The sequence below is a fragment of the Clostridium sp. genome (genome assembly GCF_050717515.1).
Lineage (GTDB): Bacteria > Bacillota > Clostridia > Clostridiales > Clostridiaceae > Clostridium_AD.
The window spans coordinates 1-57,671 of sequence record NZ_JBOITL010000028.1; the positions used below are offsets into that span (position 1 = coordinate 1).

A 57,671-nucleotide genomic window follows, 5' to 3' on the forward strand; every position below is an offset into this window, starting at 1 on the left:
TGTACGCTTCGTATTGCTGTTACCAGCTTCAACGCAACACTCGATATGAGTGGTTGGTTAGACCTTCCTCAATAGGGACTTTCACCCTACAAGTAGATGCCAAGCTTTCTTGGCGCACTATAAATAACCCTTTATATTTTCATTTTTATATGTTTCATTACCTCTTTTAGTCTCCACCTTTGAGTTTTCTATATAACAATGATTTTTTCTTAAAATTGGTATGCACATTATTGATTTCATACCACTGGGCATAAATCTGAATTCTGTATTTTTTGTGCTATTAAACCCATCACTAATTAGTATAGAGTTTTTACTTTCCCGTACTCTTTGTAAAATTAGCTTTATATCTGTGATATCATTGTTTCCATCACTAGAAGCAACAATTGAGCATTCATTGCCATTCCCTTCAGAAATAATTATACTTCTAGTGGATAAAACCATACTTGAAATAAGTTTTGTAATTACGTCTAGTGTTTGCAATGGATCCTCGCACATATTAGTAATTATATCGTTTATATTGTGAATCCCCGCTGGCAGAATGGAACTGTATATTTTTTGAGCCGATTTAACAAAATTTTTATTATTTAATATTTCAGTAAAGGCACCGTAATTAAAAAGAATTGTTAAATCCTCATTGTTTGAAATCGAGATTTTACCATCTTCCAAATTGCACATTTTGTTATATTCGTAAGTCTTACTCATTCCTTTAATTATATTAAAAGGCTTCATCATATTGAAAGAATTAATATAATTAATTCTTAACTCCTCTGGCAATTGCAGCGTAGAATCTTTAATTATCTCACAGGCTTCAAAGTAATAATTTACTGCATAGAAATAATCTAGCTTCATAAAATAGTAATCTCCAATAGCACTACATATTTTCCATTGAAAAAATTTATTTTTTATTTTTTTAGATAAATCCAAAGCTATCATTAAATTATTTATCTTGTTTTTATCTTTATATATTAACCCTTTTAAATACAATTTTTTAATATTAACTATATCAACTAAACTATCAAATTCACTAGAAGAATGAACATCAAATAAATTTATAGCTTCTTCCACATAGCCTTTTTCAAACAAAACTATACAAATCTCGTATAGTGCATTAATTTTATTCGTATTATTCTTATATCCGTGGATTATTGTCTTTACATATTCAATTCTTTTCTTTAAATCCTCTATTTTTTCAGATTTATATATTTCTAAAACAAATAATAATAATTTACTATTATCACCTTGAGTTGTACCATCATTATTGTATATTTCTAAGGCTTTTTTTATTAAATCGTAAGCTGCTTTAATATCCCCTATTCCAAAACAAAGTTCTGCTCCCATTTGATAATATAGCGAGATCTCTTTACCTTGTATAGGATATTGCTCCAGCTCCTTTTGTGCTAGTAAATGATATTCATATGCTTCCTTATTATTCCCCATTTTTAAAGAAACGTAGGAAAGGTAGTTATAGGTATAAAATATATTACCTTCTAATTCGATGTTTTTCGATTTTTCCAATACATCTTTAAAGTATTTTAATGCAACATCATATTCAAACTTATCGCAGTAACAAGTTGCTAAATTAACCAAAGCAATTAACTCTGATTCTATAATATTATTTTCCTGCGAAATTACTATGATCTTATTATAATAGCTAATAGCTGTTTCACTATCTCCATAATGGTCTCCATAAATTACCCCTAGATTATTTAAACAACGACACATGCCTTCTGGGTAATTTATTTCTTCAAAATACAAAAGTCCCTTTCTGTAACACTCTAATGCCTCAACTACTTTGGAAGTTTCCGAATACATTATCCCAAGATTATTGTACATAAGACCTTTGTACTTTATATAATTATTTCCACATTTTTCTATACAACTAGTACATATTTCATAGACCTTCTGGTAATCCTGTTTTGCCGTATATACATTAACAAGATTTTTTTTATTTTCAAGATAACCTTCCATGTACTCCATATTTAGCAATAGTGATTCAGACTTTTTTATATACTTGATTGCTTTTTCTACTTCATTTCTTCTTATGTATGTACATGTAATTTTATTTGCACAATCAACTTGGATTTTTTCTTCCACTAAATCCATTGAACATCTATATGTTTTTTTATAAGTTTTTAACGCACCTGATAAATTTCCCATTTCTAAGTAAATATCACCTATTTTAAGAATAATTTCCACTTTTTTGTTTTGACCATCTTCATCAGACAACATGAATAATGCTTTTTCATACTTAGAAATTGCTTCATCCATTATTCTAAGTGATCTCATTTTTTCTGCAAGTTCAAGACAGTATTTCACAAGCCTCTTCTTATCCTTAGCCTTTTCTAAATGATATATAAGCTCTTCTTTATTTTCTCTCCCTTCAGCTTGAAATAAATTTTCAAGCACCGAAGCTGCAAACTCATGTTTCTCTTTCCGCTGCTGTTCACTTAACCTATTATATATTAGATTTTTAAGCACCTTATTAGTAAAATCAAATACAAAACCCATATCCTCAATTTTTTTAATTAAAATTCCTTTAGAACATAATTCATCAATATAATCCTCTATCCTTTTTTCAGTACCAATAAAAATCTTTTCAATAACTCCGATTGAAATAGCAGTATTAAAAATAGCAATAGTACTTAGAATCTCATAGCTGTCTTGATTAATTTCCTTTATTTGATTCAGTAGTGCTTGTTCCATTGTAGTCGCAATTGGAATTTCATCAAGGGTTTCAAAAGGAGTATGCCACTTACCATTATTCTCGTTTATACTAATGATTTTTTTAGCTGCGAAATCTTTTAAAGTTTCCTCCACAAATAATGGATTGCCATAGGTTTTTGCGTATACTATTTTCCCAAATTCACTGGGTACTTGAGGCATACTAAGTATTTCTTGAATCATAATGGCAGTTTCTTCATTGTTTAAATTGTTTAAATAAAGATTCATGTTACAAAAACTTTTATTTAATAACTGTTGGAGCTTATTATTTTCACTATACTCCCCATCACTATAAGATAAAATAATCATTATAGTTTGCTCCTTATAATTTTTCACATTTATATACTCTAAAAGTTCCAGTGAAAATTCATCTAAATAATGAGCATTATCAATTATGAAAATGGTGGGTTTATTATTAATACATTCTCCAATAAAGCTATATATTCTACTAATTAGCCTATATTTATCTTTACTACCTACTAAACTTTCTGAAGCCACAACATTATTTTCTATGCCAAGTCCTGGAATGAATTTTATTAATTCACTTTGGTATCTTTTTACTATTTCCTCATCACACATAGATACTATTTTCTTTAATATATCTATAAATGCCCTATTACTTTTATTATTGTTACTATTGAAATTTTCTATGGAAAAGCTAGAATACACATTAGCTTTTTTCATATAAAGTAAATGCTCAATTTCTTTTAAGAGTCTTGTTTTTCCAATACCTTGTTCACCATGAACGAGTATAATTTCACTTGATGCATTACGCTTAATTAAATCCTCATAAGCACTCATTATTTTAGTGACTTCAGCATTTCTACCTAATATTTTAGTATTAAAATTCAACTTTTCAATATCATCAATTATAAAAGGCTTATATTTCTTATTAAAAAATTCATTTATGTCTTCAACTATTTCATTTATATTATTATAGCGGTTGCTTAAATTTTGTTTGGTCATTTTTATAATAATTCTTATTAAATTATTATAAAAATCTAAGGTTTTACTGCATTCACTATATTGACCCTTAACCTTATTCGTAAGCTTTAGAATACTTTGATGTATATTAGAATTTTGATGTATATCAATTTTACATAAAGCAAGAAGTACTACTCCCATAGAATAAATATCCGAGGCTATGGCTTTTTTATTATCTATAATATGCTCAGGTGCCCTAAAGTTAAGTTGCCCTACTTTATTATGACCATAGTCTTGTTTTTCGATTTCTATAGTTGGTATATCTTTAAGGATAATATTATATTTATTGTTTTCATAAGAAATCATTATATTGTTAGTATTCAATTCTTCATAAATAAAGCCTCTAAGATGTAAATAATTTACCACCATGCATAATTGCATAAATATATCTATAATATCATCTTCATTTATATTAACAGTTAATTCCTGTAACTCCTTCGTATTCTCTATATAATCATTTGTGTAGAAATATTCACTACTATTTGTTTTTTTATTATCAACAGTGTGTACCAACCCAAAGTCAAAAACGCTGCTTATATTTGCATGATTTATAGTTATCAGTGTTATAAATTCAGCCACACACAAATCTATCAAACTTTCTGATGCAAATTCAGAATTAATAATATTAAATTGTATTTTCTCATAATTATTTATCACATCGGAAACAAGGTATGATGACTTAATCCTATCTTGGCTTAACTTTGTAATTACTCTATATCTGTTGTTAATTAAATTCATTACTAAGCACTTCCTTAATTGTAAATGTACTAGTTATTGACATTATAACATATCATTTATACATACTATAGCACCATATATAATTTTAATAGGAGGCATCTAAAAAAAAGCCAGTAGAATTCCACTGGATTTTTTTTGCCTTCTAATCCATATTTAATTACAACAACTTCCTAGTAAATATTACTGTTTAGGGTTTTTAATAGGTACTATAATCTTATCAAATAAATCACTATTTTCATTTATTTTAGATTCGCTACCAACAACGCTGTATAAATTCTGTTTTATTACAGCTTCTAATACATCCGCAAAGTTTTTTATGTCCTCCTGCGTAGTTGATAATGCCTCATCACGTAGCTTTTGAATATCTTCTTTAGTTGTGCCTGAAAAATGCATATTATCTCCTATTACGCCTTTATCATAAGGACTTGTTAATCCATCCATACTTCCTATTGTTCCTATAATATAATTAGTCATTTCTTTTTCATCCGCTTTAAAGTTTCTTAAAAATTTTACAGCTCCATCAAAGGTATTTAAGGTTTCCTTTAAATTTGGATCGCGATAGGAATAGAATAATACATCCTCCTTTGTAAACATCATAGACCCACCATAGGCACCCCCTTTTACTCTAAGCTCCTGCCATAAATAATCACTATTTAAAATATTTTCAATAACTTTCATCTTTCCATTATATTTGTAGCCTGCACTTTTAATACTTCCAGCCTTAACCACATATTGTACTTGAGATGGTATCACAAAAGCCTCATTCTTTTTTGAAAAATCAAATTTGTATTCTTGCCTCGGAAATTTTTTATCCTCAATTTTTTTTCCAATAGAATTAAGACTGCTCGTAAATTCAGCATAATTTTTCTCATCACCAGTATAACTTACAACTAATCCCTCTTTGTTAAATACAATATCGGAAACACTATTTAATTTTTTTACCATTTCTTCAAATTTAGCGTCAAATTTATCGTCTAAATCACAAATAAAATCATAATAAGGTAAATAAGCTAAATCACTATACTTACCACTATCTGATAAATAAGATAATGTGCGTGCTATTGCTAGGCTGTTACCTCCATTCACAAACATAGATTCATAATTGGTTCTTACCATTTTAATTAAATCCTTCATTCGTTTCTTATCATCAAACACACTATGATTTATTATTTCATCTAAAAGCTCCAGGGCTTTTGGTAATGTACTATTCATGGCATTTACTGAAACACTCATCTTAGGAGCGTATCCTTGGGTATCAGTATTATTTTTAAATGCTGTTGAATTAAAGCTAATTCCACCAGTATCCTTCATCATTTTATTTGAAAGTTGCATAATGTCATATTTTTCAGTACTTACACTTCCTAAAACATTAGCAAGTAGCTTTAAATATAATATTTGGTCTTGGGGCACTTTTGAACTGTCAAAATAGAAATTAGAATAAGTAATGCCATCAGTAAACATAGGATGACTTAAGACTTTTATACCTTCCTCTACTTTTTCTATTGTTGGAATTTCTCCTGCTTTTGAATTTAAATCCTTTCGGGAAAGCGTTGGTAACTTTGATACATTCTCTTTCGAATCCTCTGTCTCTTGCCACTTTTTAAGTTCCTGCGTGTCTTTTTTAATCTTAGTTAACTCACTTTCTGATAGTGATGTTTTATACTCTTCAAGTTTATTTTTTAGCGTTTGTTCTTTTTTTTCATTTAATCCATTAGAAGGTTTTAACACAACTAATGACTTATGTTTGTTGTCTAATAAATATTTTTGGATTAGTTTTTCAAAATACCTCTGAGATATTTTAGATTTTATTAAATTAAGTGCTGGAGTTATCTCCAAATATTCTGTAGGACTCATATCATAGTTCCATGAGTTCATAGCACCATACATGTAATTCATACCTCTATTAGCATCTGAATTTTGAGTACGCATTCCAAATTCTACAGCAGTAAATACTGAATTTACTAATTCTTCATCAAAGCCGTCTTTCACTACCCTTTTTAAAGTATCATCAATAATATTCTCAAATTTGTATTTTTCTGACTCATTTGCATTGCTTGCAAATATACTGAAGATTGGTTGCTGCGTTGATATATTAAAACTCCCGTAAAAACTAGTTCCAATACCACTATCTACCAATGCTTTCTTTAAAGGTGAAGCTTCAGTATTTAAAAGGATTGCTTGCAAAATTTGAAACCCTAAAACTTCTTCTACATTTGTTACCTTATTCATCATATAGTTGGATGATAGGTAAGTCATATTTTCTACACTTGCATCCTTAGCTACTGGATACAATGCTGTTTTTTCAACCTTTCTTTCATAAGGCTCTTGTAATTTAATTACACTATCTACAGTTGTTTTTTTGAGTTTACTTAGATAATTATCATTCATAAATTTTAAAGTATTTTCAATATCTAATTTTCCATACAGATATATAGAACTATTCGCTGGAACATAGTATTTGTTATAGGTTTCTATAAATTTATTGTAAGTTAGATCAGGAATATTATCGGGATTACCACCGGATTCAAAGCTGTATGAATTATCAGTAAAAAGTGATCCATTAATAGTATTCGATAGTATTACCTGAGGAGATGAATAATTGCCCTTCATTTCATTGTATACTATTCCATTATAATTTAGCTCACCTGTTTTGCTATCAACCTCGTAATGCCAACCTTCTTGTTTAAGTATTCTAGGATCTTTAGTTATATTTGGATAGAATACTGCATCCAAATACACACTCATTAAATTATTGAAATCCTTTTCATTTTTACTTGCCACTGGATACATTGTAAAATCTGTGCCTGTAAGAGCATTTATATATGTATTCAATGATTGCTTAGCCATAGTTAAAAATGGATCTTTAACAGGATATTCCTTTGAGCCACATAAAACTGAATGTTCAATAATGTGATTAACACCAGTATTATCATTCACAGGGGTGCGAAAACTTATTGAAAACACCTTGTTTTCATCCTCATTCTGTAAATAAATGAGTTTTGCTCCGCTTTTAACATGCTTGAATATCATGGACGTAGATTGTATATCCTCAATCCATTTTTTAGATTCTAGCTTAAATCCTGATATAGTTTTGCCTATTTCTAAGTCTTGCTTAACACTTATAGAGGTTCCGTATTTAGCTTGTGCACCTTGTGCAACATTACTAAAACTACTAAGTAATAATCCAGTTGCCAATAATATAGAAGTTATTTTCGTTAATCTTTTCATTTGTTCCCCCCTTAAATATATTTTTTTATAGCACTAATATTTTCTTGTTATAATTAGTATGTTTTATTTTCAATTATCAATACATTAACTATTATATATTCTAATTTACTACTAGTAAATAGTTTTTTCTATTTTTTTCTTAAATATAAATATTATTACTTTAATTCCATTATATGTTATGTATTGTTTCTCCGAGCCTACTTAAAAAATTGTAATTATTATATCCCAATACGTGAAATCAACCCCTTCCTTTTATAGTAATATATTACGACTATTGCTGATTATATATTACAATAATACCATATAATGCCTAAAATTCACAGTGTAAATCATCTCTGATTTATACTGTGAATTTTTAAGTTTGCATATTAAAAAACTATAATTGTATATGCTTTATGTCTGAGAAGTCATTGGAAATAACACTTCATTAAATGAAGTATTATTAGACCGTACAAACAACCAGTCATCTGCTCTCTCCTTTGAAATTTTAAGTATATTGTATTTATTGCTTTCAGGAATAAAATGAAATTCTATTTTATCATCATCTATGGTTACAATTTTTTCAATAATAATATCTAATTGAATTACACACATCTGAAGAAGCGTGATTCCATCCATTACAATAAACCACATGGACTAAATGCTTAGGCCTTTCCAGAGGGTTTCCCTCTTCATCGTAGAAAGTTACCTCTCTACTCTAAGAGCTTAAATTCCGCCAATTCCTGACGTACAGGTACATTAGTATTTATCTATATTTAAAGTAATGTTACTTATTATGCGCTAATTGTTTCCTTATATATTCTTAAGCCTTCGACTAATATGTTAACCGCAGCGTTTTTATCTCTATCATGAACTGTTTTGCATTTAGGACATATCCATTTGCGTATATTAACATCTTTTATACTTAGTTCTTGATGGTGGCACACATTACATAACTGACTACTTGGAAAGAATGTGTCAACCGCTATAACATTTTTATCATTAAATATACTTTTATAAGTAAGTATTGTTCTAAACTTCGACCAACACACATCTGCTATAGACTTTGAAAATTTATGATTTTTAATCATATCACTAACATTTAAGTTTTCTATACAAATGATGTCATATTTATTTACTAGCTTAGTAGTTAATTTGTGTATGAAATCTTCTCTACAATTAGCTATCTTTCTATGAATTTTAGCTACTTTAACTCTCTGTTTAAGAAATTTCTGACTTCGTGTTTTATTAGTAGTTATATCTTGCATAAATTTTTTCTTACTTAACCTTCGTTGTTCTTTAAGAAGTTTTTTTTCATACTTACTATAATATTTAGGATTATCTGTTTTATTACCATCAGATGTAGTTAGAAAATGTTTTATGCCTACATCTAGTCCTACAAATTCATTAGTCTTAATTGCCATTTCAATTTCAACCTCTGTGCAACATAAACTTAAGTAGTATTTATCATCTACATCATTACTTACCGTAGCACTCAATATTCTACCTTGAAATTGCCTACTGTAAGCTATTTTAACATTACTAAGTTTTGGTAGTTGTATTTTACAATTCTGTTTTTTATACTTATTGCTAGATGTAAATTTAATTTCCTTTTCTTTTACACGAATATTGCCCCCCGCAGTGGTTGTTGTAAAATTCATTTCACATGATTTATAATTATCTTTCCATGATTTAAATTTAGGATGTTTATCATAGTCATAAAATGTTAATATTTTACCTGTTCGAGCTGCATGTTCTATAGTTTTCTTAGACCACTTAAAATCAGATTCTAAGTACCTTAAGCACGCAGTACTCAAATCTTTTAATGTATTTTGAAGAACTGACTTTTCAGCATCTTTAAGCCATATATTCTCATTTTTTAATTTAGTAAGAAGTGCTGACATTTTGTTATAGTTTAAAATACCTTCTTTAGCTTCAAATCTATCCATATTAAGTTTCAAAAAATAATTCCAAACAAATCGCTTTGCAGTAAAATTAATTTGTAATTGTTCAATTTGAATTTCACTTGGATAAATTCTATATTTATAAGCTTTGATAATCATTGTAGCACCTTCTTTTATTAAATAATCTGTATATCTATTATAACCAAATATTCATAAAAAACATTATTTAAAACAAAATAATATTATCTTTTAGTTTCCACTAAAAAGAACCGCTAACTCACGACTGAAGGTCACGAGTGTGCGCGGTCCAATTATCAATTGGTGTTAGACTTAATACATCATATATATGAATGCAGCCATCTTGTCTAGTTGTAATTACTATTGTATCCCCCTCTTCTAAATAGTACATACTATCGGTATATACATACATGCAGAAAATATGTAGAGGCCATAAATCATTAAATACTCCAAGTTTTTTAGATAGAGGTTGTCTATTTTCTATAATTCTTAATATAGTGTTATAGTCATTTTCATCATGAATTTTAAGTTTTCTTATCATGCTTTCTTTTCTATTTATCTGATTTGCATCTAATTCATAGGCACCTTCAATGATTTGCTTAAATCCAAACTTTGTATAAAAGCTTAAAACACTATTATTGGCAAAAAGATAAATAATATCGTATTCGTTTTCATATTTTTCTATAATATGATTAATTAGTGCTGCAGATAATCCTTTGTTTCTATGATCCGGATGTGTCATTATCCCAGACAGCTGTAATGCGCTTTTCTTTTGTCCGTCTATAAGTAAATCCATTTTATTTACAGATATACTTACAACCACTTCATCTTCATATAGACAGGAGTAAAAATTACATCTATCATAGTAAATATTTTTTTCATACCATTTCTCAGGATCAGATTCAAAAATATCCATTGATAATTTATTAAAACTTAGTCTGCATTTTTCATTATCCATATAATCGCTTATTATTATATAATCCTTCACAATATGTCTCCTTTAATTACCTCTTGGTGCAATTAGTAAAATCTATCATTTTTAAATAATCTTGTTTTGTCAATCCAAATAGAATTTCATCACAATATCGTCCATTTGTATAAATATTTTCTTTGCAAAGCCCTTCCTGTTGACACCCTAGTTTTTTGTGCATGGCAACAGATTCTATATTTCCCTCCAAAAGATTCCCACAATATTTATTTAATCTTCTCTCCATGAAAGCATATTGAAGAAGTATTTTCATGGCAGCTGTTCCATATCCCTTACCTCTATAATCTCTATCAATTAACAAAGCAATTTCAAAGGTTCCATTTCTTTCATCATTATTATTAAAATTAATTCTACCAACAATAGTGCCTTCTAATGTTTCTATAGCAAAATAAGTTCTCCCAGTATTATTAGATAAGTTCGCAATTTTCTCCGAAAAATTTTTAGATTCTAAGACTGTTGGTGGAAATGGAACTTCACAGTCTCCTAATCTCATTGCAGAAGTATCAAAATTATTATAATAGTCCCATTCCCAATCTTCATGACTCCAAGCTCTTAACCTTACTAAATCATTTTGCCAAAAATAATTTTCATATACTATTTCTCTCATAATAGTTGCCCCCTTTAAATCTATAAATCATATATTAGAAGTTTAACATCAAAATAATCTTATTCAAAGCCCAGAAACCATACAGAATTAAAGTTAAGCATTATAATAAAAAATGCTATGGTATCAAATATTTATTTGATACCATAGCATTGGCTTATTAACTAACCTATATTAATAAAATATAAGAATCTATGTTACGTATATCTATAAATATTACTTATTTTCAATCATGGTATTGAATCCAAAAGTCGTTTCAATAACACCATCTAAAACTTCATAAATTGACTTACCTATTTTTTCGCTAAAATAGGCACTTAAACCCAATTGAGTCTTCCATTTTAATAAAGTCAAATCATTTATACCATATCTCATAACTACATCTACTAGTCTTTTTTCCATCAAACATATACCCTCAGGTAAAGCAATTGCATCGCATAACTGAATAAGCTTATCATAATCATTATAAGTTGTGTTTTTTATATATTCCTTAATAAAAGTTACTTCAACCTCAGTACAATCAGCTCCACCAGCATAACCTCTAATATCTGGTAGTATAAATGAATGTGTCAAGGCTATGCGAGCAGCATCATCATAGCCTTTGCTCATTAAGAAGTCATATCCACTTATAGAATGATGCATTTTCACAGGACCTTCGTATCTACCTATATCATGTAGTAATCCTAATACATAGGCAATATCACCATCTAAATCAGTGCACTCTCTTGCAATAGATTTAGCTGCTTTCGCTACATTATATGAATGCGCTATCCATTCTCCAGGATTCTTTTCCTCGGCATATTTGATAAATTCAGTTGCTTGTTTTAAAGTAGGTACTTTCATTTATAAACTCCTCTCAGTATTTCTAACTCCTTTGTATAGCACTATAAGCCTTCTTAGCCATAGCAAAATGGTCTCTATGCCATTCTTTTATCTCACTAATATTATGAAAACCAACTTCTACACTTTCACTTGACACCTTTAAATTTCCACCTTTAATTTTACACAAATATAAAATATGATATGAGGTATGCGGTTGTCCAAAGTCACCAGGTAATCGAGTAAATATATCAATAATATTTTCTACTTCTATTTCATATCCTGTTTCTTCAAATAATTCTCTCTTTATTGAAGTTTCAGGACTTTCGCCACTTTCGGCCCAACCTCCAGGTATACCCCATAACTTATCGTCACAACGTTTGTCTAATAAAATATTATAATCTTCATCAAATACTATACCGTTAACACCAATTTTAGGGGTTATATAACCTAATTCTTTTTTAAATCTTTCTAAAATAATATTTTGAGGTTCTTTACATATCTTTGAATAGCCTTCACAGGCTAACTCCATTAACCTATTATATCTTTGTTTATCATATTCATCTTTACAAAAACACAGTCCTAATTGACCCATACTCCTTATCTCATCTAACAAATCTAAAATATATTTATCTTGTTTCATTTTTGTGGCTGCAATTAAAGTAGGATCTACATTACTATCTTTTTCTCTAGTATCAATACTTATAAAATCGTTTACTGATTTTATATTAGCTGGTATAAATATTAATGATTTTATTTCAGGATCCTCCCCCTTTGAAATTAATCTCTTATTATAATTATTAAACATATCTCTAAACTGATTTTCATCAATTAATAAATCCATTTTAAAAATAGCAGATAAAAAATTATTATCACCACCACTTTTTAAAAGGTATGGTCTTAATTCTTTTACTATGTTTTTATTTGTGACATCTATACCTAGTTCCTCGAAGATTTCTTTTTTAATATTATGTTCTAAATCTAATAATTTACCTTTAATATCATTTTCATCTATGCCTCCACCTATGAATCCTAATTTATGTGGAAAAGCTGTTCCTACATTCATTTCACCTAAAACAAACTTTTTATCGCTTGTTTCAACTAATACAGAAGTGTAAATAACTCTGCAATCATGTTCTGTATAAGTGTTTTTATATATGGTATATACAAAATGTGCATAATCTGTTAGTTGAACATAAATGTTTACGCAACCATAATTAGTTTCTATCTTTGTAATTGTGTATGAATCACCTCTGAAAAATTTTTTACCACTTTGTAATAATGAATCCCAATATTTTTCAACCTCATCATTATAGTTTTGGGGCAAAGTAATTTTTTCATTGTTATAGTAGACATTAATATTATTGTTAAATTCTGAAATGTTAACTTCTTTCATTATTCTCACATCTCCTAAAATCTATTTTTTACCATTAAAATTTAACTAAAACTATAATGTTACTATATATGATGACGTTAGGTCACATGCAAGCATAACTTTTAATATAAAAGTTATGCCCCACTTATGGAAGTGAGGCACTATGTTCTAGTAAATTAATTGTTATTTTTTATACTCGATGATTTCATAACAAGTAAAAAAATCCAGTAGAATATTTGTTCTACTAGATTTCTGTAACCCTTTATTACTCACTCTTAAATTAAACGGATTTTCCATTTAACATATTAAGCATATCTTGTTTTTCTAGCGTAAACCTATTGTATACACTTTGTCTTACCTGCGCCGAACTGCTTCTAAAATAAATGTCAACCTTTTGTCGTTCCTTATATAAATCATTTATGATATTACCATCGCTATTATTTAAATTAAGTTTTGAGAACACAGATAAAGTTCCTCCTACACCATGCTGAACTACTGTAGACAATAAACTTTCCTTTAGCGCATCACTTTTTTTACTTATATCAAAACCATATTTTGACTTTAAAGCTTGCGCTGCTGTATCATAATAATCTCCTTTTACACAATTTTGTTGCAACTTTAAAAATTTTTCTCTATCTGACAAAGCAATACTAATCCATGCAGTATCAAAGTTTACACCATATCTGTTACCATCTTTGGCTTTTGCTCCTGCTAGTTTTGTATAAATTGCATTATCTTTTTTACTTAGTGAATTTACAAAAGAATCTAAAGACCCTGTTTTAGAAGAAAACTGAAAGGCTCCATAGGACTTTCCACCATAATCTCCTGGTGTATTACTTATTGTCCCCGGATTACCATTAGACTCATATTTAGCAGATATACTACCTAACCCGCTGAATTTATTATCTTCACCTTTGCTATCATCATTTAATAATGACTGCGTAGCACCTCTCATAATTGAATTAAAATTACTCATAGTACCTAATGAATCATCTAAATTAAAAGAATCTTGCTTTGATAATGCAGTAGCCATAAACTCTGCCATCTTTGAATTACCGGAGCTATCCATGATTTGAATAAGCATTGTTTGAAAAGCTAATTCCTGCATTGCTTTTTCATCCTCAAAACTCTTTGTACTTTTATCAGAAATCCTATTATTATTTTTTATTTGCGCTCCATATTGTTTTAACAACGCATCATTAATTATATTTGTAGATAATGCCATGACTATCACCCATTTTTTATAAATTATTTCCTACATTATCTATATCGTATATTATAAAAAAAACTTTACATACTTATTTCAAAAAAATAAAATGTATTACTAATCCCATTTACCTTTATATCCATTCTTTTAAAATAGATTTAATCTTAGTATTGAATAATATTCTAGAGCATGTCCTACTTAATCTTAATCTCAGCTCCAATTCATATTCTTCAAACTGCCATCCCATTTTTTGTTTAATTCTATTATGTAGAACATCATGAGTATAATCCATATCATCATAAGGAATATTATCTATAAGGAAAAACTCCAATTCTTCTCCTGCAACACCTTTAAGCTGAAAATGATTAGACATTTTATTAATCATAAACCACTTTTTAATATTTTCATACTCTTTTTTCAATTTTTCTAAGGACATATTATATATGGCCTCTTCCAAAAATGGTACCTCCTGCAAACAATTTACGTTCATAATATTCTCTTCTATGTCTTTAACAAAGTAAAACATTTTCTTCCCCCTTAAAAAACTGAAACTATATTTCTTCATATATGTTTTTCACTAGTTTTAATTCCATAAATATTATAACAAATTTATATTTTATTTTCTATTAATACTTAAACCCAATTGTTGAAAATATTGCTAATATATATTTGTTTTTACTCTTGCAAAGTGATATTATTAATATATATATATTGTATAAAGGAGGAATTAAAATGAACACAATGAAAGAATTTACTTTTGAACCTCGTTTTCTGAGTTTAGCTGTCATAAAAGACGTAAATGTAGGAAATAGAATACTAAATGAGCTTATTATAGATGAAGAAAGTTGCTTAGGTCATAGACAGGTAGGAACTAGAAGTTATCACATCTTCTATTTCAAGAATGATCGTTTTTCAGTTTATTATCATAAGGGTGGTACAGATGCAATGTACTCTGCTAATTCACTAGATGTAGTTTTAGATTATGTAAATAATTTAAAACCAGAAGATTTTGAATAACTAAATAAAATGAAGTAGGGTTGGAGATGGAATAATGGCAATAACAAGTATTACAACACTAGCAGATACAAAGTATTTAAAACTTTATAATGCAGAGTATATCAATAAAAATGGGGATCTTAAAAATTGGACCATTGCTTCTAGAAAAGATTTAGATACATTAAAAAATAATTATTTTAATGCAGCAGAAGACAAAATTGATGCCGTTATAATAGTAGCTAAATACGTAGATAAAGCTACTACTGCAGCTGAAGAAAAATTAGTAATTATAAAGCAATTTAGAGTTCCTCTTAATGATTATGTTTATGAAATCCCTGCTGGACTTATAGATCCTGGTGAGGACTTTGAAACTACAGTTAAGCGTGAACTAAAGGAAGAAACGGGACTTGATTTGGTTCAGATTGATTATAATAAAACTAAATCTAAGGCATACATATCAACAGGTATGACAGATGAGTCTGCAGCACTAGTGTATTGCACTTGCCATGGTGAAATGTCAAAAGAATATTTAGAACCAGATGAGGATATTGAAATTATGCTATTATCAAAACAAGAAGCTAAAATTTTGATTACTTCTAATGAAAAAATAGATATTAAAGCACTTCTTGCTATACAAAATTTTATAGGTTAAATGTTATATCTAAACCATAATCAAATAAAAGACTAGCAGAGTATTAATTTATTCTGTTGGTCTTTTTTTGTTATTCTAATAATTTTTTTTAAAATAAATCATCATTTTATTATAATTCATGAGTGTGGATAAAATAATTAGAAATATATTTTGAAAAACGTAAATTTTTAGTCATATTTGCTCATATTTAGTCATTGACATGTTTTCAGAATTGTGATAATATTCAGAAATATAAATAATCTGTCGTAGCATATTGCAAAATTAGGAGGTTATTCATGGAAAATCTTATTAATGCATTAAGCAGTCTCATTTGGAGTAAGGCACTTATCTATTTATGTTTAGGTACAGGTATTTATTTTTCAATCAGAACTCGATTTCTTCAAGTACGACATATTAAAGATATGGTAAGATACTTATTTGGTGGTGGAGACTCTAGTGAGGGCGTATCTTCCTTTCAAGCCTTTGCAATGTCAGTTGCTGGTCGTGTTGGAACAGGTAATATAGCTGGCGTTGCAACTGCCATAACCATGGGTGGCCCTGGTGCCATTTTCTGGATGTGGGCTATTGCATTTCTTGGTGCAGGTTCTTCTTTTATAGAATGTGCTCTTGGTCAAGTTTATAAAGAGGAAATTAATGGAGAATATCGTGGAGGTCCAGCCTACTACATTGAAAAGGCTATGGGTAAAAAATGGTATGCAGTTATATTTGCAACTGCAACTGTAATTGGTTTAGGCTTATTCGGACCCGGTGTTCAATCAAACAGTATTGCAGCTGGTGTACAGAATGCCTTTGGTATTAGTCCATATATAACTGGTGCAATAACTGCAGTATTACTTGGTTTTATTGTATTCGGTGGTACAAAGAAGTTAGGTAAAGTTGCCGAAATTGTAGTTCCTTTTATGGCGATTGCTTACATCTTGGTTGCATTAATAGTACTTGCAATAAACATCACTACAATTCCTAGCATGTTTGCTTTAATAATTAAAAGTGCTTTTGGTGCTAATCAAGCTTTTGGAGGCATCGTAGGATACGCAGTCTTATGGGGTGTTAAACGAGGCATTTACTCAAATGAAGCTGGACAAGGAACAGGACCACAATCTGCCGCTGCGGCAGAAGTATCTCACCCAGCTATACAAGGCTTAGTTCAAGCTTTTTCAGTTTATTTTGATACATTATTTGTATGTTCTGCAACTGCATTTATGATTCTATCAACAGGTAAATTTAATGTTGTAAATCCCGCAGGTGGATTTCTTGTAGAAAACGTACCTGGAATGGCTATAGGACCTGCTTCTACTCAATTGGCAGTTGGAACCGTATTAGGGAAATTTGGAGCACCTTTTGTTTCCATTGCATTATTCTTCTTTGCTTTCACAACACTAATGGCATACTATTATATAGCCGAAACAAATCTTACTTACCTAACTAAAGATTCTAAATATAGCAAGGTTTTTACTAATTTACTCCGATTTGGAATTCTCGCTACCACTTTCTACGGATCTATTAAAACAGCAGAAGTTGCTTGGGCACTTGGTGATATTGCTGTTGGTACCATGGCATGGCTTAACGTTATTGCCATATTAATTCTTGGAAACATCGGGCTTAAAGTTTTAAAAGACTACGAAGATCAAAAGAAAATGGGAAGAAATGCGGAAACATTTATATTTGATCCTAAAAAATTAGGAATTAAAAATGCAGATGCATGGTATGTTTTTAATGAAAGAAGAATTAAAAGAACAAAAGAAAAAAACATTTCTAAATAAAGAAATCAAAATAGTGATTATTTCATTAAAAAAATACCCTATAGAGCTATTTAAAAGAAGCCTGCTCCATAGGGTATTTATATATATACTAGATACAACAAGATTAGTGAAAGCTATTTATCTTCATTTGAGAAGATTCTATAAATTTAATTTTGGCAGTACCTCAGTCTCAAAAAATTTCCTAGAGGTGGTTCCTGAAACACTATAAACCTCACTGTCATCTATTTTTACAGATACGCCCTTTGTACAATGTCCTAAACAAAAAATTGCTTTTAGTTGTACCTTGTCTGACAGATTATATTCTTCAATGATTTGTTGAAAGTTATTAATAACATTGTAGGATCCTTTGATATGGCATGCGCTACCTACACAAACACTTAAATCTATCACAAAAATCACTCCTTCCCTTTATAATCTACATGTAACAGTTTGTGAACCTTACCTTTTAGAAGTCCCTGGTACAATGACATCATTACCGGATTTTCCTCTGAACGTTTTATGCTACTCATTCTGTCTGCTTCATATAGTCCAGCACCACGTTTTAACTTGCCCTCAGCCTTTGAAAATGGTTGTCCTGCACCACAAATACATCCACCTGGACATGCCATAACCTCAATGAAATCATAATGAGCCACTCCTGCCTCTATTCTTTTTATAAGCTCATCAGCATTTTTAAGTCCACTTACTACTGCAATATTTATTACGCGATTATCCACAGTAATACTAGTTTCTTTAACTCCCTCCATGCCACGTACGCCATTAAAAGCAAGGGCACGTAATGTGGAAGTAGATTTATCATCTAGAACTCTACGTATAACAGCCTCAGTAACACCACCTGTTACTCCAAATATAACGCCAGCTCCACTGCTAACACCAAATGGCATATCAACTGCCTCAGGCTCTACCTCTGAGAATACAATTCCTGATTCTTTTATCATTTGGATAAGCTCTTGTGTAGTTATTACATAATCTACACTGGGAACACCATCTTCTGTAAACTCATCTCTTTTTGCTTCAGATTTTTTTGCTGTACAAGGCATAATTGCCACAGACACTATCCTTTTATTAGAATGTTTGTAGTGTTCCTTGAGTACTGAAGAAAACATTTGCATAGGTGAACGACAAGTAGATACATTTTTCATTAAACTTGGATAGGTATTTTCTACATAGCTTACCCAAGCAGGGCAACAAGATGTAAATAGTGGTAATTTCTCATTTTTTTCAAGTCTTGAAAGAAACTCTGTAGTTTCCTCCAGCACTGTAAGATCTGCTCCTGTAGAAGTATCAAATACTTCATCAAATCCCATTTTTCTAAGAGAGCTTACTATTTTGCCCATTACATTTTCGCCATCTTTTTGTCCCAGTTCCTGGCTAATTCCCACTCTTACTGCAGGGGCAATCTGAACTACAACCTTTGTATCCTTATCACTAATGTCTTCCCAAAGTCTCGCTGTATCATTTTTCACCACAATAGCCCCTGTAGGACATACCGCCGCACACTGACCGCACCCAACACAATTAGAATCTGCTATAGGCTCATCAAAGGCAGTAGTTACAGTCATTTTTGAACCTCTTTTAACAAAATCAATAGCTCCAATATTTTGTACTTCTTCACATACTCTTACACAATCACCGCATAAGATACACTTGCTTTTATCTCGTACGATACATACAGATGAATTGTCTATTTGTCTTTCTTCTGAAGTATTACTAAATCTTACTTGCTTAATTCCAAAGCGTTGCGCTAAATCCTGGAGCTTACAATGACCATTTTTTTCACAGGTGGTGCAATCTCTACAGTGATTTGAAAGTAATAGTTCAAGATTCATTTTTCTATATTTTCTAAGTCTCGGAGTATTGGTATGTATTTCCATGCCCGCTCTTGGAGGAGTTGAGCATGCTGCATCCATATCTCCCCATTTATTTTCTACCATACACATACGGCAAGCACCATAAACTGAAAGCTCAGAATAATAACAAAAAGTAGGTAAATCTATACCAGCTTTTCTAACTAATTCAAGAATATTTTTCTCTCCATTTATCTCTACAGGTATATCATCTATAATCATAAACTCTCCATTCATTGTCTTAATCCTCCTTTATAGCTTTAAATGAACAGGCTTCAATACAAGCACCACACTTAATGCACTTATTTTGATCAATTGTAAACGACTGCTTAATTTTGCCTGATATTGCGTTAACCGGACAAATTCTCGCGCACTTTGAGCATCCTTTGCAAAGTTCCTCTTGAATAAATATCGTCTTAAGCTTTACACAGGTTTTAGATGGACATTTCTTCTGAAGTATATGAGTTTCATACTCATCACGAAAATTCTTAATAGTACTAACCACCGGGAATGCCGCTGTCTTTCCAAGACCACATAGTGCTGTTGAGGATATAGTATCTGCAAGCTCTAGTAACATATCTATATCAGAAATCACACCCTTGCCAGCAACTATTCTTTCAAGAATTTCAAGCATTCTCTTAGTGCCTTCGCGACAAGGAACGCATTTACCACAGGATTCATTTTGTGTAAAGTTCATAAAGAATCTTGCAACTTCAACCATGCAAGTATTTTCATCCATAACCACAAGGCCACCTGATCCTATCATAGCTCCTGCTTTTTTAAGAGAATCAAAATCTAGTGGCAAATCAAGATCTTTCTTTGTTAAACATCCACCAGAAGGACCTCCAATTTGTACAGCCTTAAACTCTGTGCCGCCCCTCATTCCTCCACCTATATCAAATATTACTTCTCTTAGAGTTGTACCCATTGGCACTTCAATAAGTCCTGTATTTTCAATGTTTCCCGTTATAGCAAAAGCCTTTGTTCCTGGACTTTTTTCTGTTCCGATAGTTTTATACCATGCTGCACCTTTGGCAATAATTGGAGGTACATTAGCAAAGGTTTCAACATTATTAAGTACTGTTGGTTTACCAAAAAGCCCTTGCTCCACGGTTCTTGGAGGTTTCACCCTTGGCATTCCTCTTTTCCCTTCAATTGAAGCTGTAAGGGCACTACCTTCACCACATACAAATGCGCCTGCTCCCCTGTTAATTTTAATATCAAAACTAAAGTTTGTCCCAAGGATGTTGTCACCTAAAAGTCCGTAGCTTCTTGCCTGACTTATAGCATTCTTAAGTCTACTTACTGCAAGAGGATACTCTGCACGAACATAAATGTATCCTTCTTGTGCACCACAAGCAACCGCAGCTATCATCATGCCTTCAAGTACCCTGTGAGGATCTCCCTCCATTATACTTCTGTCCATGAATGCACCTGGGTCTCCTTCATCACCATTACATACAATATATCTGGTTTTTTCTTCTTGGCGGCTTACCTGAGACCATTTACGACCAGCTGGAAATCCACCGCCGCCACGTCCTCTTAAGCTTGACTCCTCTATCTCTTTAATAACATCATCAGGAGACATATCAAACAGCACCTTTTCAAGAGCACCATATCCTAAAACACCAAAATACTCTTCTATAGAAGTTGCATCAATATGTCCACAATGTTCTAGCGCAACTCTAGTTTGCTTTCTATAAAAAGGAATTTCACTTTGTTTTTTATATATTTTTTCATTTTTAGTATATGCAAGCCTCTCAACGCACTCATTGTTAATTATAGTTTTTTCTAAAATTTCGGCGCAATCCTCTGGTTTTACTTTTATATACAAATATCCCCAAGGCTCCATTCTTACAAGGGGACCCATTTCACAAAATCCATGACAGCCACTTTTTTTAATCCCAACTGTTTCATCATGCGGTTCTTTTTCAAGCCTTATCTCGCAATTTATACCCTTTTCTTTCATTAATCTTACAAGCTCAGCATAAATTTCTAATGCACCACCTGCAACGCAACCAGTACCTGCACATATAAGAATTTTTTTATTTTGATTTTCAAGACTTTTACTATACACATTGCTAATATTAATTAAATCATTTCTATTAAGAAGCATATTATTTCTCCTCCTTAAGAGCATCTAAAATTTCCAATGCTTTTTCTGGTGTCACTGCACCATATACCTTCTCATTAACAGTTATAACAGGTGCAAGCCCACAGGCTCCAAGGCAGGAAACCGTTTCCAAAGTAAACATCAAATCATCTGTTGTAATTTTAGTTTCTGAAAGCTTTAACTCTTTTCTTAGCTTATCTAATATAGGAATAGACTTTCTTACATGGCAAGCTGTACCATCACATACTTTTATTACATACTTACCTTTAGGTTCTAAAGAAAAGTTGTCATAAAAAGTTGCTACACTATATATTTTGGCTCTGCTAATTCCAAGCTTTTCTGACAAATATGCAAATATTTCCTTAGGCAAATACCTATATATTTCTTGAGTATCCTGCAATATTGCAATAATATTGCGAGCTTTAAACTCATGGTCCTTTAATATGTTATCCAATTCACTATAATCAAAGGTTGTATTCATTATAATTCCCCCTGTAAATATTGTTAATTTATTATCATATTTATATATTATAGTAATCTTTGGAATATTGCAATAATAAAATTCATCATTCTACAATTTTTGAATAAAAACTTGTAAAAATTAATGCCACCCACGTGGCAAGTGGCATAAAAAGATCCAGCAGAATACATTCTACTGGATCTTTACTTTAAAATCACTGTTAATTACTTTCTGGTTTTATTACCTCTTTAACAATTATATTTTCTATAGGTTTTGATACTATTGAATTTTTTTCACTTGCCATATTTGCCAGCACCATACTCATTATTCCTTCCATTGCATTAGGTGTTTTTCCATCAGTACCACCCATTATTACAGTTTGTGGTACAAGTGGAGACTTGCTTATCTTTAACGCATCTGCAAATGCTATCATAACACTTTGTTGCACTTGTAACTCTGGGCCACCGTATGCCTCAACTAAAGCTCTTGCTGCTGTTCCCTTCGCAATACCTACCTTTGTTTCTTGCTCAGCAGTAGCATCTGCAACCACTTTAATATTTAGTGCTGTTGCGTTACCTACTTTTTCAAGCTTGAATGCCTCTGCAGTTGCTTGTAATTCTACTTGCTTTGCATTAGCAGTCGCTGTTAATTCAATAGTTTTCGCTTGTGCTGCAGCTTGTGCTTCTCTAGTATATCTTTCAGCATCTGCTTCTTGTGTTCTCTTATATTTGTCTGCTTCAGCAAGTTTCTGCATTTTTAATGCTAACTGTTCGGCTGACCTTAATTCCGATTTACCTTTATTATCAGCTACCTCTATATCAATACTTGATTGTGTAAGGGCTGATTGCGCCATGGATTTTGCTTGGGCCTCATTTAATTCTCTTTGCTTTTCAGCAGATTTTTGTTTAGCTTCATTAGTCTTAATTTCTTCCATAGCCACTTGTCTATCTCTTAATTGTGCAAGAATTTTTTCAATTCTTGTATCACTAGCAGAAGCTGCCGGTGTTCCAATTAATACTTCTTGAAGTTCTAAATCATATAATTTAAATTTTGTTTTCATTTCATCTGATGCTTCTTGTTGAATTTGGCTTCTATCTTGAACGAGTTCTATAAGAGTTTTCGTTTGCCCAATATTCTTAAAGTATCCAGCTACCATTGGGTCAAGAGATTGTTCAACAAGCATTTTAATATCCCCAAACCTTTGTATAACTGATGAAGCTTTTCTATAATCAATATTAAATACTACTGTAAGTGGTAGATTAGGCTCAAAAGCATCCTTAGTTATTAAACTAATCTCTTTTAAATTGTCATCTAACCTGTGTACTCCAGTTTGACCACTAATCCATTTTAATATTACATTAGTAGTAGGCACTGGCACAACCTTACCAGCATAAGTATTAAATGCATACTTTCCTGGCATCATAGAATCTCTCCAAATACCCTTTTTACCTTGTTCTACAAGTTCTCCATGAGAGTAGCCGGTACCTGAAACATCCTCACCTTTATCACCAAAATAACTTACTACAACTCCTACATATCCAATATCTATTATGCTTTTAGGTACTATATCTACACTTGCAAACATTCTATTAATGAAGTAAACTCCATCAGTAAGCACTTGCATCTGCTTACCTTTTCTACCATCTGCCGCTAAAAATTTCTCAGGTTCTTGGAAGTTATTGTGATAGAACTCATTATTTACGCCATCACCAACAATAGGTGCTATAATTGCTCCATTGTCTGGTGTAGGACCCTCATTAATAGTTACAATACCTATAGTATCGCGACTAGCTGAATTGTTACCTGATTTATTATAAGTAACTGGCATATCACTACCATCATTCTGCTGGGTAATTTGCTCAGAAGTTTTTGAACTTGATATAAGTACTGGGCTAAATCCAGCTACTCTAACTAAGTCACTTCGCATACTTTCTATTTGCGCTGTCTCATCCTTTGAAGTAAATATTGAATGTACCCTGTCTTTGGTTATTATAATAAATTGTGCTAAGTTAAATGCATAAGTCCCCTCACGAAGAATCTGTCTTTGTGGTCCTTTTTGTCCACCATTATTTAAAAATGATACAACATCTTGGAATGATTTACATTCTGGTATGACTTTACCTAGTGTTTGGCCATCTCCTAAACTTTCACCTGACCTTGAAAATACATAAGCTATTTGACCTTGTGGTATAGTTACCAGCCTTACCTTCTTAATCTTGTACTTAAAAGGCGTTTTGAAGTGAACGCCAGCCCTTAGTACTTCTGGTTGATAACCTGCTTCTCCTTTAAGTGCCATTAACCCGTCTGAAGGCACTGAACCACTCATACTCCACCACTTCTCCACAACACCTACTTCATCTGTTCCTATGCTTGTAAATCCTATGCCATAAGCAATTAAAAATAATGCTACTAGCACTATCCCTGGTATAATTAAAAATGTGTACGACTCCATAATTTCCCCCTTTTTATTACAATTTTTGTTTCGTTTTATAAATACTGCCATAAATTAATTATATCACAAATATTACACTACTAGAACTTATAGTTGTATGTTTTTTAAAATTACCTACTGAAAATATTAATATATAATTGCATTTATGTTAACTCTTTAGCATCAGTGTATAAAAAAAACATCAAGATCTTAAGATCTTGATGTCTTTTATAAAATCATATTTTTAATTATGCGGAACTATGATTTCACCAGCTTTTTCTAGTGCAATCTTTGCCACAACAGGTCCTATTATTGAATATATAAATGTAGAACATAATATAATAACACGAAGCTGCGCTGCGTACTCCGGTATAATATTTCCTGCAACTACAATTAATCCTAATGCAACCCCTGCTTGAGGCATAAGTGTAGGCCCCAGATACTTACATATTTTTTCATCTTGTTTAGCAATTTTACCACCAATCCAAGCGCCACTTATTTTCCCGATAACACGCGTAACAACATATAAAAGCCCAATAACTCCAATTCCACTTAGAGCCGTGATTTCAAAACCCGCTCCTGAAATAACGAAGAATATCATGAAAATAGGTGGAGAAAATGAGTCTGTAATTTTGACAATGCTATCAATATCTGAATAAATATTTACAAACACACCACCAAGGGCCATACAAGCTAGCAGTGGCGAGCCATTAAATAATTCAGCTAACCAATAAGTAATTAAGATAAATGAAATAATAATGCACAGTCTATTTGATGATTGTTTAAACCATCTAAATATTAACTTCATAAAAATACTTGATACGGCACCCAAAATAAAGGATATTATTACTCCATATATAGGAGTTAATATTGATAAAACAATATTAGTGCTAAGGCTAGAGGACATTGCTTTTACTATAGTAGTTGCAAATCCAAATCCTATAAGAGCAACTGCATCATCAATGGCCACAACGCTCATAACCATTGATGTTAAAGGCCCTTTAGCTCTATACTGATTTATAACCATTATAGTTTGAGCGGGAGCAGTAGCCGCTGCGATTGCACCTAATAGTATTGAGAGCTTTATATTAAAACCAAAAATAATTAAAACCACGGTTACGCATATAATTGCTCCAAAAGACTCTGCCATAGCTATTATGACAGGTGCAATCCCAACCTTTTTAAAATATGTTAAATTAAATTCACTTCCGATTGAAAATGCAATAAACCCCAGTGCTATATTAGATATAACAGAAAATCCATTAACCATGTTAACAGGAATAAAATTTAAAAAAGATGGTCCTAATAAAAGACCAGCAATTAGATACCCTGTAACATTGGGCAGTTTAACATATTCAGCAAGTCTACCAAAAATTATTCCAGCAAAAAGTATTACTGCAACTTCAATAATTATTTTACTTTCCAATTTTTCTAATCCCCTTTGTAAAATCAATTGGTACGCTAAAAACTACACCAGTATCTTTAAGTGAAAGATCACCTACAACAGACTCAATAGCGTTAACAGCTTCTTCAAGTTGCCATTCATGAATAACAGTAAATATCAGTTTGCTTTTTTCTCTTTCAGGATTTAAAAATGATCTAAGAGATCCTAAAAATGCAATTTCACCTTCATCATGTTCATGACTTAACAATCTAGCCATACCCATACTATCCACAACAGTGGCACCACTGATATTTCTACGTGTAAATTCAGTTAAAACATCATCTAATTTTTCTGGTCTATTTAAAATAAAAAATAATAGTTTCATATTTCCTCCTTGATTTTTTATTTGACATGCGGCTTATGCTGCAGCTACTTTTAAGCTATTCAAATGCAAAAAAAATAGACACTTTAACTAATTAAAACGTCTATTTTGTATGTTGGTGCTACATCAGGGATTCGAACCCTGGGCACCCTGATTAAGAGTCAGGTACTCTAGCCAACTGAGCTAATGAAGCACATTACCGAATGACCTTAGTATATACCACTTTTATGTATTTGTAAATACTTATATAAAATACTAATAGCTAACTAGTTATCTATTAGTTTTATATTATTGGATTTTCTATAAAAATATCTATTGGTTTCCATCAATAATAAATCCAACAAAATTATTTAATTCTGCTGGATTTATTATTATTTTATATAATTTACTGTATTTTCTTTCCTTTTTGGTGCATTAGTTACCTGAATTTTTTTATATCCAAGGCACAATGCATGTATTTGTCTAAAACCTTCTGGTATTTCGAGTTCCTTAACCCATTCTGCGCCTTCTTCACTATTTAATAAATGTGCAATAAGGCCAACCCAACAACCACCAATTTCTAAGGATTCTGCTGCTATAAGCATGTTTTCTACTGCTGCCGCGCAATCAACTGAAGCCGACCCATTATTTTTATCTCCAGATACCAATACAACTGTTGGCGCATTGTAAAACACATGGAATTTTTCATTATCAGCAAACCTTCTAATATATTCATTATCTGATTTACTTGCAATCTCTTTAAAAGCATCACTTAATCTATCTATAATATCTTTTCTTTGTATTACTGTAAAATGCCAAGGTTGATTATTTGTAGCACTTGGTGAATAAATACCTGCATCTATTATATCTTGCACATCTGTATCGTTAAGCTGTTCTGGCAAAAAAGCCCTAGTACTCCTTCTAGTCCTTATATTTTTTAAAGTTTCATTCATATTAAAATCCTCCGTCCTCGTATTCTTTAATATTTATGATTATACTACTATATTGTTTTAATGTAAGTACGCACTTTTAAAACTCATAGTCACCAATATAATACCATTCTTCTACTATATATATATATTATCAATAGTAATTGTAACCTATTTATTTAGAAAACTACAGTTAATTATTTGCAAATATAATGAAGACTTTGTTTTGCTTAAAAATTAAAATATATAATAGAATAGGTATGACTTATGGTGAACTTATAGATACTACTAATATAATAGATAAAAAGCGATAAAGAATTTCTACTAATAGCAATGATATACTAAATGATGATGTTTGTGCTTATAAGAAAAACAGATAAAACACTAATATCTCCCCATTACCACAAAATATAAGGTATAATAAAAGTTATTAAATTAAAACATAAGAGGCAAAACAATTAATAATTGTTTAGTGCCCCAGCGAACTACAGGAGGCAAAACAATTAATAATTGTTTTGTACCTCAGAGAACTACAGGAGGGAAACAAATGGTAGAAATAAATGATACAGTGTCATCTCTCTTAGAGAGTCTGAAAACTGCAGATGATAAACAGAGATCTGCAATAGTAAATAAACTTTCCTTAGATTATAATAATGCAATTCCAATGTTATGGTCAAAAATAATAACCGAGGAGAACCCTAGAGCAATCCTTTCTGTTATGAGAGATATTTTAAAAAAGGAAAAACCCAAGGGCATGTTCAGAAGAACTATTGGTAATTCCAAAGAAAAACTTAGCAATCTTCTTTCGCATTCAGATCCAAAAGTTAGAAAGAATGTATGTGGTGTTATTGGAGAACTAGGAGATCCTGCATATTTAGAAGCACTATATAATGCCTATAACTCAGAGGATAAACTATTTGTAAGATATTCTTATGTGCTTGCCATAGGAAACTGCGGTAGCATTCTTGATGCAGAAAAGTTAAAGAAAATGTTTGAAGATGTAGTAATGAATGAAAAAGCTTGCAAAGATGATAATTCACTAATAACAACTAATAAGCATATTAACGAGGAAAAACTTGCGCTTACAAGGGCTATAGATAAATTATCCCCTCCTGTACGCCATGAATTTAAAGGCTTTAAAGAATTTGAAAATGCAGTACCTATGATACTCACAGTTATGAATTACCAGTATCAACACACTTTAAAGGAACTTGAAGAAAAATCTATAGACGGTAGACTTGTAGATGATGGTATTCTTATTTATGAGAATGATATAGATCAGGTTTACACCTGCAGAACCTTTTATGAACTTTTGTTTCCACTAGATAATTGTGAAGATCTACAATTTGATTATAAAGTAATAGCAGCTGCGATTCTAGATGCAAATGTTGTTGACTTTTTAAATCAGTGTCATGAATGTGATTCTAATTCTCCTTTCTGGTACAGAGTTGAGTTTAAAACTATGGATGCCAGCCGCGAAAGGTCAGAGTTTGTAAAAAACTTATCAAGAGAACTGGATGAAATTTCCTGTGGAGGTTTAAAGAATAGTCCCTCCTCCTATGAAGTTGAACTTAGAATAGTTGAAAGAAATAATCTCTGCAGTGTATTTGTAAAACTATATTCCTTTGCAGATAATAGGTTTGACTATAGAAAAAATGAAATAGCTACCTCTATAAATCCAGTAACTGCAGCTATTGCAGTAAAATCTATAGAAAAATGGTTAAAACCTAGTGCGCAAGTTATAGACCCTTTTTGTGGCACTGGCACAATGCTTATTGAAAGATCCAAACTCGCTGAGGTAGAATCTTTAACAGGAGTAGATATATATAGAACAGCTATTTCAGCTGCGGAGGTAAATTCTAAATTAGCTAATGTTAATATAGATTTAATAGATGAAGATATATTAGATTTTTCTACTACCTACCTTTTTGATGAGCTTATAACAAATATGCCTTTTGACAATAAGTCCGCCACCCATAACAAATATGCGGATCTTTATAGTGAATTCGTTAAAAGAATTCCTAGTCTTGTAATCGCAGGTGGAATGGCTTTTGTTTATACAATAGAAAAACAATTATTTAGGGAAGTTCTAATGGATAATGAAGAACTTGAACTTCTTCAAGAGATAAAAATTGAAAGTGGTAGGCTTACGCCCCATGTATTTGTACTAAAAGTTAAATAAGACACAGTTCAAAAAACATAAAAGAAGTAGGTCACCTAGCTAGGTGACCTACTTTTTATAGTTTAGTATCGTCAACACTATCAAGCCAATTTTGAATATCACCTATAACTGATTCTATGCAACCATTATTAAATGGTGACTTTAAATTAGCAAGTTCTACTAGGCCTAAGAATGATTTACTTCCACCCGCAGAGCAAAGGTTCATATAATCTGCCATTGCATTTTCTCTATCGTCATTAGCTTTTTTAAAGAATTGGAATGCACAAACTTGAGCTAATGTATAATCTATATAATAGAAAGGTGAAGCAAAAATATGTCCTTGTTTATACCAAAAACCACCTCTTTCTAGATAGTCATTTCCATCATAATCTCTATGAGGTAGATATTTCTTTTCAATTTCTCTCCAAGCTGCCTTCCTTTGAGTTGGTGTAGCTTCAGGGTTATTATAAACAAAGTGTTGGAACTCATCAACAGTTACTCCGTAAGGTAAGAATAAAAGTGCTTCACTTAAATGATTAAATTTATATTTTAATTCTTCTTCTTCAAAAAATAAATTCATCCAAGGCCAAGTTAAAAATTCCATACTCATAGAGTGAATTTCAGCAGCCTCATTAGTTGGAAAGTTATACTCAGGTACTGCATAATTTCTACTAGAGTAAGCTTGAAAAGCATGCCCTGCTTCATGCGTTAACACATCCACATCCTTAGAAGTACCATTGAAGTTTGAGAATATAAATGGTGATTTGTAATTTCCTATAAATGTACAATAACCACCACCAGCTTTACCTTTTTTGCTCTCTAAGTTCATAAGCTCGTTATTGATCATGAAATTAAAAAATTCTCCAGTTTCCGGGGATAATTCTTCATACATTTTCTTAGCATTATTAACTATCCACTCAGGATTACCATGTGGTTTTGCATTTCCACCTTTAAAACTTATTCCTTCATCATAATAATATAAATGATCTAAATCTAGACGTTTACATTGTCTTTGTCTTAATTTAGTAGCCATAGGAACTATAACTTCTTCAACTTGTTTTCTATAGTTTGCAACCATTTCTGGATTATAATCTGAACGAAGCATACGATCATATCCAAGTTGTACAAAATTTTCATAGCCTAATTTTTTAGCAATTTTAGTTCTTACTTTTACTAGACCATCATAAATTCCATCTAACTTTGTTTCATTTTCAGAAAAGAAAGCATATTTAGCCTCATTAGCTCTTTTTCTCATATCTCTATCAGTTGATAAACTAAATGGCTCTAATTGAGATAGTGTTCTTTCTTCCCCTTCAAACATGATTTTTGCAGAAGCAATTAATTTAGTATATTCACTAGCCAACTTATTTTCAATCTGTAAATCTTCAATTATTTCTGGAGAAAAAGTTTTAATATTCAAAGTAGCCATATTAAAAAGTTGCTTGCCCCATTTTTCTTCCAGTTCAGGTCTAAATTTCGAATTAATAAGAGCCTCATAATACTTGGCAATTAATCCTTGGTATATAGGCATGTTTTCATCAATGAAATCTTGTTCACCTTCATAAAAAGCATCAGTTGTGTCAATAGTATGACGTATTCCCACAAGCTCTGCCATTGATTCCATATCACTCCTTAAGTCATTGATTATAACCATAATTGAATTTGCATCGGAAAAACTATCACAAATATTAAATTTAGTTAATGATTCATTAAACTTTACCACCAACTCTTTCATATCCGGTCTTTTATACTGCATTTCTGTAAATTTCATAATATTCCCCTTCCTCTGTTTAAATGTTATATTTTTTAAGTATTTATATTATATTCTCTAAAAACTAATTACTTCCTTTAAAAACAAGAAATAATTATGTAATATTTTAAATTATCAGCTTTCTTAATATTTTCTGCATTTTTCCATAAAAAAAATATAAAATTTTACCAATATTACTGTAACATTAACAAAAGCTGCCTCGTCTATATTATAATGGGAAGTTATTTACATTTGAAAGGGGTTATTAAATTATGAACAGGAAAAAAATATTTTCATTACTACTATGTTCAGTATTTGTATTTACATCATTTTCAACAGCACAAGCGGCAGTAGACCTGCAACCTGAAACCCAAAATTCTATATATAAAACTTGGATTAAGCCTGGCGAAGAAAATCTAACCTATGTAACTAATATATCACCAGAAATCGAAAAAAAAGTTAAGATTTCTAAGGAAAAAGCATTAGAAATAGGAAGAACTGCCTTCAAACAATATTTTAACAATACTATTGATGACTCAAAGTTTTCAGTTAAAATAAGTCTTGATAATTATAATAATGGGGAAGCTTACGATTATATTTGGAATATATCCTGGAGCAAAAATAACATTTCAAAAAATATAAATTATAATGTCTCTATAATTGCAAGCACTGGAAAAATACAGTCTATTAATAATGCAGAATATAATAGGGATGACACTAATTCCATTCCAACTATTTCCTTAAAAGAAGCTAGAGGAGTCGCAGATACCTTTGTTAAAACCCATAATGCAGAAAAGTTTAGTGAAGTATCTAGAGTAGATACTGATTTTGCTGGATATCATAGAAATGGTTCAGGCTCTTATTCTTTCTCTTATATAAGGAAGGTTAATGATATTGAATTTACTGGTAACACTATTGAAGTTAGTATAGATGGAACTAGTGGAAAAGTAACTTCTTATTCTATAAATTGGGATGACAAGTACACATTCCAAGATACGAAGAGTGTTATTAGCAAAGAAAAAGCACAGAATATTTTAAAAAACAGTATAAGCATGGACTTAAAATATGTAAATTATTATGATAGATATGACGATACCCGCAAGAAAAAAGAAATTAAAGTAGTATATTCAACATCATTCAAAAAAGGTAATGGTATAGATGCAAATAGTGGTACTTTTATAAATAATAATTTAAATAATGAATCTAATTTAATCCTTAAAGATTTAAACGAAAAAGAAAAAACTGAGTTTTATAAAAAATATAGTGTAATTAATGTGGCTAAGGAACCTATAATCGAAGAAAACGCTGCTGTTATAATGAAAGAAACAATTAAAGACCTTTATGGCGAGGATTATAAATTAGATCCTCTGGCTTACAATGAAAGCTCTGACTTAAATGATGAAAGCGATAAAACTTGGTCAGTACAATTTTATAAAGATGAAAATAAAAAATATGAACACAGTGGTTCAATAAAGATAGATGCTTTAACTGGGCGTGTAATATCCTGTTACAAAAATAGTCCCTATGAACAAGAACAGGATTTCAAGGAAAAATTAACTTGGGATCAAGCTTATGATAAAGCAATTAACACTGTAGCTAAATACTTTCCCTCTCATGTAAAAAATATTAAAACCCAGCAAACCCATATTGATAAGTCAATTAATCCTGTAGAAAATAAATATAAGGAAAGACTGATTTGTTTTAATTTTGCACGAACTGAAAATGGCATAGAGTATTATGAAAATAATATAAATGTAACAGTGGATTTAAAAACAGGCGAAGTAAATAATATAATTTACAGATGGGAAGATAAATTAAAATTTCCATCCTTAGAAAACAAAATTTCAGAAAAGGATGCGTTAAATAAATTTTTACAAAAATATAACACAAAGCTAACTTATAATTTAGTAAATACAAGTAAAGACCTTAATAAACCAAAATTTGAACCAAAGCTTATATATGCTGTTGATTTTGGAAACAGACAAGTATTTGATATAGATGCCTTTAATGGTAAGTTTGTAAGCTATGATGCTGAAGAAGTTAATGAAAATATTGAAACATTTATGAATAATATAAAAAATAGCAAGTATGAAAAAGAATTAAGCATACTTGCATATAAAGGATTATTAAACACAAAAGATTTCAAGTTAAATAAAGAAGTAACTCAAATAGACCTAATTAAATCACTTGTAGATGCTAAAGGTTTTAGGCCCTATGAGATTATGTTTGGCGGAGCAGCAAAAGAGTCAAATGTTAAAGCTGATAGTTCAGCACCAGTTGAAGAATTAAGAATAAAAGGAGTCCAAAAGGGTACGCAGGACTATAAATATCTTCAAATGGCAGTTTCTTATGGAATAATAGATAATGAAGAAGTGGAATTTAAAGGAGATACAAAAGTCACAAGAGAAGAAATGGCAAAAATCCTTGTAAGATTTATAAACTACCACAAAGTAGTAGACTGTGGTGATATATTTAAAGCTAATTTTAAAGATACAGATAAATTGACTAAAGGATATTTAGGCTACGTTGCCCTTGCTGAAGGTTTTGGCTTAGTACAACTAGACAAGGGTAATTTTAATCCTAAAAACATTTCAACTATGGAAGAATTAACACTGGGTATATACAAATCACTTAATAAGATTAGATTTAATAATTATCCTATATATTATTAAATTTTGCTATGGTACGAAATCCTCCACTTCCAGAAGAAGCGGGGGATTTTTCCTTGATTTCATAACTGCAAAATTAATGCAATTTTAAGAAGGACCTATTCCTAGGGTGAACCAACTATGGACACCCTTAAATGTTAATAGGGCAATGATTTAAAGACTATTATGCATCCCCCAAAATGGAAGTATTATTACCATCTTACAAAAATGTAAGATTAAACAATTAAAATGTAAGCTAGAAAGATGGCTGGAAATTTTGCTTTTTTGTATACTAAATAAGTAAGGAGGTCGCATAATTTAACAATTTAATTTTTTCACTAAAAAAACAACTTATTCATTTTGAAAGGAAGTAAATATTATGAAATTTAAAAAAATACTAACAACCGCTATAATAGCAGCCATAAGTCTATCCCTATCCTTTCCTACAGTATCTATGGCAGCAACTAGTAATAAATGGCTAAAAGGACATTCAAAGGAAATCAAATCCCTTACCTCAAATGATTATGAGGATTTAGAGTTTTTAAGAGCAACTTTGAAGGATAAAACTGTAGTTTCTCTTGGAGAAAACTTTCATAGAGTTGCCGAATACAGCGCTTTAAAAACAAGACTTATAAAATATTTGCATGAACAACTTGACTTTGATGTTATTGCTTTTGAATCAGGACTTGGAGAATGTGCTACGGTCAGTGAAGACGCCAACTCATTAACTTCTGCACAAATGATGGAGAATTCTATTTTCCCAATATGGCATTCCAAAGAAACCCTTGGCTTGTTCGATTATATAAAGAATCAGAGTAAAACTAATAAACCTCTTCATCTTGCAGGATATGATATGCAACCTACCTCATCATATTTTACTGATTTTATGTGCAACTGGCTTTCTAAGATAGATAAAACTTATGCAAAAAACTATGCAGTCTTTGAAGTTGAATATATAGAAAGCTTTTATTCAGTGTATTTAAAATATGGTGAAGAATCCTATACGCATATGGATGAATTAAATGAAATTAAAGCTAAATATGAACCTAAATATATTGATTTAATAAGATTTATTAATGTGAATAAAGATAAACTTGCAGCCATTTATCCGAGTAATCCTCATATTATTGATATAGCTAAAAAAACTTTAAGTGACAGAATAAAATTCATTGAAATGGCCATGCTTGATTCAAGAACTAGTTATGAATTTAGAGATAAAATAATGGCTGAAAATGTTGAGTGGATTATGAATGTCTTATATCCAGGTAAGAAAGTTATTTTATGGGCACATAATGATCATTTAGCTAAAAGCACCTCTAAAATACTTGCAAAAGAGAATGGTAAATGGATAAATAGCTTTACAAGCATGGGAGAATTACTTAATAAAAAACTTAAAGACAAGATGTATGTTTTAGGCCTTTACATGAATAGCGGAAATGCATGTACTATAACTACACAAAAAAACTTCAATATAGATCCTATGCCTCATGGGAGCCTTGAAAATCTTATTATGAATAGCGGGTATAAAAACACCTTTGTGGATTTATCAAAGCACAAAACTGAAGATAAATATAATTCTTGGATGTTTAATCCTATATTTGCAGCTGAGGACGGAATGACCTCTGAAATAATTGCCCCCATGTCTATGATGTTTGTGCCTAAGGACCAATACGATGGAATTATTGTTATAGACAAAGTAAATGCACCAAATATAAATTATTAAAATAGTAACTGAGGTATACAGTCATGGAGGTATTTACTATCTAATAACTTTAAATTCTTACGTAAAAACTGTTACAAATAATCCCAAAGCTAGATTTAGCAAAATAAATTTAGCTTTGGAAATTATTATGAATTTAAAGTATAATATTTATTTTATAACTACACTTTGGACATGTGCTATCACTAATATTAACATGAATATGGTACCCTTCTCTTTCAATAAGCTTATACCCACACTTTGGGCAGTATGTTGAGTTATCAGTGCCCGCTACATTACCTATATATACATAATTAAGATGTTTTTTGGCTATACCTATATCCTTAAGCATTACTTCAATCTCTGTAGCAGGGTTTTTCATCTTATAACTAGGAAAATATTTTGATAAGTGAAGTGGAACATCTTTATTTAATGAGGCAATAAATCCTGCAATTCCCTCAATTTCCTTCGCGGAATCATTTTCTCCATTTACCAGTAGAGTAGTTACCTCTACATGACACTCTTTTGACGCTATCCTAATAGTATCCATTACAGGTGTAACAGTGCCTCCACAAATGTCCTTATAATACTTATTATTAAAGGCCTTTAAATCAATATTCATAGCATCCACATAGGGAAGAAGCATTTTTAAAGGTTCTTCTTTAATATAACCGTTAGTAACCAAAACTATATTTATATCTTCAATAGATTCTTTTAATAACCTGGATGCATCGTATACATATTCATACCAAATAGAAGGTTCATTATATGTAAATGCTACCCCCATATTACCTTCTAGACTTTTGCATATTTCCACTAATTTTTCTGGAGGTATATATTCACTACTTGCTCTCCCTTGGGATATGGAGTGATTCTGGCAAAAGCCGCAACTAAAATTGCAGCCAAAGCTTCCTAAAGAAAGTATATTACTGCCAGGTTTAAAGTGATATAGTGGTTTTTTTTCTATATGATCTCTTGCAATAGAAGTTATTTCTCCATAATTGACTGTATAAAGCACTCCCTCTTTATTGGTCCGGACATTACATTTACCGTAATCACCATTTGCAATAAGGCAGTTATGGGGGCAAAGTTTGCATCTTATGTTCTCCCCAGGTTTTTCATAAAACAATGCTTCTTTTTCCATTTCTCAGCTCCTATTTATGCCTAATAACCTCAAATTTTTCTATAGAATAATCTTCACTTATAGAAATTCCTGCTTTATTTAACACAATGCTTATTTGTTCCTCTATGCTATTAACACCCTCAAGGTCAGGTAAAAGCAGTCCGCTCTTTCTACCACTTCTTACAATAACTCCATATTTTTTAGGATTTAGTTCTTCTTTTAAAGCTGGTATAGGATCAGTTAGAACATCTACGGAAAACACAATGTCCTCAAGCTCTCCTTCTGATACATTATTAAACCTTGGGTCGCCTTCTCCGGCTTCAATAGCATTTCGCATTATTTCACTTGCAATACTCTCTGTTACAGGAAAAATTGTACCTATGCATCCTCTTAGAACTCCAAATTTCTTAAGAGATACAAAAACCCCTCTTTTATTCCTTATCATTTCCTCTGTTACATAGTTTGGCTTACTCATATAATCGCCCTCTATTAGATAATGAGTAAGACTTTCTCTTGCAAGCCGAACATAAACATCTTCATTATTTATTCTTTCATTATATTTTTTTCTTTTCTCCCCCATAATTTCTGATAATATATCTCTTTCACTGCTTTTAAGTTCAAATTTCATTACACCATATCCAACTCCAAAAGTGCCTTCATAGGAAAGAAGTTCTCCCTTTATTTCATTGCCCTCCATTGCTCCAAGCATTATATAATAAGACCTTAAACCACATTCTCCAGCATTTTCAACCATTTCTGGATTTATATTAAAAACTCCTACTACATCACCTTTTGTTAATAGACTTATTATTTCTGCATCAAATTTTTCTCCATAGGAATTATAATTATAAGCGCCTCCATCTTTAAGATGATGAGAAAGATCCCCACTTCCAATAAACACAGCATTTTCATTGCTCTCCTCTACTGCCTCTTTGATGAGTTTACCAAATTTATATAATTGTATGGGACTAAGTCCCCCGTATGTAATATGAACAAGCTTAAAAGAATTATATTTATCAACAATAAAATACAGTGGAACTATGGTGCCGTGATCTAATTCATATTCTCTACCATATTTTTTAAGAAACCTTGTGCTTACTTCTGCTGTGGGAATTTTATTATTGCGTGCCTTATCCATAATTATCCCTGTCAAATCCATATCTATTTCAAAATTCATAGAAACACTTAATGCCCCAAATTGCTTTAAACTTCCTGAAATAGAACTTTCAAAAGAAAGAGCTATGGCATCTGAAAACATAGTTCCATGTGGTGTCACTACTATTATTACCTCTGGTTTTAACTCTGCTATTTCACCTCCAATGCGCTGGCAAGCATCATATGTGTTTTTTATCTTTTTTTCCTCTCCATGCCCCACCTCTGGAATTATTATAGGGGGATGCGGCATTGTATAAAAAGCTTTTATTTTTCCCATTATAATCATCTCTCCTACTAATTACTTTAAGTCTAATTCACTTAAATATTTTACCCACTCCTTAACGTTCATATCCATAAAGTTTAAGTATATGAGCTTTAGGTTAGTAGCTATTATTTTAAAGTGGAAAAGGGACTGTCATGTTGAGACAGCCCCCTTATTTTTCCTAATCTATTGTTCTTATACTGCTAACGTGGCCTGCTTTAAGTAGTCTAATTCTTCTCCCTTTAAATGGGTAGAAAGTTTTTCAAATACAGTTTTATGATAACCATTTAACCATGCCTTTTCTTCATTTGTTAATAGTGAAACATCAATAGCTTCTAAATCTATAGGGCATAATGTTAAAGTCTCAAACTTCATAAATTGTCCACCATACTCCGTATTTTCATCTTCCTCCACAACAACTAAGTTTTCTATTCTTATACCATGCTTTCCAGTCTTATAAACTCCTGGTTCATTGGATACTATCATTCCTTTTTCAAGTTTAACTAGATTCGGAACTATAGATATTCTATGTGGACCTTCATGAACATTTAAGAAAAATCCTACTCCGTGTCCTGTTCCATGCTTAAAATCCATGCCTGCATTCCAAAGTGGAATTCTAGCTATTATATCTAAACTTGAACCAGTAGTACCATATAAAAATCTCTGCAATGTTAAATCGATCATCCCTCTTAGCACTAATGTGAAGTCTGTTTTTTCTTCAATAGTTAAGGGACCTACAGCTAGTGTTCTTGTAATATCTGTTGTTCCATCTAAGTATTGAGCGCCAGAATCTAATAAATAAAGACCCTTTTGCATTATAGTAGCCTGATCTTTTTGCGTAGCGGAGTAATGAGGCATAGAAGCATTTGCTCCATAAGCTGAAATAGATCCAAAACTTAAATCGTAGAAATTTTCTCCTTGACTTCTTATTTGTTCAATTTTATCTGATGCTTCTATTTCTGTAATATTGCGCAATTTTATGGTTTTCTTCATCCAGTTTATGAATTTAACCATAGCCACACCGTCCCGTACCATTGTCTTTCTAACATTTTCAATTTGGATCTCATTTTTTATAGCCTTAAATCTTGTAGTTATGTCCATGGCCACTACAATTTTAATGTTTATTGCACTATATATCCAAGTGCTATTTTTTGCTGCATCAAGTAATATGGTTCCCACTTTAATCTCTTCTAAAAATTTCCCTATACTATCGTAAGGCATTATTTTCACATTAGCCTTTTCAAGCTCAGCACGAACACCCGAATTTATTTTTCGATCATCGATAAACAAATAACATATTTTCTCTGAAATCACTAAGTATGCTATAGTTAGTGGATTACATTTTATATCTCTTGCCCTAATGTTTAATAGCCATGCTATGTCATCAAGACCTGATATAACATAGTATTCTGCTCCCATAGCCTTCATTTCAACATTTACTCTAGCAAGTTTTGATTCTCTTGACTCGCCTGCATATGCTACATCATGCAAAACTACCTGACTACAAGGTCTTTCAGGTCTATCTTTCCATATTAAGTCTATTAAATCCTCATTAACTTCAAATGAAAATTCACTACTTTCTAAAGCTTTTTCGAGTCCTCTAAAATACTCTACTGAAACAACTTTGCCATCAAAAGCAACTTTTGCTCCCTTATTAAGTTTTTGCTTCAAAAATGCCTCAACAGTTGGAACACCAGTCTCCCCCATTCTAAATAAGGTTACGCCTGTATCTTTCAACTGACTTTCTGCTTGTATAAAATATCTTCCATCTGTCCATAAACCTGCATCCGTTAAAGTTATAATTGCAGTTCCAGCAGAACCGGTGAATCCTGTTATAAATGTTCTAGCAGTATAATGCTCTGCTACATATTCACTTTGATGTGGATCTGAACTAGGTACTATATATGCCTCTATACCTCTTTGTCTCATCTCATGCCTTAACTCTTCAATTCTTTTTTTTACGTTCATTACATTCACCCCATTAAATTACAAGCTTTACTTGCAATGTTTTTTATTGCAAGTAAAGCTTGCAAAGTTTTTTATTGCAAGCGTTTACTTACAATATTTTAAATTACTAATTTTAGTATAACATAAAAATATAGTATTATTATATTAAGTCGTTGATTAAACTAAACCCACTCTAGCAAGCCGCTTTTATAAGGATTTAGTCATATGATTAATATAAGAAAAGCTAATAAATGTTAGCAAAATCTGCAATTATAGGCGCTAACTCAAATATGCACTAAGTTGGCACTAATTTTACATTTATTACATAAACTTCAAAACCGCATCAGATTTCTCCGATACGGTTATTATGATTCCTAATTTCTATTTATCTAAACTAACAATATAAGTATTTATTTGACTATTACCTAAACTAGAATTTCCATAAGTAAAGGATAAAGCAGCGCTTGTACTATCCCAACAAATATTTGAGATTCCCATCTTTACAGGTAGTTTCTTTTGTACATTCTTACCGTTCCTGTCTATATATTCAAATATATGATATTCAATTTTTGCATCTTTATCTTTTAAACTAGAATCCTTAACTATTTCTTTTATAGCACCTGTCTTAGTATCTATAACCTTAATTGATGGATCAGGGTCAGTATTCATACCATTAGAAAATTCTACATAAGCAACTTTACTTCCATCAGGTGATAATACGTAGGTAGTATCACATCTACCTTTAGGTAATTTTATCTCTTGTAGTTTTTTACCATATTCATCCATGATAATAGCTCCAAAAGTCCTATTTACAAATAATCCTTCAGATGATATTTCACCATTATTATTTAAATTATCAATTATAATTGTTTTGCCTTTTTTATCTGCGGTGCGAGAGTACTTATTTGAAAAAATAGCTTTTATTTCTTTAGTCTTAACATCTACAGTACATAATTTAACTCCTTCTTTTCCATTTTTGTCTTGCGTATAATAGAATTTACCTTCTACACTAGTTCCTAAATCTTTAATATCATCAACACCAGATATCCAGGCACCATCATATTTATCAGCATTGTAGCTACCCTTGGCATATGCTTTTCCAGTTGTATCAATGATTTCCCATTTATGAAAATAGTTTGCTAAAATTTTATTGTTACTTACCCAGATAAATTGTGCGTCACTATTAAGTTTTTCTGTATTTACATTTGTAATTTCACCTGTAGATAGATTTAATAATTTTACATTTTTATGAAGAAGATCTCCTGAATCCAGAGCTTTTTGCCACTGCGGACTTTCGACTTTAGGTATAAATCTTGCCTCTGCATAAAGAACATACTTTTTATCAGGAGACACCCCCATAAATTGATCTATATTTACGTCCTTAAAGTCTTTAGAACTTTTTGTGTTTAAATTGTAGATACTGCAGTATCTTATAGGTACAGTAGAATCCGCGTTTTTAAACTCTCCCTTTTTAGTTAATGTTAAGACCTCATTGTCATTAATCCAAGCAACACTTTCGATCTTTTGATATTTGTCGATTTGATAGCCCTTTTCATTTGTTTGAGCAGATGGCTTGTATGCCATTACCTTTATGTTTTGTATAGCTGAAGTATTATAGTTTATTCCATATGTGATCATGCCACCTACAACTGCTGCCGTTAAAACCAGTGATAAAATCTTTTTTCTAACCATTGAATTTTCCTCCTTTTTCCTTGTAATCTTATAATAACAAAAACTTTTCACAAAATTATAAACGAATGTCACAATTTTGTGAATTCTATATAGGAAATTCAATAGAAAAAATAGTACCTTCATTTAACTTAGAATCTACACTTATGGTGCCCTGTTGCTTTTCAACCAACTCTTTTACCAATGATAGTCCTAGCCCAGCCCCCCCAGTTTCACGACTCCTATGACTTTCAACTCTATAAAATGGTTCAAAAATTTTAGACATCGCTTCTTTACAAATACCTATTCCTGTATCCGCAACTATTATAGTTATTTTATCACCATTCTTATGACATTCAATATCTATAATTCCATTAGGCTTATTATATTTTATAGCATTATCAATTAAATTAATAATAATATGTCTTAAGCTTTCTTCATCTATTGTAACAATAATATTTTCAATATTACATTTTAAGGTTAAATTGTTTTTCTTTATTTTCCCCATAATGCGCGCGCATATTTCGTCAAACGTTTCCTTTAAACTCACTTGTTTTTTCCGTATTTCAAAGTCGTATTTTTCTAAAGCAGACAAATTTAAAACCTTATCTACCATAGTTGCCAAACGATCACATTCTTTTGATATATTTGTGGTTCCATCATTAATTAAAACCAAGTCATTTTCATACATTCCAATTAATTCTGCATATGCTTTTATAACAGTAATTGGAGTCTTAAACTCATGAGTTACATTGCCTATAAACTCTTTTTGTTTCTTATCCATTTTTTGCAATTTATCTATTGCTTTGTTCAAAGTATCTCTCTCAACTTTAAGGTCTTCAATATTTTTTTCTATAGTATTACTCATAAATACTATACCTTTGCTTAACTCACCTAATTCATCATTACGATTGACTAGTTGTATCTTATGAAAATCACATTTTTGAATGTCTTCTACTGAATCTTTCATTATATATATATCTCTTGTAAGGTTGAAAAAGTAAAGAATGCCAAGAATTACACCAAATATCAAAGCTACAAACCCTGTTCCATAAAACATTTTTTTTATATTATCATAAAATAATCTGCTTTCTTTAACTGAATATTCAAGTTCTAAAATTGCTACTATACTATTTTTATATTTAATTGGTGAGTAAAAATAGATTACATCATTGTTTTTTGCAAATGATACTTTACCGTAAATAGCATACTCAATCATAAGATTTTTATCTTTATTTTCATTTAACTTACCATCTACATTAAAGCCAGAAAGAAGCTCTCCTTTTGTATCATATACACTAGCAGGTATAGTTCTAAGCCAGGACTTGTTAAATATGCTTCCACGAGCAAGCTCCGCCTTATTACTAGTTCCATTAGCACCTAAGCTTGAGCGTTCACTAAAATATTGCTCAAACATATCCTTTTGCTTAAACAGAGTTGCTTCATCTTCCTTATCTTGATAATTTTTTATTCCGCTTAATACAAAAACACTTAAAAATAATATAACAGCTAATAAGAGTGAGCCTATAAAAGCTATAAGTTTGAATTTAATTCCTATTTTCAAATAATTCATCAACCCCTTTATAGCCTACACCATGAACAGTTTGTATTAAATTTTCATATATATCACCTAACTTTTTCCTTATTCTTTGAATATGTGTATCAACTGTTCGTGTTCCTCCAATATATTCCATGTCCCATACTATGTCCAAAAGCCGTACCCTAGAATAGACTACATTTGGATTTAAAAGAAGCAAATACAATAAATCAAATTCCATTTGTGTAAAATCTATTTTTACGTTTCTTATACTTACGGTTCTTTGTTTTTTATTAATATTAAAATCTTTTATATTTATTAAATTATCATTACTCTTCTCATCTGTAGTTTTTTTAAACCTTCTTGCCAGAGACTTTACCCTTGCAAGAACTTCTCTTAGATCAAAAGGTTTTGTTAAATAATCATCTGCCCCTAGTTCTAGTCCTACTATTTTATCTACAATATCATTTTTTGCTGTAAGCATAATAATACCAATATTTTCATTTTCTAATTTTTTGCAAACATCATAACCATTTATTACAGGAAGCATTAAATCCAAAATTATTATATGTGGCTTAAAGCTTTTTACTTTATCAAGAGCTTCTTGTCCATTATAAGCTTTTTCTACTGAATAACCCTCTCTTTTTAATGCACAAGTCAATACATCCAAAATGCTTTCTTCATCATCTACTACAAGTATTTTCTCGTTCAAATATTACACCCCCATATTTTACAGTAAATAGCTAGCTTAAGTGCCTATTCTAAAATCACCGACAAATTGTGTTTTATTTTTTTTTTTATAAAAACATTATACCAAACATTATAACTTTTATACAAATACTAACTATTATTATTTATATTTTATATCCAATTTACGGTAATAATGGTATAATTAAATTAATATTTCCACGTTAAAATTATGTAATATGGCAAATAAGTAAACTAAAACAACATTTTGCAATTACTATCCAACATGTGAAAGGAGGAATTTATTGTGATAATTGGTCATAATATTAATGCAATGTTTGCCTGTAGACAAATGTCTATTCTTCAAGCTAAAATGGGTAGGTCTATGGAAAGATTATCTTCAGGACTAAGAATAAACAGAGCGGCAGATGATCCCGCTGGCCTTGCCATTTCTGAAAAGATGAGAGGTCAAATTAGAGGATTGCAACAAGCCTCTAGAAATGCCCAAGATGGTATTTCATTACTTCAAACCGCTGAAGGAGCGTTAAATGAAACACATTCTATGCTTCAAAGGATGAGTGAGCTAGCTGTTCAAGCAGCTAATGGTACAAGCTCTGATGATGATAGATTTCAAATAAATAAGGAGTTTGAGCAATTAAAAGAAGAGATTTCAAGAAGTGCAACCCAAACTGAATTTAATACCAAACCTTTATTAGGTAAAGATGATAATGAAATTAAACTACAAATAGGTGCGAATGCAAATCAGACAATGACTATAAAATTAGAATCTATGACTGGAAGTGCATTAAATTTAGATGATGTTAATATATCAACGCAAGAAAATGCTACTAAAGCAATAAAAAGATTACAGGAAGCAGTTGAAAAGACTTCTTCTTTTCGAGGAACCTTAGGCGCATATGCAAATAGATTAGAACATGTAATATCAATAAATGATATCACTGCTGAAAATCTACAGTCTGCAGAATCTAGAATAAGAGATGTAGATATCGCAAAAGAAATGATGGAATATGTAAAAAACAGTATTTTATTTCAAGTAGCCCAAGCGATGTTATTACAAGCTAATCAACAGGCTCAAAACGTATTGCAATTATTGAAATGAGAGAGTATAGTGCTTATACAGTTTTTATTCCATTTTATTTTTTCTATATTCAGATGGTGAATATCCCATGTGCTTTCGAAACATTCTACCAAAATGAGTTATATCGTTAAATCCCACTCTATAGGCTATTTCTGATACAGACAACATAGTATCTCTTAACATTATAGTAGCCATCTTAACTCTTAATCTAATTAAATATTCCATAACAGACATCCCAGTAGACCTAGTAAATTTATCTGTAAGTGTTGTTCTGTTAATATGAAATTCTTCTGTTAACTCTTCAATAGAAATTTTTCTTTCATAATGTGTATGCAAATATAAAATAATTTCATTAATTTCATCTAAAAATTTAATCACTTCAAATTTAGTATAATTTTCCATGTCAGTGTATATATACTGTATCAAAAATAGAATCTCTAAAAAGAAAGATCTACTGCGACATCTCCAAAAATTATTATTTAATAATTTTAATTCCTCCTCTAAAGAATCAAATAACTTTGCTATGCGCTTAGCAGTTGCAGGTCCTACTTCAAACTGTCCAAAACTCAGCTCTTCCCTACAAATAAAAGGTAGTAAAGAAAAATAATCTTGATATTCCGATTCAGATATATTTGCTTCTAAATTTTTCATTTTTTCTAAGGTTAGAACATTATTTACCAAAGTAGGACTAAAATAAATTGCTCTGCCACTTAAATTACTGCACTTACCAAGATTGATTCTATCATTAGCATTGAAGCAAAAAATTGTAGGCGCTGTAAAAACAATAGTGTTTTCATTAACACTTACAATGCCTCCACCTTTTTCAACAAGGATTAACCTAAACATCAAAAAATTTTCCGAAGAAAATGGCTCTTTAGTTTCAATATATACTGGTAGCTTTAGCTCCCTACCCTCATCAATAGTAAACAATTCCATAATTAAAAACTCCAATCATCTAAAACTTATTTACTATATTCTAGATGATTGGAAATTAACCTTTAATTTTATAAAAATTTTACTTCTTGAAGTTTAATATAACTATTTTTTTCTCCTTTGATTTTGTTATTTCTGATTTGTTAAAAATAAAGGTGTCTGCTTTAACTACTTGCCACTCATTCATTTTCTTTATAAAACTATCTACCTTTGATAATTCTCCAAATTCAGGAACAAGTACTTCTGTTTGATAATGCATTGGTATAACAACCTTAGGATTTAATTGACTAACAACTTTAGAAGCTACCTCCCCATCTATTGTGTATAATCCTCCTACTGGAATCATTAATATATCTACTTTGCCAATACTTTCAATTTGCTCCTTTGATAATTCATGTCCTAAATCACCTAAATGACATACATTTACTCCATCAATTTTATAGGTATATACTGTATTCTCACCCCTTAGAGCTCCAACTTCTGTATCATGATATGTTTTTGTACCTTTAATTTTTATACCATTAATTTTAAATCTACCTCTTTCTCTTATAGCTGTAAAATTACTTTTAATAGCTTCTAAATAATTATGATCAGAATGATCATGACTAACAGTTGCTATTTCAGCATATAAATCTTGAACCTTATAGCCAATACCATCTGCAAAAGGATCTGTTACAATTTTAATTCCTTTCTCATTAGTAATTGTAAAAGAAGCATGCCCATTCCATTTAATAGAAGAAGATTTTTTTTCTAAAGGACTATTTATTTCTCCTGCAAATGCTACCCCACTCATCATGCAAATAGTTAATATAAAGCTTAAAACGTATACATAACCTCTTTTATAATTTTTTTTCATTTTAACCCCTCCATTTATTTAAGCCTCGGCTTTACTTTATAATTTTATTTTACTAATGATTTACCTTTTAAAACATAGAGTATCTACAATGATTATCTGCGTATTATCAATAAATATATTTTGATGATGTATTAAAATTTGCTATAGATTTCATAAAATTATTTTTATTTTGATTGATTTGTGGTATATTATTGGTATAATTAATTTATGCTAAATATGTAATGTTTTGTATTGTTTTATTTACATAATATTACTTTTAAGAGAATTTTGTTATATTAAAGCTACAAGATCTTGTATTTTCACTGGGTCTAGTCATGTTTTCATGTGCGAAGTTTGAGTGTATAAGTATGTGGAGATAGTTTTTTTGAAATTTAACTATTGGACAAGGAGGGTATTATGAACAAAGGGGAAATTATAAATAATAAATTAATATTGACCGTGTTTAAAATAACGCTAATATTACTTGTAGTTTTTATAATACTGTTTCAACTTAAAGAAAAACTTAATACAAGTTCGCAACCACCGTCACCTGAATGGGCTAAAGAAGTAAAAGTTTCAAGTGGTAATGTAACTACAGGTGTAAAATTAATAAAATTTCAAGGGAATTATGTACTTGCACATAATGACGGTAAAAATATAGAAATATTAAGGATAGATGCCCTTGGAAATGTATTAAAAAAAGAAAGAATTCCAGTAGATTTTACTGAACTTTATAATATAGCACTTATAGAAGATGGAAATTACTTATATCTATTTGTAGCATCACTAAATTTGACAACTGATCTTACAAGCTTTAAATTAGATAAAGATTTTCATGTTTTAGAGACAAAGCCATATTTAGGACAAAATGAGGTTTCGCAAGTTGATGATAATTCATGCATAGTAAGCTCTTGGGGAAAAGCTGAGTTCATAAATTATAAAGAAAATATATCTAAAATTGTAGAAGGAGATCTGTATCGGGAAACCTGTGGAGTGAAAACTAAGAAAGGATATTTATTTGTTTGTTCTAATAAATTAAGTGGGATTGAGTGTTTAATTATAAACAATGGAAAAATAATAAAAAAGAACAATTTCTCAGACATTATACCGCCCTCTCTTATATTCCATGTAAATAGTGTTACAATTTCAGCGGATAATGAATATGCTTATTTATTATTAAGCATTGGTATTAGAGGAGGCAAAATACAACAACAGACTTGTATTCAATTTGGACTAGACAATAATGTTGTAAAGCAATATTATTTCAAGGATTCACCTTTAACAGGCTTTGTAGCCTTGAAAAGTAATTCAGGAGGGAGATTTTTAGCTAAATCCTTTATGAGTGGTCAGATTACTGAGGTTGTAATGAAAAATGGTAAAATCAATTATGAATCCGATGTATCAAGGCTAAATAAATTAAATACTTTCCAATCTGGCAACGAAGATTACGTAGCATTTTGCAATTACGAAAAGTTTAATACCTATGGCATATATGTAACTTCGAAGTCGGAAGACTTTAAGGTAAAACATTCAGGCAAAACTTTGATAGAAAAGAAAAGGGCTTTATCAAGTGAAATGGCGGGAATAGCATCTATAGGGTTTCAGATATTTACCTTAGCATTCAATTGGCTTATACCAATTCTACTTGTTGTATCAATATATAGTATTGCATGTTTTAAATATAAATATGAAATACAAAAAATATTTTTTATAATATTTTCGGTTGCAGCAGGCATATTAAAAAGTTGCGTATTATATACTATAGTTTTTGCTAAATATAGTACAATGTTACCAGAAATAATGAATTCACCAGTTATGATTACGGGAATATGTATTCTTATAAGTGTTATAAGTTATGGATATTCCTATACTAGATACTGTACAGAAGAAGGAGGATTATTTGTTGTAAGGTTTCTGCCAGGACTTATTTTAGACACATTAATCACCTTACTTATTTTTGTACCGTTTATAACTAATCTGAATTAGGGACATTAAAATAAATAGCAAGTCAAAGATGCGACTGATATTTTGTTGAATGATAAGAAGGAAGCTTATGTCCAATTACTCGACTTAATAATTTTATTTAAATAAAGGGATTGGGGTGAACCAATGAATTTAAATGTAGATAAAGATAAATTCTCTATCATTGGTATTGATGATATTTATAAAACTGAGGTTATTACACAAAGCTTAAGTAGTAAAGAAAGAGCTTGGAGAAAATTTAAAAAAAATAAATTAGGGTTAGTTTCTATTATTATTTTAATGATATTGTTACCGGTAATATTGACAAGCCCCTTTTGGGCAATAGATAAGATACACGTAGCGGAGATTGAAAAGAATAATAGTATAACTGCTACTCAGGATACTGGTAAATTAACATTTGATAATAAATCTTTATTTTTTAGTAATTATAAAGAGAGAAACATGACTCCTAGCTTTAAGCATTTGTTTGGAACAGATGAAAATGGTATTGATATATTTAAAAATTCATTTTTTAGAGGAAGGTTATCTATCTTATTTGGAATAACTTGTGCTCTTATCAATATTACATTAGGCGCTCTTTATGGAGGAATATCAGGATACTTTGGAGGTTTAATTGATGATATAATGATGAGGGTAGCAGAGATTTTATCAAGCATACCTAATATATTATGGGTATCAATACTAGTGTTTGTAGTTGGAAATAGCTTCAATTCAATGGTAATCGCAATGTCAATAATGGGATGGACTGAAATGGCCTTCCTCATACGTGGACAGGTAATGCAGCTAAAAGAACAGGAATTTACGCTAGCCTGTCAAGCCCTAGGCGGAGATTATGGAAGAGTCATAGTAATACATATCATACCAAACATTACAAGTATGTATATATCAGGAATAACCTGTGCTATACCAAAATTTATAATGTATGAAGCTCTGCTAAGCTATATAAAGTTAGGTATTGCCTCACCATATGCTACTTTAGGATCACTATTAATGCAATACACAATGAAAGGAAGTATGATTTTTTACCCCTATCAAATATTACTACCAAGTATATTTTTAATGGTTATAATTTTATGTTTCCAAATTTTTGGAGATGCTTTAGCTGATGCTTTAGACCCAAAACTTGAATAAAGTACTTTAGTGGATTCAGACATTTTTGATAACACCAAGAGATAATTATCATCCATTTCCATTTAGTCTTTTCTATTTTGTCGTCAAACGGGCTCCACAAGCCTCATTTCCGTCAAAATTTCATGCCAAAAGGGCTCTAGCAGTTTTGCTAGAGCCCTTTTGGCGGAGAGAGGGAGATTCGAACTCCCGGAAGAGAATAACCCCTTCGCCTGTTTTCGAGGCAGGTACCTTCGGCCACTCGGACATCTCTCCATATAATCAGTTACCTTTTACAGTATAACATATTTAAGTTATATTTAAAGTATATTTACTAAATTATAGTCAAGTATATCCATTTTTAAAACAAGAACCATAATGGCTAGTGTTTACGCTTCTTATTTCTAATTACTTTAATAAAAAAGTATAGAGCAATAATTAAAATTGCTATATAAGTTATGAATTGACCAAATCCTGTTACTATAGGAACTATAGTCTCAAATGAATCTCCAAACCAATATCCTAGCCCCAAGTATATACATGTCCAGAACAATTCACCAAAAGCAACAAACAAACTAAAGGTCCAAAATTTATATTCTGTAAGGCCTGCTGCAGCATTTACAAAAGGTCCCATAGCCGATATTATAAATCTACTAAAAAAAACTGTGCTTCTTCCATGTTTACTTAAATAATTTTTAGCTTTCAATATCTTAGGGTGAATGTAAGTTTTTACTTTATAATGCCTATTTAAAGCTTTATCCCCGATAAATCTCCATATACTATAAGCAATATTATCCCCAATCCATGAAAAAAACCAAATTTCTAGTAAAAGTTTCACCACATTAAATTCACCAGCATAAGCAAAAGCTCCAGATGCCATTACAAGTAATGATGCTCCTGTTGGAATTCCTATACACTGAAGTACAATTATAATACTTAAAAACCAAATGTTATAGTTTCGAAAACATTCTATTAGTAAATTACTAAATTCACTCATGTTTTCTACCTTCTATCTCTCTATTACCTTGTATATTTTTATCACATTCTATTATTTTCTTTAAATTGTCCTTCATATCTTTTAAAGTTTTATTATATTTTTTGCCAAGGTCTTTGATATATAAAATTTCATCACCCTTCTGTGGAACAATCTCAAGAATTTTAAAGATTTCTTCTTCACTTATGTTATATTTTTTAGACATTTTTTTTACTGTTATCCATTTATGAGTACTCATATCTCCTATTTGTCTACTTGCTTTGGTAGGTAAGTCAATATTTTTAAATTCCAAATATAGTACCGTAAAACGTCTTACTATTATAAATGTAGTTATAATAATTAAAACTGATAATATAGCCGTTTTTACATTCTTTTTCATTAAATCCCCTCACTCTAATAATAGTGTATTATACATATTATAATAGAATATACCACTAGATTCAATAAGTGATACTGAAGTTAATATTGCAACATCTCAGGTGATGATTTAACTTAAAAGTTAGAACAACTATAAATTGTAAACAACTAAATACGTGGTAACAAATTGTATCCCTGTTGAACCTCTTATATAAAAGCATTATAATATACCTAAGGCTTTGATAATTAATTATGTAAATAGTTTTCATAACCTTGTCTTTACGTTTTTTAGGGAGGTGTAACCCATGTATAATGATATAGTAATGGATCATTTTTCTGATCCAAGAAATGCTGGAGAAATACTTGATGCTGATGCTATTGGTGAGACAGGTAACCCAATAGATGGCGATAAAATAAAAATATTTATAAAAGTAAAAAACAACCGCTTGGTGAATATTGTGTTTAAAACCTTTGGATGTGGTGCAGCAATTGCTGCAAGTAGCATGGTTACAGTATTGGCATTCAATAAAACATTAGAGGATGCTTTAAATATACAAAACGAAGATGTCTCTAAAGCTCTAGGCGGCTTACCTGCGGAAAAACTACTTTGTTCAAACATAGCAGCTGATGCCCTGCATAATGCAATAAAAAATTATTTATTAATACAAGGATTATAATTTTTCACTTTAACATTTTTTATCATAGGAGGCATTTAAATGATTTTATCAAAAGACCAAATTAATAGATATTTACGAAATATAATTATTCCTGAAATTAGTGGACCAGGCCAAAAGAAATTAACTGAGTCTAAAATTTATTTATATGCATCTACAGTGCAAGAAGCTTCTTCCCTTATATATTATCTTGCAGCCTCTGGAATAGGTTATATTTCTTGTTATTTTAAAAGCTCCCTTGGCTATGGAAAATTATTTAAGAACATACAAGACTTAAATAGTGATGTAGTTATGGACCTTATTGATAATGAATTAAAAGTAGTGTGCAGTAACTCTCTTTTTAATGAAGATTTTATAATTAGAATATTGATTAGTAAATATAAGGACCTCCAAAATAATTTGATAAGTTTTGATAACAGCAAGCATTCTTCTAAATTCATTCCTACAATCCTAGTAATTGACAATGCTTGGAATGGCTATCTTCAAACTTTTTGTAATAGAGAGGATTTTAATGAATTGCTTATAAAACCCCTACCCTTAGATTTAAATTTCCCACACAATGATGCTTATGAAAAAGAAGGTAGCCTTCTTTCTAATTGCATTCTTTGCGCGCTAACCGCAGTGGAATGTATAAAACTCTCTTTAAATATAGGAACCATATTAGATAACCCCTTATACTTTAATCTTCAATCTATGAAATTTTCCAAGTCGGATAATAAGATTTTTAATTTAGCAATAACTGATTTTATTAAAAATAGTTACTATGAGAATAAATCATCTAAGAATTCCCCCAAAAACCATAACACTAAAAAACTATCAGATAGTAAGGTATTAATTGTAGGTACTGGAGGACTTGGTTCTCCTGTAGCCTATGCACTATCCTGTTTAGGCATAGGAACCATCGGTGTTGTTGATTATGATAGTGTAGAAATAAGTAACCTTAACCGTCAAATACTTCATGCGACTTCTAGGATTGGCATGCCAAAGGTGGAATCAGCAGAAATTTTCATCAGTGATTTAAATCCAGATGTGAAAGTAGTAACTTATAATACTAGCATCAATGTTAACAATGCACTAGATATAATAGAGGGTTATGATGTTATTATAGATGCAGTTGATAATTTTCCAGCTCGCTATCTTCTAAATGACTCATGCTTTTTTGCTAATAAACCCCTGGTAGATGCAGCTGCTGTAAGGTTTCATGGATTAATTATGACAATACTTCCAAATAAGGGCCCATGTTATCGCTGTGCATTCCCTGTAATGTCTAATCAAAAGGCTGGTACTAGTTGCTCTGAAGCAGGTGTTTTGGGACCAGTACCTGGAGTAATGGGATTTCTTCAAGCAACTGAAGTTGTAAAGTTACTCTTAGACCTAGGAGATACTTTATGTAATAGGATAATCTACTATGATGCCTTGGATTCTGACTTTGATACTATTAGTATGAATAGATCCACAAACTGTAATTTATGTGGCACTGAGCCAACAATTAATACTCTTGTTGAATATAATAATGCAAGCGAAGCAACTCTCTCGTGAAAATCTAGTATTAGAATTTACGTACATCTAATTAAAAATAAATAAGAGCAAATTGGTTTTATATCCAATTTGCTCTTATTTATTCACCTAATTATTAGTCTTTAATGTATTTATTAATTGTAGCTGCACCTTCTTCGTTTGCATGATAGTAAACTCTTAAGGCACCTTCCTTATCCATATTAAATCTTGTTTCTTCAAGAAGGCCGTTAGCTTCTGCTGTCATTAAAGCTGTTATTACGTCATCTCTTTTAAGAGCTTTAAAATTACCATATTCGCCTTTTAAAGCCTCAATAACGTCTTCAGCGCAAGCTTCTTTAACTTTTGTAAAATGTTTTAATATAGCATAGTTAAGAGCTCTCATACTAAATTACCTCCTTTTTTTTGAACAAGTCCATTGGATTCATAGCAATTACTAGGATACCAACCATCATTAATACGGCAGCAATCCAAACGATTGGAGGTAATGACCAACCTTCCATACCTGCGAATACTCCAAGTATTATCCAACAACAGAACGGTCCCCAAAATGAGAATGTACCATTACATGCCATACCAAGAGCGGCACCACACATACTGTTACCCTTATACCAACTCATATATGAAACGAATGCACAAAGACCACCTAAAGCAAACCAAATCATAGCAGGACCACTTGTAAATGCCTGAACAACAAGATCAGTTGAAATCTTAGTACTACCTGCCATCATACCAAAAATAGGAATTAAAATAATTAAGTTTGAAATACCTGATATTGTCTGACGGATAGTAATACCAATATCAGAGTCAATCATAGATGTACCATAACCAGCTACACAACCTTCAAAGCCCCAACCAAGGGCAGCTATGAAAGCAATACAAACACCTAGGAACATACCTTTTGGTGCATCTCCACCAATGCTTGTGCTACCAATCATAAAACTAGCAATAACACAAATAGTAATACCTAACATCATACGCTTGGTTAATTTTTGTTTATATAATATTCTACCTAAAATAGCGCCAATAGCTGGGCAAAGAGCAGTAATAGGAATAACAATTGATCCAGCCATTTGAAGACCAACAACATATGCTGTACTAGAAATAGGGCCTCCTACAAGAGCCGCTAAAATCATTACACGACCTGGAGTAGTATTAATACATCTAAAGAAATCTCCAAGCTTACCTCTAACCCCTGCATAAAGTAATGCCCAAACAGCACTACAAGTATCATTTACCGCGCTACCAATTGCTCCTAGTAAATATGTGACAGCAAAAACAGATAAACCGGCTGTATTAGGACCATACCAGTCACCCCACACTCCCTTAGACATACCTAATGTCAAAAATGCCGAATAAAATCCATACATAAGACCTGAAAATAAAGCGATTGAGATACCCTTTTTGTAAAATTGTGATGATAACTTCTTTTTAGCAGCAATTGCCGAAGCACTAACTGTTCCTGTAACTTCGCTCATAAACAAAACCCCCTTCTTTTAAATATTTTTAGTATATTATGATTAAATTGTAATTTATAATGACCCTTTTTTCTTAACACAGTCATTCGAAATTTCTTGCAGAGTTTTATGCAACTTTAATCTCCTTAAAATTTAACCTTACTTAGCGGAAAATCAGAAACCGTTTTCCCTAACAACTAATACCGGCTCCAGCTTACATTCCCCCCTATTAATATAGCTTAATAAGAGATTTTTTCATGGCATAAAGTGCAATTTTTTACTGCATTATATCCGCCTGTTTTTTGAAGTTTTTGTACTATCGTTACTTTATTGCACTAATAGTTTAAATCAATACACCATAAGAGAAAATTATGGTGTATTTACCATAAAAACACCCTATAAATTGAAAGGACACAACTCTTTTTTAGTTGTGTCCTTTCAATTTATGGAGTGCACTTCAAACATCAAAACATATTTTCTCTACAAAACGTTATGGTTTCTTAATTCTTTACCATATCAGCAATGGAGTAATCTGATGAAGCCATAATTTCTTTAACATTCTTCTGAAAGCGTTCATATCTAGCGCAGCAGTAGTCGAGAAAATCGTCGCCACTGTAGTGCCTAATCATGGCCCATACCATCCAAAGCAAATCCTGCGCTACCATATAGCATTTTATTTTTAATATTTCTTCTGGTGTCACAAATTGGCCGTAGTAGTCCAAAAGAAAATCTTGAATTGCCTCTTCGGTAAGTCTAGATTCAAGAATATATGCAGCTACATCCCAGCTTGGATCGTTCATTCCAGAATATTCCCAATCTACAAGGTAAGTTCTTCCATTATCACCCACCACAAAATTTTCAGGCACTGTGTCATTATGACAGGGTACAGAAATTGTATTTTTAATATTTTTTTGCATAAAATCAATCAATTGTTTTTTTAATGGGGCGTAGTCAAAGAAAAAACCGCCGTTAAGCTCTTGAATAATCTGTTCATATTTATTAAGTTCCGTTTCCCAATCGAAGGAATTAGGAAAATTCTTTGGACTGGAGTGGGTTTTTTTCAGCAAACCAGAAACAGCTCTCAAGTTCGCGATGCAGCATGGATCAATAAGAGCAATGTTTTTGCTGTTTTTAATGTATACGCTGATTTTAATCCCACTAACCTCATCAAAATAAGCACACTCACAATTCAAACCAAACTCCGAAGCCATGCGATTGTTGATCTTTTCAATTTTTCTATCGATCATCTGATTGGTCATACCACCCGGTTGCCTTACAACATATTCGGTTCCCTTGATATTCATAAGGTAGTTGTAATTGGTAAGTCCGCCTGCAAAACGGGATTTATCGAATATAATGCTATCATCATTAAAAACGAGACGCAGTTTTTTTTGTACTAATTCTTCCATTTTCATTAATAATTCCACCACACATATATCAATATATTACTTTATAAATACTAAATATATTTTATTATAGCACATTTCTATCTAAAAAAAGAAAAAACAGAAAAATCACATCTTTAAAGTGGCTATTGTTCAAGAAAAGCAATATTGTACAATGTTGGATTTAAAATGGATACAATAGTGCTAAAACTATATATTGAATCTGCAATAAACTAATTGTTTTGTATGATACTGTTATATTAACAGTATTATTTTTTTGAAATAAGTCTTACTGTAGTAGCAAATAATAGGAGGTAAAAATCATGGAAGACAAGTTTAAACTGAAATCCAAGGTTTATTTTAATAAACAATCCATACAGGTTTTAGAACAGATTAAAGGCTCCCGAGCATTTATTGTCTCGGATTCCATAATGGAAAAGCTGGGATATCTTCAAAATGTGGTAGATTACCTGAGCAAAGCGGGAATAAGCTCCATTGTTTTTACTGGAGTTCGCCCTGATCCTGATGTCAATGTAATTGCTGAGGGTCTTAAGCTATATGGTGAAAGCGATGCAGATGTGCTAGTTGCAATGGGCGGAGGCTCTGCTATCGATACCGCCAAAGGAATTTTATATTTTTCATGGAAATTGGAAAGCGCAGCTGGTCGTGAAATGAAAAAACCGCTGTTTATTGCAATTCCATCTACAAGTGGAACGGGCTCCGAAGTAACGGACTTCGCTGTTATTACTTCCGGTAAGGAAAAGGTGTGCATAGTAGATGAGTTTATCGCACCAGACATTGCCATACTTGACTCTACCTGTATTCAGCATGTTCCCCAGCGTGTGATGGTGGATACTGGCATAGATGTTCTGGTTCATGCCATCGAGGCCTATGTTTCCACGAATGCAACCGACTTTACAGATGCTCTTGCGGAAAAAGCCGTCAAACTGCTCTTTGAAAATCTTGAAAAGCTTCACAAGGACGCGAAAGATTCCGATGCGAGAGATCGTGTTCAAAACGCTTCCTGCATGGCAGGAATGGCATTTACAAACTCGAATCTTGGCATCAATCACAGCTTGGCCCACGCTCTGGGGGCAACTTTTCATATTGCGCACGGTCGCTCCAATGCGCTCCTGCTTAATGCAGTAATGGAATACAACGCCGATTTAAGGGGAAGTGCCAACGGTTATACTACGG

44 protein-coding genes and 2 tRNA genes (1 of these 46 running past the window's edge) are annotated in these 57,671 nt (G+C 31.2%); 12 read left to right on the forward strand and 34 right to left on the reverse strand.

Annotated features, from left to right (window positions below; genetic code table 11):
- Positions 1-117 precede the first annotated feature (117 nt).
- The 10 genes from ACREV6_RS13605 to ACREV6_RS13650 all read right to left on the reverse strand — a co-directional run bounded on the left by ACREV6_RS13605 (position 118) and on the right by ACREV6_RS13650 (position 15,091).
- Entirely contained in the window at positions 118-4,443 is a 4,326-nt protein-coding gene (locus ACREV6_RS13605) for a protein kinase domain-containing protein (RefSeq protein ID WP_431578580.1), read from the reverse strand.
- A gap of 180 nt (positions 4,444-4,623) precedes the next feature.
- A complete protein-coding gene (locus ACREV6_RS13610) occupies positions 4,624-7,671 on the reverse strand; it encodes an insulinase family protein (RefSeq protein ID WP_431578581.1) in 3,048 nt (1,015 codons plus the stop codon).
- A 393-nt stretch (positions 7,672-8,064) separates the two neighbouring features.
- Entirely contained in the window at positions 8,065-8,289 is a 225-nt protein-coding gene (locus ACREV6_RS13615) for a hypothetical protein (RefSeq protein WP_431578582.1), read from the reverse strand.
- A gap of 155 nt (positions 8,290-8,444) precedes the next feature.
- Entirely contained in the window at positions 8,445-9,713 is a 1,269-nt protein-coding gene (locus tag ACREV6_RS13620; protein WP_431578583.1) for an RNA-guided endonuclease TnpB family protein, read from the reverse strand.
- Positions 9,714-9,831: 118 nt separating this feature from the next.
- On the reverse strand, positions 9,832-10,560 hold the full coding sequence (locus ACREV6_RS13625; RefSeq protein ID WP_431578584.1) for a GNAT family N-acetyltransferase: 729 nt from the start codon (positions 10,558-10,560) through the stop codon (positions 9,832-9,834).
- Between the two features lie 16 nt (positions 10,561-10,576).
- Positions 10,577-11,167 (reverse strand): GNAT family N-acetyltransferase, encoded by a 591-nt coding sequence (locus ACREV6_RS13630; protein WP_431578585.1) that lies wholly within the window; start codon positions 11,165-11,167, stop codon positions 10,577-10,579.
- Positions 11,168-11,380: 213 nt separating this feature from the next.
- Positions 11,381-12,007, reverse strand: coding sequence for an HD domain-containing protein (locus ACREV6_RS13635; protein ID WP_431578586.1), 627 nt, complete (start codon positions 12,005-12,007; stop codon positions 11,381-11,383).
- Between the two features lie 22 nt (positions 12,008-12,029).
- Positions 12,030-13,379, reverse strand: coding sequence for an NUDIX hydrolase N-terminal domain-containing protein (locus ACREV6_RS13640; RefSeq protein ID WP_431578587.1), 1,350 nt, complete (start codon positions 13,377-13,379; stop codon positions 12,030-12,032).
- Positions 13,380-13,638: 259 nt separating this feature from the next.
- Positions 13,639-14,583: a VgrG-related protein gene (locus tag ACREV6_RS13645; protein WP_431578588.1), complete on the reverse strand. Its 945-nt coding sequence runs from the start codon at positions 14,581-14,583 to the stop codon at positions 13,639-13,641.
- Positions 14,584-14,698: 115 nt separating this feature from the next.
- Positions 14,699-15,091: a hypothetical protein gene (locus tag ACREV6_RS13650; RefSeq protein ID WP_431578589.1), complete on the reverse strand. Its 393-nt coding sequence runs from the start codon at positions 15,089-15,091 to the stop codon at positions 14,699-14,701.
- Between the two features lie 206 nt (positions 15,092-15,297).
- Here ACREV6_RS13650 and ACREV6_RS13655 point away from each other — a divergent pair, with 206 nt between their 5' ends.
- The 3 genes from ACREV6_RS13655 (at position 15,298) to ACREV6_RS13665 (ending at position 17,973) form a co-directional block, all read left to right on the forward strand.
- A complete protein-coding gene (locus tag ACREV6_RS13655; protein WP_431578590.1) occupies positions 15,298-15,582 on the forward strand; it encodes a hypothetical protein in 285 nt (94 codons plus the stop codon).
- A 34-nt stretch (positions 15,583-15,616) separates the two neighbouring features.
- The gene (locus tag ACREV6_RS13660) at positions 15,617-16,213 is read left to right on the forward strand and encodes an NUDIX hydrolase (RefSeq protein WP_431578591.1); all 597 of its coding nucleotides are present in this window, start codon (positions 15,617-15,619) and stop codon (positions 16,211-16,213) included.
- A gap of 275 nt (positions 16,214-16,488) precedes the next feature.
- Positions 16,489-17,973 carry an alanine/glycine:cation symporter family protein gene (locus tag ACREV6_RS13665; protein ID WP_431578592.1) on the forward strand — a complete coding sequence of 495 codons (1,485 nt, stop codon included), beginning with the start codon at positions 16,489-16,491 and terminating at the stop codon, positions 17,971-17,973.
- 138 nt (positions 17,974-18,111) lie between these two features.
- Here ACREV6_RS13665 and ACREV6_RS13670 read toward each other — a convergent pair whose 3' ends face one another.
- The 9 genes from ACREV6_RS13670 to ACREV6_RS13710 form a co-directional block, all read right to left on the reverse strand.
- Positions 18,112-18,363, reverse strand: coding sequence for a (2Fe-2S) ferredoxin domain-containing protein (locus ACREV6_RS13670; protein WP_431578593.1), 252 nt, complete (start codon positions 18,361-18,363; stop codon positions 18,112-18,114).
- Between the two features lie 5 nt (positions 18,364-18,368).
- The gene (locus ACREV6_RS13675) at positions 18,369-20,057 is read right to left on the reverse strand and encodes a [FeFe] hydrogenase, group A (protein ID WP_431578594.1); all 1,689 of its coding nucleotides are present in this window, start codon (positions 20,055-20,057) and stop codon (positions 18,369-18,371) included.
- Between the two features lie 4 nt (positions 20,058-20,061).
- On the reverse strand, positions 20,062-21,936 hold the full coding sequence (gene nuoF / locus ACREV6_RS13680; protein WP_431578595.1) for an NADH-quinone oxidoreductase subunit NuoF: 1,875 nt from the start codon (positions 21,934-21,936) through the stop codon (positions 20,062-20,064).
- 1 nt (position 21,937) lies between these two features.
- Positions 21,938-22,414 (reverse strand): complex I 24 kDa subunit family protein, encoded by a 477-nt coding sequence (locus ACREV6_RS13685; protein WP_431578596.1) that lies wholly within the window; start codon positions 22,412-22,414, stop codon positions 21,938-21,940.
- Positions 22,415-22,613: 199 nt separating this feature from the next.
- Positions 22,614-24,845 carry an SPFH domain-containing protein gene (locus ACREV6_RS13690; protein WP_431578597.1) on the reverse strand — a complete coding sequence of 744 codons (2,232 nt, stop codon included), beginning with the start codon at positions 24,843-24,845 and terminating at the stop codon, positions 22,614-22,616.
- Between the two features lie 223 nt (positions 24,846-25,068).
- Complete coding sequence (locus ACREV6_RS13695; protein ID WP_431578598.1) at positions 25,069-26,250, reverse strand: cation:proton antiporter; 1,182 nt, start codon at positions 26,248-26,250, stop codon at positions 25,069-25,071.
- Complete coding sequence (locus tag ACREV6_RS13700; RefSeq protein ID WP_431578599.1) at positions 26,240-26,593, reverse strand: P-II family nitrogen regulator; 354 nt, start codon at positions 26,591-26,593, stop codon at positions 26,240-26,242. The genes ACREV6_RS13695 and ACREV6_RS13700 overlap by 11 nt, the downstream gene beginning before the upstream one ends.
- 113 nt (positions 26,594-26,706) lie before the next feature.
- Positions 26,707-26,783: transfer RNA gene (locus tag ACREV6_RS13705), tRNA-Lys, on the reverse strand.
- A gap of 178 nt (positions 26,784-26,961) precedes the next feature.
- Positions 26,962-27,522, reverse strand: coding sequence for a nitroreductase family protein (locus ACREV6_RS13710; protein ID WP_431578600.1), 561 nt, complete (start codon positions 27,520-27,522; stop codon positions 26,962-26,964).
- A 523-nt stretch (positions 27,523-28,045) separates the two neighbouring features.
- On the opposite strand from ACREV6_RS13710, the gene ACREV6_RS13715 reads away from it, so the two are divergent.
- Positions 28,046-29,680: a HEAT repeat domain-containing protein gene (locus ACREV6_RS13715; RefSeq protein WP_431578601.1), complete on the forward strand. Its 1,635-nt coding sequence runs from the start codon at positions 28,046-28,048 to the stop codon at positions 29,678-29,680.
- Between the two features lie 55 nt (positions 29,681-29,735).
- On the opposite strand, the gene ACREV6_RS13720 is transcribed toward ACREV6_RS13715, so the two are convergent.
- Positions 29,736-31,430, reverse strand: a complete 1,695-nt coding sequence (locus ACREV6_RS13720) for a M3 family oligoendopeptidase (RefSeq protein WP_431578602.1) — start codon at positions 31,428-31,430, stop codon at positions 29,736-29,738.
- A gap of 251 nt (positions 31,431-31,681) precedes the next feature.
- Here ACREV6_RS13720 and ACREV6_RS13725 point away from each other — a divergent pair, with 251 nt between their 5' ends.
- Both ACREV6_RS13725 and ACREV6_RS13730 read left to right on the forward strand, forming a co-directional pair.
- The gene (locus tag ACREV6_RS13725; protein WP_431578603.1) at positions 31,682-34,081 is read left to right on the forward strand and encodes a YcdB/YcdC domain-containing protein; all 2,400 of its coding nucleotides are present in this window, start codon (positions 31,682-31,684) and stop codon (positions 34,079-34,081) included.
- Positions 34,082-34,436: 355 nt separating this feature from the next.
- Positions 34,437-35,780 (forward strand): erythromycin esterase family protein, encoded by a 1,344-nt coding sequence (locus ACREV6_RS13730; RefSeq protein WP_431578604.1) that lies wholly within the window; start codon positions 34,437-34,439, stop codon positions 35,778-35,780.
- Between the two features lie 133 nt (positions 35,781-35,913).
- Here ACREV6_RS13730 and amrS read toward each other — a convergent pair whose 3' ends face one another.
- The 6 genes from amrS to ACREV6_RS13760 all read right to left on the reverse strand — a co-directional run bounded on the left by amrS (position 35,914) and on the right by ACREV6_RS13760 (position 44,160).
- Positions 35,914-36,900, reverse strand: a complete 987-nt coding sequence (gene amrS / locus ACREV6_RS13735) for an AmmeMemoRadiSam system radical SAM enzyme (protein WP_431578605.1) — start codon at positions 36,898-36,900, stop codon at positions 35,914-35,916.
- A 10-nt stretch (positions 36,901-36,910) separates the two neighbouring features.
- Complete coding sequence (gene amrA / locus ACREV6_RS13740; RefSeq protein WP_431578606.1) at positions 36,911-38,311, reverse strand: AmmeMemoRadiSam system protein A; 1,401 nt, start codon at positions 38,309-38,311, stop codon at positions 36,911-36,913.
- Positions 38,312-38,491: 180 nt separating this feature from the next.
- Positions 38,492-40,264 (reverse strand): aminopeptidase P family protein, encoded by a 1,773-nt coding sequence (locus ACREV6_RS13745; protein ID WP_431578607.1) that lies wholly within the window; start codon positions 40,262-40,264, stop codon positions 38,492-38,494.
- Between the two features lie 360 nt (positions 40,265-40,624).
- Entirely contained in the window at positions 40,625-41,935 is a 1,311-nt protein-coding gene (locus ACREV6_RS13750) for a hypothetical protein (protein ID WP_431578608.1), read from the reverse strand.
- An 85-nt stretch (positions 41,936-42,020) separates the two neighbouring features.
- Positions 42,021-43,484, reverse strand: a complete 1,464-nt coding sequence (locus ACREV6_RS13755) for a sensor histidine kinase (RefSeq protein ID WP_431578609.1) — start codon at positions 43,482-43,484, stop codon at positions 42,021-42,023.
- Positions 43,459-44,160: a response regulator transcription factor gene (locus tag ACREV6_RS13760; protein ID WP_431578610.1), complete on the reverse strand. Its 702-nt coding sequence runs from the start codon at positions 44,158-44,160 to the stop codon at positions 43,459-43,461. The genes ACREV6_RS13755 and ACREV6_RS13760 overlap by 26 nt, the downstream gene beginning before the upstream one ends.
- A gap of 282 nt (positions 44,161-44,442) precedes the next feature.
- Between ACREV6_RS13760 and ACREV6_RS13765 the strand changes: the two genes are divergently transcribed.
- Positions 44,443-45,255 carry a flagellin N-terminal helical domain-containing protein gene (locus ACREV6_RS13765; RefSeq protein ID WP_431578611.1) on the forward strand — a complete coding sequence of 271 codons (813 nt, stop codon included), beginning with the start codon at positions 44,443-44,445 and terminating at the stop codon, positions 45,253-45,255.
- A 24-nt stretch (positions 45,256-45,279) separates the two neighbouring features.
- Here the strand turns inward: ACREV6_RS13765 and ACREV6_RS13770 are convergent, their stop codons facing one another.
- Together ACREV6_RS13770 and ACREV6_RS13775 are read right to left on the reverse strand one after the other, a co-directional pair.
- On the reverse strand, positions 45,280-46,170 hold the full coding sequence (locus ACREV6_RS13770; protein WP_431578612.1) for a helix-turn-helix domain-containing protein: 891 nt from the start codon (positions 46,168-46,170) through the stop codon (positions 45,280-45,282).
- A 79-nt stretch (positions 46,171-46,249) separates the two neighbouring features.
- On the reverse strand, positions 46,250-47,023 hold the full coding sequence (locus ACREV6_RS13775) for an MBL fold metallo-hydrolase (protein ID WP_431578613.1): 774 nt from the start codon (positions 47,021-47,023) through the stop codon (positions 46,250-46,252).
- A 396-nt stretch (positions 47,024-47,419) separates the two neighbouring features.
- Here ACREV6_RS13775 and ACREV6_RS13780 point away from each other — a divergent pair, with 396 nt between their 5' ends.
- A complete protein-coding gene (locus ACREV6_RS13780) occupies positions 47,420-48,988 on the forward strand; it encodes a hypothetical protein (RefSeq protein WP_431578614.1) in 1,569 nt (522 codons plus the stop codon).
- Between the two features lie 123 nt (positions 48,989-49,111).
- Positions 49,112-50,116, forward strand: a complete 1,005-nt coding sequence (locus ACREV6_RS13785) for an ABC transporter permease (RefSeq protein WP_431578615.1) — start codon at positions 49,112-49,114, stop codon at positions 50,114-50,116.
- A 160-nt stretch (positions 50,117-50,276) separates the two neighbouring features.
- Here the strand turns inward: ACREV6_RS13785 and ACREV6_RS13790 are convergent.
- From ACREV6_RS13790 to ACREV6_RS13800, 3 genes are all read right to left on the reverse strand, one after another.
- Positions 50,277-50,368: transfer RNA gene (locus ACREV6_RS13790), tRNA-Ser, on the reverse strand.
- 106 nt (positions 50,369-50,474) lie between these two features.
- Complete coding sequence (locus ACREV6_RS13795; protein WP_431578616.1) at positions 50,475-51,089, reverse strand: DedA family protein; 615 nt, start codon at positions 51,087-51,089, stop codon at positions 50,475-50,477.
- Entirely contained in the window at positions 51,082-51,465 is a 384-nt protein-coding gene (locus tag ACREV6_RS13800) for a hypothetical protein (protein ID WP_431578617.1), read from the reverse strand. Before ACREV6_RS13800 ends, ACREV6_RS13795 begins: the two co-directional genes overlap by 8 nt.
- Before the next feature lie 283 nt (positions 51,466-51,748).
- Between ACREV6_RS13800 and ACREV6_RS13805 the strand changes: the two genes are divergently transcribed.
- On the forward strand, positions 51,749-52,120 hold the full coding sequence (locus ACREV6_RS13805; RefSeq protein ID WP_431578618.1) for an iron-sulfur cluster assembly scaffold protein: 372 nt from the start codon (positions 51,749-51,751) through the stop codon (positions 52,118-52,120).
- A gap of 39 nt (positions 52,121-52,159) precedes the next feature.
- Positions 52,160-53,656: a ThiF family adenylyltransferase gene (locus ACREV6_RS13810; protein WP_431578619.1), complete on the forward strand. Its 1,497-nt coding sequence runs from the start codon at positions 52,160-52,162 to the stop codon at positions 53,654-53,656.
- A 94-nt stretch (positions 53,657-53,750) separates the two neighbouring features.
- Here the strand turns inward: ACREV6_RS13810 and ACREV6_RS13815 are convergent, their stop codons facing one another.
- From ACREV6_RS13815 to ACREV6_RS13825, 3 genes are all read right to left on the reverse strand, one after another.
- Positions 53,751-54,017 carry a hypothetical protein gene (locus ACREV6_RS13815; protein ID WP_431578620.1) on the reverse strand — a complete coding sequence of 89 codons (267 nt, stop codon included), beginning with the start codon at positions 54,015-54,017 and terminating at the stop codon, positions 53,751-53,753.
- A gap of 1 nt (position 54,018) precedes the next feature.
- Positions 54,019-55,110 carry a DMT family transporter gene (locus ACREV6_RS13820; protein ID WP_431578621.1) on the reverse strand — a complete coding sequence of 364 codons (1,092 nt, stop codon included), beginning with the start codon at positions 55,108-55,110 and terminating at the stop codon, positions 54,019-54,021.
- 479 nt (positions 55,111-55,589) lie between these two features.
- Positions 55,590-56,504 (reverse strand): choline kinase family protein, encoded by a 915-nt coding sequence (locus ACREV6_RS13825; protein WP_431578622.1) that lies wholly within the window; start codon positions 56,502-56,504, stop codon positions 55,590-55,592.
- Between the two features lie 293 nt (positions 56,505-56,797).
- Here ACREV6_RS13825 and ACREV6_RS13830 point away from each other — a divergent pair, with 293 nt between their 5' ends.
- Positions 56,798-57,671, forward strand: partial view of a 1-propanol dehydrogenase PduQ gene (locus ACREV6_RS13830; RefSeq protein ID WP_431578623.1) — the 5' portion only. It continues 266 nt past the right edge of the window; only the first 874 of its 1,140 coding nucleotides appear in the window; the start codon lies at positions 56,798-56,800; its stop codon lies beyond the right edge, outside the window.

Coding starts and splice junctions, on each gene's coding strand:
- ACREV6_RS13605 (WP_431578580.1), bottom strand. CDS start 4,443: ATGAATTTAATTAACAACAGATATAGAGTAATTACAAAGTTAAGCCAA.
- ACREV6_RS13610 (WP_431578581.1), bottom strand. CDS start 7,671: ATGAAAAGATTAACGAAAATAACTTCTATATTATTGGCAACTGGATTA.
- ACREV6_RS13615 (WP_431578582.1), bottom strand. CDS start 8,289: ATGGATGGAATCACGCTTCTTCAGATGTGTGTAATTCAATTAGATATT.
- ACREV6_RS13620 (WP_431578583.1), bottom strand. CDS start 9,713: ATGATTATCAAAGCTTATAAATATAGAATTTATCCAAGTGAAATTCAA.
- ACREV6_RS13630 (WP_431578585.1), bottom strand. CDS start 11,167: ATGAGAGAAATAGTATATGAAAATTATTTTTGGCAAAATGATTTAGTA.
- ACREV6_RS13635 (WP_431578586.1), bottom strand. CDS start 12,007: ATGAAAGTACCTACTTTAAAACAAGCAACTGAATTTATCAAATATGCC.
- ACREV6_RS13640 (WP_431578587.1), bottom strand. CDS start 13,379: ATGAAAGAAGTTAACATTTCAGAATTTAACAATAATATTAATGTCTAC.
- ACREV6_RS13645 (WP_431578588.1), bottom strand. CDS start 14,583: ATGGCATTATCTACAAATATAATTAATGATGCGTTGTTAAAACAATAT.
- ACREV6_RS13650 (WP_431578589.1), bottom strand. CDS start 15,091: ATGTTTTACTTTGTTAAAGACATAGAAGAGAATATTATGAACGTAAAT.
- ACREV6_RS13655 (WP_431578590.1), top strand. CDS start 15,298: ATGAACACAATGAAAGAATTTACTTTTGAACCTCGTTTTCTGAGTTTA.
- ACREV6_RS13660 (WP_431578591.1), top strand. CDS start 15,617: ATGGCAATAACAAGTATTACAACACTAGCAGATACAAAGTATTTAAAA.
- ACREV6_RS13665 (WP_431578592.1), top strand. CDS start 16,489: ATGGAAAATCTTATTAATGCATTAAGCAGTCTCATTTGGAGTAAGGCA.
- ACREV6_RS13675 (WP_431578594.1), bottom strand. CDS start 20,057: ATGAATGGAGAGTTTATGATTATAGATGATATACCTGTAGAGATAAAT.
- nuoF (WP_431578595.1), bottom strand. CDS start 21,936: ATGCTTCTTAATAGAAATGATTTAATTAATATTAGCAATGTGTATAGT.
- ACREV6_RS13685 (WP_431578596.1), bottom strand. CDS start 22,414: ATGAATACAACCTTTGATTATAGTGAATTGGATAACATATTAAAGGAC.
- ACREV6_RS13690 (WP_431578597.1), bottom strand. CDS start 24,845: ATGGAGTCGTACACATTTTTAATTATACCAGGGATAGTGCTAGTAGCA.
- ACREV6_RS13700 (WP_431578599.1), bottom strand. CDS start 26,593: ATGAAACTATTATTTTTTATTTTAAATAGACCAGAAAAATTAGATGAT.
- ACREV6_RS13710 (WP_431578600.1), bottom strand. CDS start 27,522: ATGAATGAAACTTTAAAAAATATAAGGACTAGAAGGAGTACTAGGGCT.
- ACREV6_RS13715 (WP_431578601.1), top strand. CDS start 28,046: ATGGTAGAAATAAATGATACAGTGTCATCTCTCTTAGAGAGTCTGAAA.
- ACREV6_RS13720 (WP_431578602.1), bottom strand. CDS start 31,430: ATGAAATTTACAGAAATGCAGTATAAAAGACCGGATATGAAAGAGTTG.
- ACREV6_RS13725 (WP_431578603.1), top strand. CDS start 31,682: ATGAACAGGAAAAAAATATTTTCATTACTACTATGTTCAGTATTTGTA.
- ACREV6_RS13730 (WP_431578604.1), top strand. CDS start 34,437: ATGAAATTTAAAAAAATACTAACAACCGCTATAATAGCAGCCATAAGT.
- amrS (WP_431578605.1), bottom strand. CDS start 36,900: ATGGAAAAAGAAGCATTGTTTTATGAAAAACCTGGGGAGAACATAAGA.
- amrA (WP_431578606.1), bottom strand. CDS start 38,311: ATGGGAAAAATAAAAGCTTTTTATACAATGCCGCATCCCCCTATAATA.
- ACREV6_RS13745 (WP_431578607.1), bottom strand. CDS start 40,264: ATGAACGTAAAAAAAAGAATTGAAGAGTTAAGGCATGAGATGAGACAA.
- ACREV6_RS13750 (WP_431578608.1), bottom strand. CDS start 41,935: ATGGTTAGAAAAAAGATTTTATCACTGGTTTTAACGGCAGCAGTTGTA.
- ACREV6_RS13755 (WP_431578609.1), bottom strand. CDS start 43,484: ATGAATTATTTGAAAATAGGAATTAAATTCAAACTTATAGCTTTTATA.
- ACREV6_RS13770 (WP_431578612.1), bottom strand. CDS start 46,170: ATGGAATTGTTTACTATTGATGAGGGTAGGGAGCTAAAGCTACCAGTA.
- ACREV6_RS13775 (WP_431578613.1), bottom strand. CDS start 47,023: ATGAAAAAAAATTATAAAAGAGGTTATGTATACGTTTTAAGCTTTATA.
- ACREV6_RS13780 (WP_431578614.1), top strand. CDS start 47,420: ATGAACAAAGGGGAAATTATAAATAATAAATTAATATTGACCGTGTTT.
- ACREV6_RS13785 (WP_431578615.1), top strand. CDS start 49,112: ATGAATTTAAATGTAGATAAAGATAAATTCTCTATCATTGGTATTGAT.
- ACREV6_RS13795 (WP_431578616.1), bottom strand. CDS start 51,089: ATGAGTGAATTTAGTAATTTACTAATAGAATGTTTTCGAAACTATAAC.
- ACREV6_RS13800 (WP_431578617.1), bottom strand. CDS start 51,465: ATGAAAAAGAATGTAAAAACGGCTATATTATCAGTTTTAATTATTATA.
- ACREV6_RS13805 (WP_431578618.1), top strand. CDS start 51,749: ATGTATAATGATATAGTAATGGATCATTTTTCTGATCCAAGAAATGCT.
- ACREV6_RS13810 (WP_431578619.1), top strand. CDS start 52,160: ATGATTTTATCAAAAGACCAAATTAATAGATATTTACGAAATATAATT.
- ACREV6_RS13815 (WP_431578620.1), bottom strand. CDS start 54,017: ATGAGAGCTCTTAACTATGCTATATTAAAACATTTTACAAAAGTTAAA.
- ACREV6_RS13820 (WP_431578621.1), bottom strand. CDS start 55,110: ATGAGCGAAGTTACAGGAACAGTTAGTGCTTCGGCAATTGCTGCTAAA.
- ACREV6_RS13825 (WP_431578622.1), bottom strand. CDS start 56,504: ATGAAAATGGAAGAATTAGTACAAAAAAAACTGCGTCTCGTTTTTAAT.